Source organism: Jeotgalicoccus halotolerans (genome assembly GCF_003387165.1).
GTDB lineage: Bacteria > Bacillota > Bacilli > Staphylococcales > Salinicoccaceae > Jeotgalicoccus > Jeotgalicoccus halotolerans.
The window spans coordinates 1-57671 of the sequence record NZ_QUMW01000013.1 but is presented as its reverse complement, the minus strand read 5'-3'; the positions used below and the strand labels follow the sequence as shown (position 1 = coordinate 57671).

Sequence of the window (57671 nt, the reverse complement as noted above, 5' to 3'; positions counted from 1 at the left end):
TGATGACGGGCAAAGTCGGATCTATGGATTTAAGCAAAGTCATCTCGTCGGTTGAAACTGCTGCGAAGCGCGGCGGACTCATTAATGGAGATATTTATCGTGAAACTCATTCTTTATATCACGCAATTTTAGAAGCGCTCCAAGGCGTGACCCGCGGAGATTTAAGCGTAGGGGAAATTATGCGTACTGTCGGTTTAAGGTTTGCGATTGTCAGAGGGAATCCATACGGCAGCGATGACGAAGGCGAATGGCTGGCTGTCTGTTTCTACGGAACAATCGGTGCGCCGATCAGAGGCAAAGAGCACGAGGCTTTGGGACTCGGTATTAATCATATTTAAATTAAATAGAATTGTCATAGACATTAGTTATTAGGGACATAAAAATCAATGGGATTTTTGTGTCTTTTTTTGTACGCAAATTTAGGAGGGATATCATGTCGGTTTTACATTTGGACGGCGAGCATTTAACGATTGATCAAGTAAAAGATTTCCTGGGAAATTCCGAAAGCACTGTGGAAATTACTGAAGATGCTTATAAGCGTGTGGATGCTTCCAGAAAAGTAGTGGAAAACATCATCGCAGAAGGTAAAACGATTTATGGAATTACGACCGGTTTCGGACTGTTCTGCGATGTTTTAATTTCAAAAGAGAAGGTGGAAGATCTGCAGACAAATTTAATTCGTTCCCATGCATGCGGTGTCGGTAAATCTTTTGAACAGCCGGTAGCATTGTTAATGATGGTCTTCCGCTTGAACACGATGCTGAAAGGCCATTCGGGTGTAACAAGAGAATTGGTTGAACAGCTGAGGCTGTATATTAACAAACGCATTATTCCGGTGGTGCCGGAACAAGGTTCACTTGGTGCTTCAGGCGACCTTGCTCCCTTGTCGCATATGGCGCTGACGCTGATCGGTGAAGGCGAAGTATTCTTTATGGATGAGAGAAGAAATACGCTCGATGTGCTGGAGTCGCTCGGCATCGAACCGATCACACTGCAGGCAAAAGAAGGTCTGGCACTGATTAACGGCACGCAGCCGATGACGGCTCAGGGTGTAATTAACTATATCGAAGCGGATAAACTGATGCACGACAGCTTATGGATTGCATCGCTGACGCATCAGGCTCTGAACGGCATTACAGATGCATACAACCATCAGATTCACGAATCAAGGGATTATCCCGAACAAATCTACGTCGCAGAAAAAATGCTCGAGTATCTGGAAGGTTCACAGCTGACGACGCGTCAGGGCGAAGTGCGCGTGCAGGACGGCTACTCTATCAGATGTATTCCGCAGGTGCACGGTGCATCACTGCAGACGCTGAAATACGTTAAAGAAAAACTGGAAATAGAAATGAATGCAGCGAACGATAACCCGCTGATTTTCAGTGAAGATGAAGTCTATTCAGGCGGTAACTTCCACGGTCAGCCGATTGCGATTGCAATGGATCTCTTAAAAATTGGTGTCGCTGAAATTGCGAATATTACCGAACGCCGCATCGAACGTTTAGTTAATCCGGCATTAAACGGTGATCTTCCAGCCTTCTTAAGCCCGGAAGAAGGATTGCAGTCTGGAGCAATGATTTTACAATATGCCGCAGCGAGTCTCGTTTCTGAAAATAAAACACTGGCCCACCCGGCAAGTGTCGACTCTATTCCCTCTTCTGCCAACCAGGAAGACCATGTATCAATGGGAACAATCGGTGCACGCCATGCGAGAGATATTATTAACAACGCACGCTACGTAGTGGCCACAGAGCTGTTTATCGCGATGACGGGAGCGGAGATTAAAGGTAAAGACAAATTGTCTCCGGCAACGCGCAAAAAATTTGACGAATACCGTCTGATTGCGGACTTTATCGACCATGACCGCAACTTCAGTATTGAAATTAATAACTTGTCTAAGGCATTAACGGAAGTTAATTAAAATAATTTGCACTTCTCCTTAAGAATTTGTTAAAAATTCAGAATTTATATAAGCTTGTCTTATATATCAGGTAATTCAGTAAAGGGGTTATGTTATGGTCTCGCGGAACGAGATGCGTCGTGAAAAAGGTTTTAAAATTTGGCGTTTCTTTGTGTTCAGTGCACTCGGGCTGTTTCTATTCTTCGTACCGGTCACCATGTCCGGAACAAGGTCGATTATGCTCGATCATATCGTCACTGTCATTCATAGCATTTTCGGGGAGAATATTCAGTATTACACCCTGGCAGTTGTTTTTGCCGGCACATTGATTCCGTTTTTGACTAAAACATGGAAAAAGAGTGCATTTAATATTCTGTTTACGATTTTTAAAGTACTCGGGCTCGTTATCGGCGTCATGGTTGTGTTTAATATCGGTCCTGCTTTCGTGCTTGATGGAAATATGGGACCGTTTTTATACTACTCGCTCGCTATCAACTTGAGTCTCTTAATTCCGCTTGGCGGTGCAGCACTTGGACTCATTCTCGGCTACGGTTTCCTCGTTTTTGTCGGCGTGCTGCTGGAGCCGGTCATGAGGAAACTGTTTAAAACACCCGGCCGTTCGGCAATGGATGCGATGGCTTCTCTCGTCGGCAGCTACTCAGTCGGGCTGCTGATAACGAACAGAACGTATGAAGAAGGTTTGTATAACAAAAAGGAAGGGCTTATTATAGCGACCGGCTTTTCCACAGTTTCGGTGACAATTATGGTTGTTGTCGCACGCACACTCGATTTGATGGATCACTGGGTGCTGTTTTTTATCATCGTTATGCTTGTGACTTTCCTGGTCACCGCTTTGACGGCTTATCTGCCGCCGATACGCAATGAAAAGGAAATATATTTCAACGATAAAAACAGCATCACCGAAGAAGATTACGAAGGTAACATACTGGAGTATGCATGGTACAAGGCGAAGCAGCAGTCGCACAATGCTCGGCCGCTCAGAGAAGATATATGGACGAACTTCCTTGAAGCGATGAAGATGACCGCTTCAGTCGTGCCGTCTGTTCTGTCTATCGGCCTGCTCGGTTTAATCATTGCTGAGTATACCGATGTGATTACCTGGATTTCCTACGTCTACTACCCGATTCTCTATATGTTTCCGCTTGAGAATGTGCCGCTGATTGCTGAAGCGGTAACGATATCCATTGTCGAAATGTTCCTGCCTTCCCTGCTCGCTGCGGAAGCAGACATTGTGACACGGTTTATAGTCGGGGTGACTTCTATTTCAGCTGTCGTCTTTTTATCCGGCTTAGTTCCCGCGGTATTAAGTACGAGTTTGAATTTACAAGTATGGAAACTAATTGCCGTGTGGTTTATCCGCACAGTGCTGTCACTGTTAATCGTAATACCAATCGCATTATTAATATTTTAAGGGGATGAAAATATGTCTAGAAAAATTATTGCAAAAACTGGTTTGGAAATCGAATGTAAAGGATGGGAACAGGAAGCGGCGCTCCGTATGCTGTATAACAACCTGGATCCTGAAGTTGCAGAACGTCCGGAAGATTTAGTTGTTTACGGGGGAATTGGTAAAGCGGCGCGGAACTGGGAGTCGTTTGAAGCAATTGAAAATACATTAAGAAATCTTGAAGCGGATGAAACGATGCTGATTCAGTCAGGGAAACCTGTTGCGGTATTCAAAACGCATGAGGAAGCGCCGAGAGTGCTGCTGTCGAACTCGGTACTTGTACCGAAATGGGCTAACTGGGAGCACTTCAATGAACTCGATAAAAAAGGTTTGATGATGTATGGACAGATGACCGCCGGTTCATGGATATACATCGGTTCACAAGGAATCGTTCAGGGAACGTATGAAACATTTGCGGAGCTTGCGAATCAGAACTACGACGGCACACTGCGCGGGACAATCACACTGACTGCCGGGCTTGGCGGCATGGGCGGCGCGCAGCCGTTATCAGTCACGATGAACGAAGGGGTCGCACTTTGTGTTGATGTCGATGAAACGAGAATCGATAAACGGATAGAAACGCGTTACCTGGATATTAAAACGGATTCACTGGACGAAGCCTTAAAACTTGCAGCAGAAGCACGAGATGCAGGGAAACCATTATCGATAGGTTTAATCGGCAATGCTGCCGAAGTGCATCATGAAATTTTAAACCGCGGCTTTGAAATTGACGTCGTGACTGACCAGACCTCTGCGCATGACCCGTTAAACGGCTATGTGCCGGAAGGCTACTCGCTTGAAGAGGCTAAAAAACTGCGTGAAGAAAACCCGGAAGAATACGTGAAACTGTCGAGTGCTTCGATGGCAAAACACGTTGAAGCGATGCTGCAGTTCCAGAAAAACGGTGCAGTCGTCTTCGATTACGGAAATAATATCCGCCAGGTGGCATTTGATACAGGTGTTGAAAATGCATTCGATTTCCCGGGCTTCGTACCGGCTTATATCAGACCGCTGTTCTGTGAAGGTAAAGGACCATTCCGCTTCGTCGCATTAAGCGGAGACCCGAACGATATCGCAGTTGCTGATAAGAAAATGCGCGAACTGTTCCCTGAGAACGAGAAATTATTACGCTGGCTCGATATGGCAGAAGAAAAAATTGCTTTCCAGGGGCTGCCTGCACGTATTGCATGGCTCGGTTACGGCGAACGCCGGAAGATGGGTCTTGCTCTGAATGAACTTGTCAGAACAGGAGAAATCTCAGCACCAATCGTTATTGGACGCGATCACCTGGATTCAGGATCTGTTGCCAGTCCGAACCGTGAAACTGAAAGCATGAAAGACGGCAGTGACGCAGTCGGCGACTGGGCAATTCTAAATGCACTCGTTAATACAGCTGCAGGCGGTTCATGGATTAGTGTACACCACGGCGGCGGTGTTGGTATGGGCTACTCGCTTCACGCCGGTATGGTAGTCGTCGCGGACGGTACTGACCGTGCAGCAAAAAGACTGGGCCGCGTATTAACAACAGATCCGGGTATGGGAGTCGCAAGACACGCAGATGCAGGATACGATATCGCAATTAACACAGCGAAAGAACGCGGTGTGAATATACCAATGTTAAAGGAGAATAAATAATGAATGATGTAATGATCACAAATATAAAGTCATTAATTTTACCGAAAAAAACCGAGGGACCTCTAAAAGGCAAAGAGATGGACGAATTAAACATCGTCGATGACGCTATTGTTGTTATTAAAGACGGCAAGATTGTCTATGCGGGAGCAAAAACAGATGAGTACGAAGCAAAAGAAACTATCGATGCAAAAGGCAAAATCGTTTCCCCTGCCCTCGTTGAACCCCACACGCATATCGTGCACGGCGGTTCACGCGAGCATGAAATGTCACTGAAACGCCAGGGGGTTGACTACTTAACGATACTTGAACAGGGCGGTGGTATTTTAAATACGGTCGAACGGACACGCGAAGCTTCATTCGATGAACTGTTAAATAAAGCATCAGTTAACATGACGCGCATGATTCAGCACGGTGTGTTAACTGTTGAAAGCAAAAGCGGCTATGGACTCGACCGCGAGAACGAATTAAAACAGCTTAAAGTATCAAAAGCGCTGGAAGATAAATTCCCTGTGCTGATGCGTCACACCTTCTTAGGCCCCCACGCCATTCCTAAAGGCAGAGAAGCTGAAGAATTTTTACAGGAGATGACGGATTTACTAGATGAAGTAAAAGATTATGCAGATTTCGCTGATATCTTTACGGAAACAGGTGTATTCTCTGTCGAGCAGTCGAGAAAATACATGGAAGCGGCACGCGAAAAAGGATTCCGCGTGAAAATCCATGCAGATGAAATCGATCCTCTCGGCGGCTTAGAACTTGCGATTGAGCAGGATGCAATCAGTGCAGACCATTTAGTGGCAGCGAGCGAAGAAGGCAAAAAGCAGCTGGCTGATTCAAATACGGTGGCGGTACTGCTGCCTGGGACAACTTTCTATCTTGGTAAAAATGAATTCGCTGATGCGCGCGGCATGATTGATCAGGGTGGAGCCGTGTCTCTCGCGACTGACTATAACCCGGGCAGCTGTGTGACTGACAATCTGCAGATGATTATGGCTATTGCGGCGTTGAAACTCAAAATGACGCCGAATGAAATCTGGAATGCGGTAACGGTAAATGCAGCTCACGCTATCGATGCCGACCGCGGCACGCTCGAACCGGGAGACGCTGCGAACATCGTCGTCTGGGATGCACCTAATCATGAGTATATTCCATATCACTACGGTGTAAACCATGCTTACAAAGTCATTGCAGACGGCAAACTGATTTTTGAACGTCCGGGCTTAAATTTATAAACTTGCGTTTTTAAAGGCCACGTTATAAAATAGCACCAAGTTAATATTTACTACTTTGAAAGAAGCAGTAGTATATCTGCGTCTATAGAGAGATCATGGCTGGTGGAAATGATTGCGTAATATGCGAATTTCTGTCTTTCGATAAATAAAGTAGCCGGTGAAAGCCGTTAAAATGTTAGAGATAGTATCAGTAAATGGTGCTAATTAGGGTGGCAACGCGTAGACCACGTCCCTTTCAGGGGACGTGGTTTTTATTTTTCCCTGATTTAAGCATTAAATATAAAAATTTTGGAGGTATGCACATGTTAGACATTAAAGTACTGCGCAACGATACTGAAATGGTTAAAAAGAAAGTAGCACAGCGCGGGATGGAACCTGTGTTAATCGATGATATTTTACGACTGGATAAAGAAAGACGTGCACTTATTTCTGAAACGGAAGAGCTGAAGAGCCGCCGCAACAAAGTATCACAGGAAATCGCTGTGAAGAAGAAAAACAAGGAAGATGCTGAAGACGTAATTAAGGAAATGCGGGACGTCGGTGAACGCATTAAGGAAATCGATGAAAGACTGAATACGATTCAAAGTGACTATCACGATAAAATGAGCCGTATCCCGAACTTAATTCACGATGACGTACCTGAAGGCAAAGATGATACTGAAAACGTGGAAATCCGCCGTACCGGAGAGCCCCGTTCCTTTGATTTCGAACCGAAAGCGCATTGGGACATTTTAGAAGACCTTGAACTTGCGGACTTCGACCGTGCTGCCAAAGTATCAGGTGCGCGCTTTGTCTATCATACTGGAGACGGTGCCCGCTTAGAGCGCGCACTGATGAACTTCATGCTTGATGTGCACAACAAAAACGGCTACCGTGAAATGATGACGCCGCAGATTGTTCGTGCAGAAGCAATGTACGCAACAGGACAGCTGCCGAAATTCGGTGAAGACCTCTTCAAAATCGAAGATGAGGAAATGTATACGATTCCGACTTCAGAAGTGACATTGACGAACTTTCACAAGGACGAAACGCTGGCAGCTGACCAGGTGCCGGTGAAATTCACTGCACAGACTGCATGTTTCAGAAGTGAAGCCGGTTCTGCCGGGAGAGATACACGCGGTCTAATCCGCCTGCATCAGTTCAACAAAGTTGAAATGGTGCGTCTTGAACGCCCTGAAGATTCATGGGCAGCGCTTGAGGAAATGACAGAACATGCCGAGAACATCTTAAACTTACTCGATATTCCCCACCGGACAGTGCTGCTTTGCACAGGCGATATCGGTTTTGGATCATCGAAAACATACGATGTTGAAGTATGGCTGCCGAGTTATAATGACTACAAGGAAATCAGCTCTATTTCAAATATGACGGATTTCCAGGCGCGCCGCGGAAACATTAAATTCAAGCGTGATAAAGATTCAAAACCTGAATTGCTGCACACGCTGAACGGCAGCGGACTTGCTGTCGGCAGAACGATGGCAGCGCTCCTTGAGAACTACCAGAACGGAGACGGCTCAGTGACTGTACCTGAAGTCCTTCAGCCATATATGGGTGGTCAGGAGAAGCTCGAAAGGTTATAATATAAATACCGAATGCTCCTATTCAAGACCAATAGGAGCATTCATTTTTAAAAGTACTAAAAGAGGAGTGTAACATTGAACAACAAAATACCAACGGGTACCTTAACCCTTACACTGCTCGCTGTTGTAGCTTATATTATGCTCACGGAGATCACCTTAATATTCGGTCCTGTCGTGATGCCATTTGCAATATACTTACTGTTGAAAATCAGGCAGCAGTCGAACGTCAACTACTGGATTTTATTTTTCAGTTTTCTCATACCGGCAGTACTGTTTCTGTCGCCGCTTGCTGCGGGCAGCTTTATAATTTTATATATCATTACAAGTCTCCTTGCCCACACGCTCGATAAGAACATGTCGCAGGAACTGACGCTGTTTTATACGACATTCGCTATCGGTTTAAGTACGATGGCGACAGTTGTGGTCATGCAGATGCTCGGTTTCTTAAGACCTTTATCGGAAATATATTCGACCTTTAGAAACTGGTATGCTGAACAGCTCAATGCTGTCAGCGAACTGACGCCTGCAGGTGTAGACGGAGAGACAATTCTTCAGTCGATGGATTTATACTTCCAGAACCTGCCTGCATTTTTAATAATCGGCAGCTTTTTCCTTGCCTTGTACATTATACTGATCGTCAGAATATTACCGCAGGACAGCAGGAAAATGTGGCACTACCGCAGTTTTGACAGATGGATGATGCCGAGAATGCTGCTTTATTTATACCTGCTGATTTTCATCATTATGCTGTTCAGCGGCAGCTGGGAAGAAAGCACTATTACCCTGTACAGTAATGTTTCTCTCCTCTTGGAGTGGGGACTGTTCATCCACGGGCTTGCATTCGCCTATTATTTCATGCTTCAGAAAAAACTGAACAAAGTGCTGGCTGTTATTATATTAATACCGCTCATACTGTTCAGACCTGTCACTGTACTTATCGGACTGTTCGAAATGATCTTTAGAATTCGATTAATCATGGAATTGAGGAGGAAATAGCAATGTTCAAAGTTTTAGATAAAAAATTGATGCTTATACCGTTTATTGTGCTGGCATTTCATATTTCTATACTTAGCATTGCTATTGTCATTAACCATACTGTTTTTGGCATAGTCACCATTATCGTCAGCATCTTGCTGCTAGCGCTGGTATATGTTTACCTTTACCGCTGGCTTGTGCTCACTGAAAACAGAGTTGTCGAGCTGTCGAAAGATATCGCTGGCGCGAGACAGTACGTCATTGATGACCTGCCTCTCGGTGTTATTTTACTGAATGATGACGAGGAAATCTCATGGCTGAACCAGTTTATGTCGGAGGAAATTCCGGAAGAATTTCACCATGAACCGATTAACCGTGTCTTCCCGAATATTATGACGACGCTGAAGGCGAATAATATTCAGACAATCGATACGTCTTACAGCGACAAGAACTATCAGATTCACTATCATCAGGAGCATAACGCTCTTCTGCTCATCGATATTACCGAAGAGAAAACGATGCAGAAGCAGCTTGAAGATAAAGACCCGGTTATCGGAATTCTGTTCCTTGATAACTATGATGATATGACGCAGAATATGACCGAAGCGCTGAAAAGTGATTTAAATAACAGTCTGACGAACACGATTAATGACTGGGCAGAGGAGCATAATATATATTTGCGCCGCTTTTCAAATGACCGCTTTATGATGGTCATGTCCGCGAAGAGTCTCGCTGAAATTGAAAAAACTAAATTTGTACTGCTCGACCAGGTTCGTGAAAACTCAGCGGATCACGGTGCCCAGATTACTCTAAGTATGGGAATCGGCGAAGGATCCGCTGACTTTATCGAAGTGGGCGAACTGGCGCAGTCGAGTCTCGATCTTGCCCTCGGCCGCGGAGGCGACCAGGTTGCGATTAAAACTATTAATGGCAGTGCGAGATTTTACGGCGGTAAAACCGATCCGATGGAAAAACGCACGCGTGTCAAAGCCCGCGTTATGGCGCATGCCCTCCGCGATATTCTTTTAGAAGGCGACAACGTTATTATCATGGGACATAAAAACCCCGATGTTGACTCTATCGGCTCATCAATCGGTGTAGCTAAGATCGCCAGTTCCAACGGCATCGAAGCGCATATCATTTTAAATGATGAAGATATCGATGATACGCTGTCCCGTCTGATGAAAGAAGTTGAATCGCGGGAAGAGCTGTACGGGACCTTTATCAGCAGCGAAGAAGCCTGGGATAAGATGACACCGAAAACGACGATTGTAATCGTCGATACTCACCGCCCGTCGATGGTGCTGGATGAGGATATACTGAATAAATCAACGCGCAAAGTGGTCATTGACCACCACAGACGCGCTGACGAGATGATATCGAATCCCCTGCTCGTTTATATGGAACCGTACGCGTCCAGCGCGAGTGAACTTGTGGCGGAACTTCTGGAATACCAGAACAAGCAGAATAAACTGTCGCGCATCGAAGCGACAATTATGCTGACAGGTATTATCGTGGATACGCGGAACTACACTCTCCGTACAGGTTCCCGCACCTTTGATGCTGCGAGCTATCTCAGAAGCAACGGTGCGGACCCTGTACTCGCCCAGACGTTCTTAAAAGATGATATCGATACGTTTATCGCGCGGAGTGATTTAATTAAATCCGCAGAAATAAGCGATGAAGGCATCGCCATCGTCAAGGCGGACGAAACGATGACCTATCACCCTGTCACAGTCGCCCAGGCGGCAGACCAGCTTCTGCAAATCGAAGGTGTCCAGGCATCATTCGTGATGGCTTTAAGAGAAGATGAGACAATTGGAATTTCAGCCCGTTCATTAGGCAAGGTCAATGTGCAGATTATTATGGAACAGCTGAACGGCGGCGGTCATTTAACAAATGCAGCGACGCGCATGGAAGGCAAAACCATCGATGAAGCATACGATGAATTAACAGAAGTAATTGATACTTTTATAAGTAATAGGAGTGAAGAGGAATGAAAGTAATCTTTTTAAAAGATGTTAAAAATAAAGGCAAAAAAGGCGAAGTGAAAGAAGTAGCAACAGGTTATGCGCATAACTTCCTGTTCAAAAAAGGACTCGCTGAAGAAGCGAATGCGGTCAACCTTAAAAAACTGGATGCCGAGAAAGAAGAAGCCCGCCAGCAGGAAGCTGATGAGCTTCAGGCTGCGAAAGATTTAAAAGCTGAACTTGAGGGCAAGGAAGTAGAAATCAAAACGAAAGCCGGCGAAGACGGCCGTCTGTTCGGTTCTGTAAGTTCTAAGCAGGTCATCGAAGCGTATCAGAAGCAGCACGATATCAAACTTGATAAACGCAAGCTGGATATGCCTGAACCGTTTAGAAGCTTAGGTTATCACAAAGTATCTATTAAATTGCACAACGAAGTGGAAGCAGAGTTAAAAGTACACGTTGTTGAACAGTAAGATGAATAACAGGAGGAATCGATAATGGAAATGAATCGCCAAATGCCGCATGATAATGATGCAGAACAATCGGTGCTTGGGGCAATCTTCATCGATTCCTCCATTTTTTTAAATGTCACTGAAATTATAGCACCAGAAGACTTTTACCGTCCGGAGCACCAGCAGATTTTCCGTGCGATGATGCTTCTGTCAGAAGAAAATGCCGAGCTCGATGTCGTGACGATTACCGATAAACTGCGCAGTATGGATGAGCTGAATAATACGGTAAATCCGCGTTATCTGGGTGAACTGTCGAATGTCACACCGACGAGCCGCAACTGGCAGTTCTATGCAGATATTATTGCACGGCAGTCGCTGCGCCGAAAACTCATCAGCGTGGCTGATGAAATTGCGAGCGACGGCTTCCAGAATGAAGTAGATATTAACGAGCTGCTGGCGGAAGCTGAATCCCGTATTATGGGTGTATCAGAAGGACGCCGCAGCGACGGTTTCAAATCGATGAAAGAAGTCGTGCACGAAGTTTACGAACAAATCGAAGCGCTCGCAGGAAATAATTCGGGCATTACCGGTATTCCGACAGGCTACCGCGATCTCGATTTTATGACGTCGGGCTTCGGCCGCAACGACTTAATTATTCTAGCCGCCCGCCCTTCGATGGGTAAGACAGCCTTTGCTTTAAATATTGCAGGCCATGTCGGCACGTCGCCGGACGGCTACACCGTAGCGGTCTTCTCCCTTGAAATGGGAGCTGACCAGCTCGTCAGCAGAATGATTTCAAGCCAGGGTATGATTGACGCGACGAAACTGCGTCAGGGCTCGCTCGACCACCAGGATTGGGATAACTTCACGACAGCTATCGGGACACTCGCCAATTCGAAGATTTTTATCGATGACTCAGCAGGTATCCGCGTGAATGAAATCCGTGCGAAATGCCTGCGCTTAAAACAGGAACACGGACTTGATATGGTGATTATCGATTACCTGCAGCTGATTCAGGGATCCGGCAGCCGCCAGGGAGAAAACCGCCAGCAGGAAGTTTCGGAAATTTCCCGGATGCTGAAAGGTCTCGCCCGTGAAATGCAGTGTCCGGTAATCGCATTGAGTCAGCTTTCGCGTAGTGTTGAATCGCGCCAGGATAAGCGTCCGATGATGAGTGACCTGCGTGAATCAGGTTCCATCGAACAGGATGCGGATATCGTTGCCTTCCTGTACCGCGATGACTATTACAACCGCGGTGACGGCGAGGATGAAGAAGAAGGCGCACAAAGCGTTCAGGATGAAATAGAGATTATTTTAGCGAAACACCGTAACGGTCCGACAGGAACGGTTAAATTAATTTTCAATAAATCCTATAGTAGCTTTTTTGACCAGGATACACGTGATTTTGACGATAATTATATACCGCCGGCATAGAAGTCCGAATGTTTTTCGATAGTCCAACGAAAAACGTTCGGACTTTCGTTGATTTTTGTAAAGATTATTGGTAACATTGGTAACGGTAAAATTAATCAATCATTTGGGGGCAATCATATGTCTGGAACAGTAGTTGTTGGAACACAGTGGGGAGACGAAGGTAAAGGTAAGATTACGGACTTCCTGTCGGAAGATGCACACGTTATTGCACGATTTTCAGGTGGAAACAACGCAGGTCATACGATTCAATTTGGCGGGGAAACTTACAAACTTCACCTCGTACCATCAGGAATTTTCTACGAAGATAAACTATCTCTAATCGGCAACGGTGTCGTGATTGACCCGTTATCTCTTATAAAGGAACTGGACGGTCTGCTTGAACGCGGAATCAGCGTGGACAATCTGCGTATTTCAAACCGCGCTCAGGTTATACTTCCCTATCACCTTACACAGGATGAACTGGAAGAAGAAGCACGCGGCGATAATAAAATCGGTACGACTAAACGCGGTATCGGCCCATCGTACGTAGATAAGGTTCAGCGCATTGGTATCCGTATGGCTGACCTGATCGACGATGAAGTATTTAAACGCCGCCTGAAAGAAAATCTGGAACTGAAAAATCATATGCTGAAAGCATTATATGATCACGAAGGATTCACATTTGATGAAATCTACGCACCGTATAAAGCTGCTGCAGAACGTTTGGCACCTTACGTATGCGATACTGCCAAACTGCTCGACGATGCTTTCACTGAAGGTGAAAATGTTCTGTTTGAAGGTGCACAAGGTGTCATGCTCGACGTTGACCACGGGACATACCCGTTCGTTACATCAAGCAACCCGGTAGCAGGAAATGTTACTGTCGGCTGCGGTGTCGGCCCTGCACATGTTAAAAATGTAGTCGGTGTATGTAAAGCATATACATCACGCGTTGGAGACGGTCCCTTCCCTACTGAGCTGTTTGACGAAGATGGCCACCACATCCGTGAAGTCGGCCGTGAATACGGTACGACAACAGGACGTCCGCGCCGTGTAGGCTGGTTCGACTCAGTCGTAGTCCGCCACTCAAGACGCGTCAGCGGTATTACAGATCTGTCGCTAAATTCAATCGACGTAATGAGCGGACTTGAAACAGTTAAAATCTGTACTGCTTATGAAATCGACGGCGTTGAAATTACAGAATACCCAGCAACACTGGAAGATTTAAAACGCGCGAAACCAATTTATAAAGAAATGCCGGGCTGGTCAGAAGACATTACCGATGTGAAAACACTGGAAGAACTGCCGGAAAACGCATATAACTACCTGCGTGAAATTGAGAAGCTCTGCGGTGTGAAAGCATCTATCTTCTCTGTTGGACCGGACAGAAACCAGACAAACCTGTTAAAAAACTTCTGGGATGAGAAGTAATATTGATATGAATACCGGGCATGATTATGTCCGGTATTTTTTGAATTGGTCGGGTTGTGAGATGATTTTGAGCATGAGCCGCTCCGTCCGCAACATTATTCCAAAATAAGTGTTGTATTCAAATTCACAATCATGTTATAATAAATCTTGTGCAAATCGCATAATATTTACCATGGCCCGTTGGTCAAGCGGTTAAGACACCGCCCTTTCACGGCGGTAACACGGGTTCGAGTCCCGTACGGGTCACTTTTCTTCTGATTATAAAACTGTATATAAACTGGTCCCGTGGTGTAGCGGTTAACATGCCTGCCTGTCACGCAGGAGATCGCGGGTTCGATTCCCGTCGGGACCGTCAATAAAGTCTCCAGCATTTATGCTGGCAGACTTTTTTATTTGTCTGAAAAGTGATACATTTAAAGATGGATAAGTTTATGTACAAAATATGTACACGTGAAATGAGGGACATCTAAATGGCCAAGAAAATAGTTGTTGTTGATGATGAAAAACCAATTGCAGATATACTCGAATTTAATCTGCAAAAAGAAGGATACGAAGTTCACTGCGCCTATGACGGCAATGATGCCTTGGAACTGATCTTGGATATAGTGCCGGATCTTGTTCTTCTTGATATTATGCTGCCTGGTATAGACGGCATGGAAGTGTGCCGCGAAGTTCGTAAAAAACACGATATGCCGATTATTATGCTTACCGCCAAAGATTCCGAAATAGATAAAGTGCTGGGACTTGAGCTCGGTGCGGATGATTATGTGACAAAACCTTTCTCCACGCGTGAGTTAATCGCCCGTGTGAAAGTGAATTTACGACGCAATAATACGGTAAGTACGAAAGAAGACGAACCGGAAGATAAAAATATATATATTCGGGATATTACTGTTATCCCCGACTCTTATGCGATTAAGAAATTCGGTAAAGATATCGATTTGACCCATCGCGAATTTGAGCTGTTTTTATATCTGGCAAAATTTAAATCCCAGGTCATGACACGCGAACACCTGCTTGAAACAGTATGGGGCTATGATTACTTTGGCGATGTGCGGACGGTGGATGTTACGGTGCGCCGTTTAAGAGAAAAAATCGAAGACGATCCAAGTCATCCGGAATACATCATGACACGCCGCGGCGTCGGGTATTATATTAAAGGTGATGACTAGATGAAGCAGTTTTTAAAAAACCTGCAGTCGCTCCAGTTTAAACTGGTAATGATATACATGCTTCTGATTATTATCGGAATGCAGATTATCGGCTTGTATTTTACCAATAGTCTGGAGCGTGATTTAACGGGGAACTTTAAAAATAATATCGATTCGCAGGTCACTCTGATTGATACACGTATTAAAGAGATTTTCGAGGAAACGGGAGATGACCGTGAGCAGATGCGGGCAGAAATTCAAAGCCTGCTGGCTGATTACGGCAACCGTCCTGAAATAGAAGAAATCCGCTATATAAATACAGATAATATTCTCGTCGGGACGAGCAGAATATCAAACGAGTCGCTCGTCGGCTCCCGCATCAATGAACCGATGTCGCAGGATGCTCTCGAGTCCGGCATCGCAAATGATGAAATTTTCGTCAACGTCGATAAAGACAATCAGCGCGTATGGATTTTAAATCAGCCGGTCGCCGTCAATGATGAAGTGGCCGGTGTTATTTACGTTGAGTCAAATGTTGAAAGCATATATATGCAGCTTGAAGCGATTAACAATACATTTATTATCGCCACCCTATTCTCTTTGGTGATTACGAGTATTCTCGGTATCTTTGTCGCGCGGACGATTACGAAGCCGATTACAGATATGAGAAACCAGGCGCTCCTGATGTCTGAAGGTGACTATACATCACGCGTTCAGATTTACAGTGATGATGAAATAGGCCAGCTGGCCGGCAGTTTTAACATTCTGTCAAAAAGAGTGCAGGAAGCCCAGGCGAACACCGAAAGTGAAAAAAAACGTCTCGACTCGGTAATTACCCATATGTCGGATGGTATTATCGCCACGGACAGAAAAGGACGCATCCGTATCGTTAATGAAATGGCAGTCGGCATGCTTAATTTAAGTATGGATTCGGACGAGCTGCACGGCAAAAATATGCTGGAGCTGCTGCGTCTCGGTGAAGAATTGAATCTGGAAGACATTATCCAGGAAGCAAACGACAGTCATTTAATCTTTATCGATACTGCAGATGAAGCAACGACGTTACGCGTTAACTTCTCTACAATCGTTACAGACACCGGATTTATCAACGGTTATATCGCTGTACTGCATGACGTTACAGAACAGGAACGCATCGATGCTGAACGCCGGGAATTCGTTGCCAACGTGTCGCACGAACTGCGCACACCTTTGACTTCCATGAGGAGTTATATTGAAGCACTCCAGGAAGGTGCATGGCAGGATGAAGAAATCGCACCTAAATTCCTGAGCGTAACACGTGCTGAGACCGACCGGATGGGACGTCTTGTCGAAGACCTGCTGCAATTATCGCGTATGGATAACGATGCAGAAGAAATTCAAAAAGAAGTGGTTGATTTTAAACTCTTTATTAACCGTGTAATCGACCGTTTTGAGATGACTCACAAAGAGGATGTTGTGTTCACCCGCCATATTCCGGATGCTCCCCTCTTCACTGATATCTCAGTGGATAAAATGGGACAGGTGCTGGATAATGTTCTGTCCAATGCGATTAAATATCAGCATGGCGAACCGAAACGCGTCGATATTCACCTGAAGCAGAATACTTTATATAACCGGATGACGATACGTATAAAAGACTACGGACTTGGCATACCGAATAATAAAGTAGAGCGGATTTTTGACCGTTTTTACCGAGTGGATAAAGGCCGTGCGCGTAAAATGGGCGGCACAGGTCTCGGGCTTGCAATTTCGAAAGAGATTGTCGAAGCACATAACGGTAAAATATGGGCAAACAGCGTAGAAAATGAAGGGACAACAATCTTTATCAACTTGCCTTGTGAAGTGATAGAGGAGGATGAGTGGGATGTATAAAGAATGGCTGAAATCCATCCTGTTAATCGTCATCGTTGCTTCGAGTGCAGTACTGACCTATCTCGTCTGGAGTTACGAACCGGAGTTTTCTCAAATTGACACAACAATTGAAGGAACGACGAATATCGGCCAGGGTGAGAGCGTATCTTTTGAACAGGTTATGAGTACGTATCAGCTGGTCTGGATACAAGGTGAAAACAATACGCGCGGCACGACGGATCCGAGGACTTTAATCGGCCTCCGGAAGAACCTGGAAGGTTCGAATATTACGAGCATGAATGTGTATAACAGTCTCAACCGTCTGAATGTCAGAGGAGAAGAAAATAATGAGGAAGAGTTTCTAATCATCGATTATTTCTCAGATGTGCCCTCAAAATCCCTGTTTCAGACACTCGGCCTGTCGCACGACTCCACTCTGCCCGATTTTTCTTTTGACCGCATCGTGGTTGATATGAAAGAAGCTAACGTTGTCTTTAACCTGATTGATGAAAACCGTTCGAGAGTTGCAGTCGTTGAAACCGATATTGCTGCTGACTTTTTAAAAGGACATGTTGAATCATACAGCGATACTTTCGAAGCTTATACACCGATTATTACCAACCAGCAGACATCGAATAACAAGACAGCAATTTACGGGCCGTCTTCACCAGGTGAAATTAATACTGAACGATTTATGATAACCCAGGTTAATACTGATGTTATGAACCGTATATTATTTTTAGATTCTCCGATGGAAAGCCCGTCGCAAGGAGATGTAGCAATTTATGAAGATGAAAATCATATTGCTACATATAATACAGAAACGTATGAGTACACTTATACAAATCTTAATGAATCGACTGCTTCGAGCGGCAATAACCACCGGACAATTCAGGATATATACTACTTCTTAAACTCGCATAACGGGCTGTCTCAGAACAATGTGCTTTTTGATTATACAGCGAGCGAAAATGCAGCGACCTTCCGTTCGACCCTAAACGGACGTGTCGTCTTCAGCGAAGGACTGAGCACTGCGATTACTGTAAAATACGGCGCGAATTCAGTCTATGAATATACGCGGCCGCTGATACAGACCAATGCAAAAGTATCGGATGAAGAAGAAGTGGAACTCTTAGATATTGAAAATGTCCGCTACCAGATTGCGCTGCATGGCAATTTTGATCTGCAGAAAGTATCTAAAATCGTTCTTGGTTATGATATGACTTATGCTGATGAGGAAACGGATCTGGAGTTTATCGATTATACGCCGCAATGGTATGTTAAATATGACGGTGCGTGGATGAAATTCAATGAGGGAGGGCTGTCCTGATGGATTGGAAATTAACAAAATCCCTTTTTATAGCTGCCTTCCTGCTGATGAATTTAGTCCTTATTTATATTTTGTACAACGAATCGAATGAAGAAGTCAGAGAACTGGCAGATACGACGAATGTCCTGTCGGAAACGAATATCGACACCAGTGCACTGGATGGATTTGAAAACGTCCAGATGCAGATTATTATCGGTGATCCGGCAGAACTTGACCACGAAGAAGATATGTCGGAAAACGATACGGTGCTGACCCTGCCGCTCGACGACAAGGTAACTTTTGCTCCGGAAGGTTTGAAGACTTACAAAGACAATTCGATTTACAGAGGCGAGGAATACCATTATGATAAAGTAATGAGCACGCCGGATACGATAACATTTAACCAGCATTACGATGGTTATCCAATCTTCAGCCACGAAGCAGCAAGACTGTACTTCAGCGAAGAATCAGGAAGTATGACTCAGGGCTATGTAGAGAACATCGAAGAAAGCGATTATGCTGTGGAACAGAATGTGCGTCATCCGAAAGTGATTGTTGAGGAACTGTATATACAGGAAAATATTACTGATAATGCAGTCATAGAAAGTGCGGTCCTCGGCTACTACATCATACTGGAAGAAGATGACCAGATTATGATGCGCCCGAAATGGCAGTTTGAAATTACTGATGAAGGCATTGAACGTATACTGTACATCGATGCGCTGAGTCAGACAGAAGATATTATTGAAAGAGAGTGAACGGAATGAAGATGAGCGTCTTAGCAAGCGGCTCAACAGGCAACAGTACATTCATTGAAACAGAAGAAGGAAGTGTACTTGTAGACGTCGGGCTGTCATGTAAAAAAACTGATGAAACGCTCAATCAAATAGGTAAATCACTCCATGATATAAATGCGATTTTCATTACACATGAACATGTAGACCATATTAAAGGCTTGAAAGTGATTGCGAAAAAATACGATATACCTATTTATGCTAATGAAAAGACATGGGATGCTATTGAGCGTAAAGATATCATTATTAATTCAGACCAGAAATTTCACTTCAACGCGCTTGAAGAAAAAGAAATCCTCGGCTTAAATGTTCAATCATTTAACGTGTCGCACGATGCGATTGACCCGCAATTTTATACATTTTCCAAAGGCAACAAGAAAATTTCGCTGATTACGGACACAGGATACGTATCAGATACGATGAAAGGCATCATTAAAGAAAGTGACGTCTTCCTTTTTGAATCCAACCATGATGTGGATATGCTCCGGATGGGAAGATATCCGTGGAATACAAAGCAGCGTATTTTATCAGACGTCGGCCACGTATCAAATGAAGATGCAGCGCATGCAATGAAGGACGTTATAACGAGCAATACAAAACGTATTTATTTAGGACATTTAAGTCTGGATAATAACATTAAAGAACTGGCGCGTATGAGTGTAGAACAAATACTGAACCAGCACGACATCGATACGCACAACGGTATAATGATATGCGATACAGATAAGGCGGTACCGACCGAAATTTATCAGGTATAAAAAGAAGACCAAATTGTGAGAAAAACAGCGCAATTTGGTCTATTTTTATGGCTGTTAACAAGTTATCCACAGGTTTGGTGAGAACTTGTGTATAAGTGGGATGAAAGCGTGGATAAGTGTGTGGAAGACGAGAAAATACATAAAATATGCAGGAATTAGTACGAAAAAAGAGCGGAATCATGCGTTTTAGTGCTAAAAAGTTATCAACAGGCTGTGGATAACCCGTGCATAACTAATAAAATTGCAGTAAATATACGAATTTGTCCACAGTTATGTATAATTGAAAAAAAGACAGGAAAAGCGAAGGTGAAACAGATGAAACTGACGATGATAACAGTGGGAAAACTGAAAGAAAAATACTGGCTGGATGCAGTAAAAGAATATCAAAAAAGAATAAGTAAATATGCAAAAATTGAACTGGTTGAAGTAGCGGATGAGAAAGAACCGAATAATGCGGGCGAGAAAGATCTGGAGCAGATTAAAGATAAAGAAGCAGAGAGAATTTTATCGAAAATAAAAGAAACGCAGCATGTGGTGACGCTGGAGATTAATGGTAAAGAATATACGAGTGAAAAATTGGCACGGGAATATCAGCGCTGGATGAATATCGGGAAAAGCGATGTGGTGTTTGTAATCGGCGGGAGCAACGGAATTGGAGATGCGGTGAAAAAACGCAGTAATCAGGAGATCAGTTTCGGCTCTCTCACCTACCCTCATCAAATGATGAAAGTCATGCTGCTGGAGCAGCTGTTCAGGGTGAATAAGATATTGAGGAATGAGAGTTATCATAAGTGATGAGGTTTTTTCTTGAAAAAGTTAATCAGACATTAGAGTCCTTTAATTTATTTGGAAATCAGAAGTGATTAACAATGACAAGTGAAATAGGGTTCTGTTGCAAAGTTGAATTTATAGTAAAATTTTACTAAAAAGGAGTCTTCTGTATGAACTATTTCAGATATAAGCAATTCAGTAAAGATGTTATCACTGTAGCCGTTGGCTACTATCTAAGATATGCATTTGAGTTATCGTGATATATCTGAATTATTAAGGGAACGTGATGTAAACGTTCATCATTCAACGGTCTACCGTTGGGTTCAAGAATATGCCCCAATTTTGTATCAGATTTGGAAGAAAAAGCATAAAAAAGCCTATTATAAGTGGCGTATTGATGAGACATACATCAAACTAAAAGGAAAATGGAGCTATTTATATCGTGCCATTGATGCAGAGTGACATACATTCGATATTTGATTGCGTAAGCAACGAGATAATCATGCAGCATATGCGTTTATCAAACGTCTCATTAAACAGTTTAGTAAACCTCAAAAGGTGATTACAGATCAGGCACCTTCAACGAAGGTCGCAATGGTTAAAGTCATTAAAGCGTTTAAACTGAATCCAGACTGTCATTGTACACCGAAATATCTGAATAACCTCATTGAGCAAGATCACCGTCATATTAAAGTAAGAAAGACAAGATATCAAAGTATCAATACGGCAAAGAATACTTTAAAAGGTATTGAATATATTTACGGTCTATATAAAAAGAACCGCAGGTCTCTTCAGATCTACGGATTTTCGCCATGCCATGAAATTAGCATCATGCTAACAAGTTAACACAAAGTATTATTTTAAAATTGAGATTAGACATTTATTTTTCAACTTTGCAACAGAACCCTTTACGGTACGAATAGGACTGTTTTTATTAAGTATATTCCCTAATTTGTTAAAAGTTTCATTGTCAGAAGACTTTAATAGGGAAAAACAAAAATTTTATATATAAAAAAATGTTTGTGAGATAGCTAAGAATATAATTGTTTAATACTGTCAAAATGTTATTTGAAATGTTTATAGAGAAAAAATACTGGAAATATCATGATCACTGGTTAGGATATTGTACAAATGAATTGATACAAATTGCCCCACAAGAGAAATATTATAAATTTGGCATTCAGACCGTATCCAGTTATTTAGATTATATGCAACAAAGGGAAACGTCATTCCCAACATTTTTAGAAATGTTAATGGCGACTTATTATTAGTAGAAAAAGCAAAAAAGACAGGCTATGCTGAACTTATTGAAACTTATGTAGATGAAGAAAAATTCATTCCAGCTTTGCCTATCCACCTATCGCCCTTTATCTACGCACTCCACCTTTAAAATCTACAATTTCCTTATGCTTATTCATTCACTATCCCTCCGTATTCTTCTCATCGTTCTTTTAATGCACACATCCATTTTCCTTCGTCACTCGGTCATAGCAGTTTGTAATTCTTGTTCAATTAAGTCGATATGTTTACTAATCAAATTCCGTTGTTCATTCAAGAATTCTAGGTGTGCGCGTAACACGCTTGGGACATCTATTTGGTTTTGATAAAGCATGTCTGTGTTTTTTCGGATTTCTTTTAATGGCATATTCAAATTGCTTAGGCACTGGATAAATTTAATCATTTCGATATCGTCGTCTGTGTATAAGCGCTTGTTATTGCTATCTCTGTCGATGTGTTTCAAGATACTCTTTTTCTCGTAATAACGCAGTTTGCTTTTAGGTATATTGCAATAATCAGAGATATATTCAATGTAATATTGTTTCATGTAAGCATATCCTTTCTCTTAAACCAAGGTTTAACTGATATTGTACTCTATATAAACATGAATGAGGAGGAAATACAATGAAAAAAGCTTTAATTGTTGTAACAAACATTGCGAAATACGATAATTTAGACAGACCTACAGGTGCGTGGTTCTCAGAGGTTACGCATTTTGCGAAAGACTTCTATGATGCAGGTTATGATGTTGATTTCGTAAGTCCGAACGGTGGATATGTACCTATTGATCCTGTCAGTCTTAGCCCTGAAATGATGAGTGTTGAGGACTGGAAATATTATACGGATCACGATTATATGAATCAATTTGGACAAACGTTATCTCCAAAAGAGGTTAATCCTAGCGACTATCAAGCCATTTACTTTGCAGGTGGACATGGTGCGATTTGGGATTTAAGAAATAACAAAGATCTTAACGACATTGCGTTAAGTATTTACAATAACCAAGGCGTTCTCTCTTCTGTATGTCATGGTGCGGCTGGTCTACTCGACATTAAAGAAAATGGCGATTACCTCGTTCGTCATAAAGACGTGACTGGTTTTACAAATAGTGAAGAACAAGCAAATGGTACAACTGAATACATGCCATATTTATTAGAAGACGAATTTATTAGTAACGGTGCACATTTTAGAAAAGAGGATGACTGGAGTAATTTCGCAGTCGTAGATGGTCGCATTGTCACTGGTCAAAATCCTCAATCAGGACATGCAGTTGCTGAACATGTTTTAAAAATCTTAGCTAATCAATAATTTTAAAGAGGAGCGATACACATGAAATCATTAATAATTGGCGCTCATGGTGGCGTTGGTCAACATCTCGTACGCAAACTCAAAGCACGAAACGTTGACTTCACTGCCGGTGTTAGAAAAGAAGAACAAGTTGAAGTTTTAAAAGCAGATGGTATTGATGCAACTTACATTGATGTTGCAAAACAATCTATTGATGAATTAATAGAATTATTTAAACCGTATGATCAAATCCTTTTTTCCGTCGGTTCTGGTGGAAGTACAGGTCACGATCAAACAATCATAGTAGATTTAGACGGTGCAGTGAAAGCAATTAAAGCAAGTGAACACGTCGGTCGTCAACATTTTGTTATGGTATCAACGTACGACTCACGTCGAGAAGCGTTTGATGCGTCAGGCGACTTGAAACCATATACCATTGCTAAGCATTATGCGGATGACTACTTAAGACATGCAAATTTAAAATATACCATTGTGCATCCAGGCGCTTTAACAAACGAACATGAAACGCAACAATTCAATATAAGTGCGCAATTTGAAAATATACAAAATCCGTCTATTACAAGAGAAGATGTAGCAGAAGTGCTTGTTTCTGTATTAACTGAGGAAGCATTACAAGGTCACGAATTCCAAATCATCAATGGTGATTTGTCATTATCAGACGCTACGACTAAATATCTGGAGGAATAATAAATGAATAATCAACAAGTTGTACTTGCAAAACGACCACAAAGTATCCCTCAAGACGATGTATTTAAATTTGAAACAATAGAAACTCGAGAACCACATGCAGGTGAGGTTCAAGTAGAATCCATTTATGTATCTGTAGATCCTTACATGAGAGGCAGAATGAATGATACAAAAAGTTATGTTCAACCTTTCCAAGTGAATGAGCCATTACAAGGTCATATTGTTGGAAAAGTCACACAATCGAACGATGAACGTCTATCTGTCGGCGATTATGTCACAGGCATATTACCATGGAAAAAGATAAATACAGTGAATGGAGACGATGTGACCCCTGTGCCATCAAAAGATGTACCATTACATTTATATTTGAGTGTTTTAGGCATGCCGGGAATGACGGCCTATACAGGATTGCTTCAAATTGGTCAACCACAATCTGGCGAGACGGTTGTCGTGTCAGCTGCATCAGGTGCAGTAGGCTCTGTCGTAGGACAAATTGCTAAGATTAAAGGTGCAAAAGTTGTCGGTATTGCTGGTGGTAAGCAGAAAACAACATATTTAACAGATGAATTAGGATTTGATGCGGCCATTGACTATAAACAAGATGATTTCGCACAGCAACTTGAAGCGGCTGTACCAGATGGTATTGATGTGTATTTTGAAAATGTAGGCGGCGCAATTTCTGATGAAGTGTTTAAACACTTAAATCGATTTGCACGCGTTCCGGTATGTGGTGCAATTTCAGCATATAATAATGAAAAAGACGATATTGGACCACGTATCCAAGGAACGTTGATTAAAAATCAAGCATTGATGCAAGGTTTTGTAGTAGCACAATTCGCTGATCATTTTAAAGAAGCAAGCGAACAACTCGCACAATGGGTGTCTGAAGGTAAAATTAAATTTGAAGTGACGATAGATGAAGGTTTTGACAATTTACCTTCTGCATTTAGAAAGTTATTCACAGGAGAGAATTTTGGTAAACAAGTTGTCAAAGTCGCTGAAGAATAGGTGAAGACTATGAAACATATCATCGTAAAATTCATATTTAGTTTACTGTTTTATAAAAGTGGTGTTGCACACTTTAAAAATAAAGATATGTTTTTAAAAATCGTACCGTCCTATTTGCCTTTCAAACACGCAATAGTTAAGTATTCGGGCAAATTAGAATTTATAATTGCTTTTTATGTACTCGTTGCTAAAAATAGATCACGCGTAAGAAAAGTAGTACAAGGATTCCTTTGGCTCGTATTTCCTGCAAATATTTACGCTGCACGTAAGAACATCTCTTACAAAGATGAAAGAGATGAAACAGATAGTGTTAAGCAGCATGTCATTCGTTTACCATTACAATTTGTCATGGTCGCACTTGCGAAACTATTATAAGACTTATCATAGCCACGCCTGGAACATTACTTTTGTTCCAGGCGATTTTTTAATATTTATACTTAAAATCGACGTATATCAAATGATTCCCTTGACAACGCTTATGTGCTCTTTGTTTAAATATACTCATATCAGACATTTACTTTTAAATTTTTCTATAGTGATAAGCTTCTAAATTAAGAAAAGCATAAGTTAATTTGCGTGTATGATTGTAAGAAAACATAAAAAATGTATTTTATCATGTGATGCTATCGCAACATTGTGACATTTATGTAATAACGGGACCTATAAGACAAATATGAAGAGGGTTATTATAAAAAAGTTTCTAACTTTATTTTAGCTAGTAGTTTAGTTTTGGGCTTTTTCGTAACGCCCGAATTATTTAATATCACTCAAGCACATGCGCAAGAATCTGTGAAACCTTATTATAGTTACAGTGGTTATACAGAAAATCAAAGTAATTTTCTTCTTATTAGATGGTAAGTCAGTGAGCAAAAAAATTATTGAATCATTAAGGTGAACCAAAGTATACATCTACATCAGCCTGAGTCAAAGAATATATGTATAAAATTGGAAATAAAGAGGTGAGATTTTATGTTAACCAAAAGGATTATGTCATCAAAGGACAAATCATTAGTGAATAAAATGGGATACTAAGCATGTATGAGAAGTGGGATAAAAATCATTTTGAATTCGTAGTCTCGCTACATAAATTAATTTATACTGCATTTAATTCAAAAGTTAATTTACATGATTAAGATTGACGATAAAACAATATAAAAAAGAAACCGCATCATTAAACGATACGTAGAAGCTTATCACAAGTAATGCGTGTTAAGACACAATACGCCATGTGGTAACCAGAAGCGTATTATCGTTAGTGCGTGTTTTTGTTATGCAGCTTACCATAATCATCTCTCCTACTATATCTATTAACTACAATTCTATAATACTTAAAATGAATATGTAACTAGGAGACAGTGAGATAAAGCATGCAAAAAATTAGGGGATGGGACAAAAGTCTTGAAGATATAGAAAAATAATAGATAGCCGGACATTAGACTTCTAGAAAATGGCATCTGCGTGAAACTATAGGCACACAGATGCCTCAGAAAAGCTAACGTCCGGCTTATTTTTGAAGGGAATGGTTTTGTCCCAGCCCCTAAAGTTATTTAAGAAAATATATCTTATTCTGATATTTGATCTAATAAATTATAGAATGAGTGTTGTTTATCACGTATAGTACCGAGGGACCGTCTTATTCCATGTTTTATAAAAGCAATGCTCATTATTACTATAACCCGTCATTTCATTGTACAGGTAATAGTTATCAGCATCACAACTCATGACACTTTTTGTTACGACGTTTGTATCGATATCACTATCTTTCACTTGTACAGTCCAGTCACATTCTACTTTAGCGGATAGAGGGTCACCTTCTTTTATTGTATATACGTTATGGTTAGTAGATCCATAGGTGATATTTGTTTCGGTCAAAGTTCGTAGCCCCTCATCAGAAAAGTCATCTAACACCCACTCATCTGTTGTAAGTTTCTTGATGACATTCCGAGTCCTATAACCATCCCTGATAATTTCCTTTTCAAGGGGTGTTGCAGTTTCGGACTGCTCATATTTCAATCTTACCTCATTGAAATCAGTGATAACAGGAAGTAATAGTTCTGAATGAGAGAAATCGACTGTTAGATTCACGATTTCCTTGTCTGGCCATATTTGAGGCCAATATGTTGGTGAAATTGATACTTCGATGCTATGCCCTGCTTTAATTTGATAGCCAATAACATCCAATGGAATTTCTACATCGATGTATTCACCAACAGTTAGATCCTCTGGGAATTCATGACTTTTATAATGATTGAGATTGAGTTGACCTTTTGTTACGAGTGTCTTTTCACCTGTAGGATGTACATCCGTCACTCTAACATGGAGATTCGCTTCTTCCTTGTCAGGTTTAACTCGTATTTTAGCAACTGGCTGACCGATGATATTTAATGTTGTGTCCTGTTTTGGCAACATAAATGATGTGGCCAATGCATTATCAATTAATTGATCATCAGGAAGGTCACCTTCCTGACCAAATGGACAGAATACTCCAGAATAAAGACCATGCTGTTGACGATTCAATAATGGAACTTCACCGTTGATATTTTCCAAAATATCAATTTCACTTGTTTCTTCATTATATAAGTCTAGCCACTTACCTTCTCGAAAATCATAGGTGGTCTTAGGCTTCACACCATCCTGCAAATATACGAGGAAGGCATCTTTATGTGTATCTTGGTCCCCTTCTTCTGTCATCCAGCGATCGAGCCATTCAATGACCTCTTGAAGGTATCCTATTTGAGGTCCTGGAATGGCCATGTCTGGAAATTCATGCGCCCAAGGTCCAACAATCCCTTTTTTAGGGACATCGAGATTATTCATTAATCGAAATAAGGCATTTGTATATCCATCTGCCCAACCACTCATGGTCAGGACTGGTATATTGATGGCACTGTAATCTTCTCCAATTGAACCGTGTTTCCAATAATTATCTCTAGTTTGATGTGACACCCATTCTTCGATGAACGGGGGTGTATTTTCCATACGGTTAATCCACATATCATACCATTTTTCTCCCACATACTTTGGAAATGGTGGTCTTGCGTTGTATGCGAACATAGTTGATGCCCACCAAAGCATGTCAGAAGCCATCATTGTACCACCTTTATAATGGACATCATCAGCATATCGATCATCTGTTGAACATAAAGTAATGATTGTTTTCAGTGCAGGTGGTTGCAATGCAGCAAGTTGAAGCCCATTGAAACCGCCCCAAGACTTACCAATCATAGCAACTGAGCCGTTGGACCATTCTTGGTTTTCAATCCAAGAGATTACTTCCAGTGCATCATCTTGCTCCTGTTTTGGATATTCATCTTCGATTAGCCCTTCAGAATCTCCTGTACCTCTGATATCTACACGGATAGAAGTGTAACCCATGCCAGCAAAATATTTGTGACGGATTTCATCACGAAGGGCAGTGAATTCATCTTTCCTGTATGGAAGATATTCAAGTACAGCGCCCTTTGTCTTTTCAGATGTTTTAGGTTGCCATAGTTTAGCTGATAATTTTATACCGTCTGACATCTCTATCCAACAATGGTTAATAATTTCTACTTCGTACGGAAAGTCTGTTCTTTCTTGAATTTTAGTATAATCTACGTCGAATACACCCATTTATTTATCCTCCTCATATATATGATCGTCGTTCTTCAACCATTTCATCAATGAAATGATAAGCAGTATATAGATGATGACGACTGGTACCGCAACGACAACGGCTGATGTCTGTACTACATTCAATCCACCAATTAACAGTAATGAAATAGACAACAACGCCATGATGAGACCCCAAATAATTGTATGCCATGTCGGAGGCTCAACACCCTCGTCTACTTTTATTGATGCTGTTGAAGCTAGTATATAAGACGCTGAATCAAGTGATGTTGCTAGGAAAATGAATCCAAGAATCACGAAGAATAATATCGCAATATAACTCATCGGTAATGTGTCAAGAACATTGATGATTGTCTCAGCATCACCAAATTCTGCCATACTACCTAGGACATCGAGTTCTCCTGTCTGTTGAAGATTCATCGTATATCCACCGAAAATTCCGAAATATAGCCAGCTACCGATAGATCCCCAACCAAGGATGTGGAGTATCATGCTCTTCAAAGTACGCCCTTTGGAAATACGAGCAATGAAGAGCCCCATGAACAGTGCAGTAGCAGCGAACCATGCCCAATAGAAGACTGTCCAAGACTGTGGAAATCCACCGCCGCCAATCGGGTCAGTATAGAAACTCATTCTCAGAAAATTCTGCGCCATGATGCCAAAGCTGTCTGTAAAGTAAGTTAATATGAAACTGGTTGGACCTACGATAATGACGAATAGGGCTAATATAAGTGCAAGGTATACGTTGATGTTACTGAGCTTGCGTATACCTTTATCAAGACCTAGAGACGCACTTGTAATATATATGACCGACCAGATTAGCATTATAATGATGCTTAGTGCAATTGACTGTTCCACACCTAGAAGATGGCCAATTCCAGCGGAAACCATCGGTACTCCCAGTCCCAGTGATGTACCAAGACCACCGACAAGACTCCATATGACAAGTATATCGATGATCTTTCCGATGATACCATCTGAATGTTTACCAAGCGCACCTCTTACAGATTGACTGACTTTAAGTGATTTGTTCTTTTTATTAAAAAAGGAATATGCAATGACAATGGTCGGGAAAGCGTAAATACACCATGCAGAAATACCCCAATGGAACATTCCATATGCAACAGACCACTCTGCTGCAGTTTCACTGCCAGATTCAAAGCCAAATGGAGGTCCTTGGAAGTAGTACATCGGTTCAATAATCGACCAGAACATGATACTGGTACCCATACCTGCACAGAATAGCATCGCGCCATAACTAAAATTTCCAAATCTAGGCTTTCCCTCTCCGAGTTTTACTCTTCCATACTTTCCAAAAGCAAGCCATATAAGCAAGACAAAAAGACCGAACGTCATAAATTGGAATATCCAATCCATTCTTGAGTTGATTCCAGACAAGATATTGTTTAAGAACGGTTCAGCAGATGACTGGAAGATGATTAAAAGTAGCGTAAGTAGCAATAGTACTATAATAGATGGCCAAAAAATTAAATGATCTAACTTTGCTTTTTCTTTCATTAAATCCCTCCGTAAATTATCTTGATTAATTTTCAGAAATGATAATTTCATCATTTTCTAGCACGAGTATATTATGTAAAAAACTTAACATAAACATTAATTTAAGGAAAGGTAATGTGATATTTAAAATGCCTTTACGTTTTTCAATCCTTCAAGAGTCTAGATATTATATAGGAGCATAAGGAAATCTGTGAAGGTATTATTGATAGGCTGATTGAAGGAGAAAACAAAGCTAGTGACCTAGAATTACAATATAAACCTTTCCTCTTACTCATTCATCAGTCAACCTTTGATAAGTCATTATGGGGCCTCTAAAGCGAAGGTACTTGGTTTAGGTAAAACAATGGCAGCTAAAGGATCGGAGCGTGGTATTACGGTAAATTTGTTGGCGTTTGGTGCTTTCACAGCATTGTCTGGAAGTATGGAAGACGAAGAAGGAAGCGTCAGGGAGAACGAATTGGAGCTGAACTGGTTTCACCTGCTGTTTTGTGGTTATCTCACAAAGATAATCAATATAATGGTAAAACTTTCGAAGTGGCGGCAGGAAGAGTCGCTGAGAACTTCTTTGGTTCTAACTAAGGCTACTGGGATAAAGATCTTACAGTAGAAAAATTATTTGAAAATGAAGAAGCTATTCTAAATCAAGATGGATATAAGAGTTTAGAAGATACTGTTGATTTATCGAAATGAATGACTGAATATAACACGGGCTGGTAGCATATATACGAAGATACCAGGGTTTGAAAATTATATTTAAAGTCGTTAGAGTACATTAATTTAGAAGGATTATTCTGAAAACTCAAATTGACTTTCAATCAAATTGTTAAACGTCCGCATCGAAAAATGATAAGCCGAGAGTTATCATAAATAGATAAAATATAACTATTTAATAATATTATCATGATATATATAAGGTTTGAGCTCGGTATTCTACCTAACTCAAACCTTAGAAGTTATCTAAAATTATTTTTTTAAATTCAAGGTGTCAGCTTATAGAAGGGCTTATCATTTATAAATTAAACATGTGATTCTGTTAGTTCTAAAAATTCTTCAATATCTTTATGCACTGAATCCAGAGATTCCTGCCAGAAGTCTGGTTTTCTCAGGTCAACATTTAAGTGCTTTTCAGCTAGGTCTTCTGTCGTCATGCTCGCAGTATCGCGAAGCAGTGCGATATAGTCATCTTCACGTAACGTATCGTCTTCTAAGAAACGGTTGTATATACCTAAGCTAAAGAAGTATCCAAATGTGTACGGGAAGTTATAGAATGGGACACCTGTAATATGAAAATGTAACTTTGTTGCCCAGAACATTGGATGGTATGAACGAAGTTCATCTTGAAAGGCTTCTCTTTGTGCTTCTTTCATCAGTTCTTTCAGTCTGTTGCTGTCTACAGTGCCTTGTTGGCGTTCATCATAAAAATTGCGTTCAAAGATATAGCGTGCATGGATATTCATCATAAAAGTCGCACTTCTAGCAATTTTTTCATCTAGTAAGTTGATTTTTTCTGCATTTGACGTTGCATTTTCAATCGTTGCGTTTGAAACGACAAGTTCTGCAAATGTAGAAGCTGTTTCTGCAACGTTCATTGCGTAACGTTGGTTGAATAATGGTAAATCACGTAATACATAGCTATGGAATGCGTGTCCGAGTTCATGTGCGAGTGTTGATACGTTGCTTGTGCTACCGGCAAAGGTCATAAAAATACGAGACTGTTTAGATTCAGGAAGATTTGAACAGTATCCACCTGGGCGTTTTCCTGGACGATCTTCCGCTTCAATCCACTGCTCTTCAAAAGCTCGACGTGCCATCTCTGACATTTTTGGACTAAATGATTCAAAGTTATCGATAATAAATTCTGCTGCTTCATTATACGTATACTGCTTGTTTGTATAATCACCCACATCAATACTTGCTGAAACATCAAGCCATCCTAATTGATCCACACCAATGAGTTCTGCCTTTCGTTCGAAGTATTTTTTGAGAGCTGCTTTATTTTTTGTAATAGTATCCCACATCGTATCGAGTGTTTCTTCTTCCATACGGTTGTAGTCTAATGGTACTTTCATATAATCTTTATAATCGTGAAGTTCATAGTCGTTTAAACGGAATCCTGATAAATGATTGAGTGTTGTAGAGAATAAATCAGCTTTCTCTTCCCATGTGTTTTCCCACGTTTTTAATAGTTTTTCACGAACTTTTGGATTTTCTTCTGACTTCATCTTGTTTTCAAATTGACCCGCTGAATAATAAACGGTTTCATTATCTTCAGTTACTGGAATTTGAATAGAAGCGACGAGTTGATTGTACATATTATTCCAGCCCTGTAAGCCGTCTAGTGATAAATGATTGATGATTGTTTCTTCTTGAGTTGACAGTAAATCTTTTTCTTTTTTTCGTATTTCTTCTAACGGGAAACGCATTGGTTTAAAGAAATCTTCCTCTAACAGCTTGCTAAATTGATCTTCAGTCAGTGCGCTGATCTTTTTATTTAAAATAATATTCTGTGATGAGAGGTCTTTACGTAAGTTCGCAACCGCATTTAAATTCTGCATTGCTTTTTGATTGGTAACATCTGCAGATACTAAACCATTCGCAAAACTCCCCATCTCACCAAGCGCGTTTGAAATTTTTTCATAGTTTTGTAAGATTCCTTTCAGTGACGTAAAATCATTTGAATGTTCGCCCGGCTCCCAATTATCGAGTTCGTGAGAAAAAGCTGTAATACTATCTCTTACTTCTGATAATCGTTTTTGGAAAGCTTCAGACGTACTTCCACCAGGAAATACACTCTCCATATCCCACTTTTGTTTATAGTTCATAAATTTTCTCCCCTTCTAAATTAAAACTATAGTTTCTTTTATCATACAGGAAATGAGTGCAGAGAAACATTAATCACACTGATATACATTAATAGTCCGAGCTTGCACCTATGCTGACGATAAAAAGAAGAGCAATATTTGTAGAATTTAAACTAATGAGAAAAAGCGATTTTAATTAACACAGCAAGAGTTAGGATTTAGATGAGATGACTCTTGTTGAAGTACTTAAAAAGAGGGAAATTAAAAGTTCTGCGATTGATGTCCATGAAGAGTCAAAGATAAATCGTAATTTAGTTGGCATAGAGAATGTAGTCTTAACGCTATATATTGGAAAATGTTTTACGTTTATAGTCAAATATAATATAGACAAACTTACTTTATATTAATTCAACCTGTATAATTTGTTAATTCCCTAGTTTGGAGGATAACTAGAAGTGTATCATAAGTGATCCAGGAACTAGATTTGATTATGACAAGAAAACTCGTTATAAACTCACCGCCCTAAATTGTTAGGACGGTGAGATAAGTATCAAGATACAATGAAATTTCTCGAATTATAAGTCTTTAAATTTCATCTTATCACTTTCTCTATTTTTATTTATCAAATCCTCTATATATAATCCCATAAGTACTACAACTTGAAATAGGATTAAACTAACACAAAAAGTGAGTGACACTAAATGGTATAGATAGAGCTGTAGAAGCTATCAAAATAATGCTTGGTAAATCCATTTATTCATCTGTTTGTTTTTAACAAAATAAACTTCTAAAAGGCCGAAAGCTATACCTATTAACAAATATACTATTATATAATTATTCACTTTCTGAACCCTAGTTATTATTTTTTCTGGAGATATTTATGTCCCAGCCTCAATATAAAAACACAACGTAAAATTGAGGTGTACCTATGAATCATTCAGCTTAATACTTATCGAGTTCCAGCATTTCTCTAAACGTTTCATCGTTATAATCTCTTCTAAAAATGCCGCGTTTTTGCATTTCCGGAATGACTAAGTCGACAAAGTCTTCAAGACTTCCCGGGAGTGTTGGAGGCATCAAGTTAAATCCATCTGCGGCACCTTCATTCATCCATCTTTCTAATTCATCGACAATTTCTTCAGGTGTGCCAATGAGTGTTAAATGTCCACCTCCAGCGTTGAGATAACCGAGTAGCTCTCTGACTGTGGGATTTCTGTCTTCTATAATTTCTAAAACAGTTTGATAACGTCCAACAGGTCCTTTGAATTCTTCGACTGGCGGCAATTTTGGTACTTTTTCGTCGAGTTTCCATGATTTTGTATCTTGCTGAATAAAGAATTCGAGCTGATTAAGTGCAGTATCAATTGGAAGCAGGTTGTCTAATTTTGCTTTCTTTTCTTGCGCTTCTTCTCTTGTTTTACCCACGTAAGTCACTAGTCCTGGAAATACTTTGATATAGTTGTCTGGACGAGGGCTTTCTTTTATGGCTTGATTTAATTTTTCACGATAAATATTTGCTTGTCTTAAATTCCAAGAAACTGAATAGACAGCATCAGCATATTTCGCAGCAAGTGCAACACCTTCTTTTGAAGCCCCGGCTTGCATAGCCACTGGCTTACCCTCTTTTCTTAAAGGTAAAGTTAGCGGGCCTTTAACTTGGAAGTTTTCACCATTGTGATTGAATGGCTGAATATTTTTATTTTTAGTAATTGTGTTATTTTCTTTATCTGGCTTGTAGCTTTCAATTGACCACGATTCAAATAATTTATTCATGACTTCAGCAAATTCATCCGCTTTCTTATAACGAACGGCTCTCTCAGGCAATTCAGGTATACTGTGGTTTTGTGCTTCGCGGTCGGTCATTGATGTCACTAGATTCCATCCCATGCGTCCTTTTGTTATGTGTTGCAGTGTGAGTAACTGTCTTGCTGTGGTAAATGGGTTGTTAAATGTACCTGAAATAGTTGAAACAAGTCCAACGTTATCTGTGACTTTACTCATAGCAGTTAATGCAACAATTGGGTCAAAATAACTCGTTGGCAATTCTGTTGGACTATCTGCGGGGAAGGCTTGTGAATCTGCGAAAAAAATGGCATCAAATTTTCCGCGTTCTGCAATTTTTGCCAGATTTTCATAATATTCAATTGTCGTGAATTCATTGACACTCGAATCATCTTCTAACCATGCTGCCTGATGATGACCCACACCATACATTAAAATCCCTATATTTAACTGTTTAGAATTATTCATAATATATACCGCCTAGTTCATAGTAAGTCCGCCGTCTACCGTGATGTTTTGCCCTGTAATCCCATCTGCTGCCTCAGAACAAAGATAAACAACCATATTAGCAACGTCTTGTGGTGTTGTTACTTTTCTCAATGGTGTGGACTGTGCGATTAAATCAAATACTTCTGGTGTTGTGACTGCACTTGCGTCTGTTGTTTTCAGTAAACCGCCAGAAACAACATTTGCACGGATTCCATACTGTCCAAGTTCTGCTGCAACGTTTCTGGTGAACCCAATTAAAGCAGCTTTTGCAGTGGTGTACTCATGATATGGTACTACAGGATTTTGATATAGATTCGTTCCAATACTAATAATTGCACCGTCTTTACGTTCTAAAAACTGTGGTATTACACTTTGTGATACATTGAATGCAGCTTTTAGTGTCCCGTCTAACTGTTGCTCGTAATCTTTATAAGTTAAATCTTTAAATGCTTTTTGAGTGGTTGGATCAAATTTAAAATTAACGAGTGCATTGTTTACAACAACATCAATCTGCCCGAAATGTTCAGTCCCTTTTTTAACTAACTGTTCAACTGCTTCACGGTCTGTAATGTCCGCTTGAATCGCAATGGCTTGTGCTCCAATTTCGTTTTTTAACTTCTCTGACTCTTCTTTACTGTTGTTGTAGTTAATTATGACATTAAAACCTTTTTCACTTAGTGCTTTTACGATATAGCTGCCAAGTCCTCTTCCGCTTCCCGTTACTAAAACTGTCCTTGTCAAATAAATCACTCCTATAATTTTTTAGAATAAAAAAAATACGCAGCCTTCATAGGAAAGTTACGTATCGAGAGTAAATTATATGCCCGCAAAGACATAGATATACAACTGTATCGATGTAACACTTTCCTACGCCAGTTTTAACTGGATCAGGTTCAAAGGGTCTGAGGTTACCCTCATCTCAGTTTATAAAAACGCCCCTAGTGCGAATCTATTCTATTTAACATCATTGTAGTACTTTACAAAGATACGTCAAGTAAATCACAGATTATGTGAATTGGAACAAATGCAATTCAAATTCAACTCTGTAACTGTACTGCTATCTAGTTCTTATATGATTGAGTGAATGTTAAAAGATAGTTATCAGTATAATTAAAATCTAATTTTATTTGCAATATTTAACTTTTTAGAGTAAATTGAGGTTATTGATTGGAAAATTAAATAGTTAAGACCACTGGAAGTGTCTTTGAAAAAGGCTGAGATTAAAGTGTAGACTTTGGGATTCCGGGAACCTGATACAGTTCATACTGGCGTAGGAAAGTGGCGAAAGTAATATATGTTGATACATACTTGCGCTGTTTTTCTATATAGAAAAACAGCGCTTTTTTTATGTTAAGGGGTGACATAATGCTTATTGCAATTACACATTTTAAGATATTAATTTCCAAGGATATTATTCATTTCAATACGATTTCATCCTGTATCGATTATCTTTTACTTCGTACACCCATGTCCGACAACGAGTTATCATCTTTCCTTTGTCAGCTTATTCATTCAGGTTTTCCCAAAGAAAAAATCATCATTCATACTTCGACTAAATTGCTGGAATCTTTTCGTTTAACTGCTATCCACTTTAGAGAAAACGATCCAACTGCATTAACGTATAAAAAAGAACATCCGGATATTTCAGTCAGCATTTCTGCTCATTCACCTGAATCTGTCAAGAAAGCACAGGACAATCATCTCGACTTTGTATTATACGGCCATATATTTGAATCGAGTTCAAAGAAATCTTTGCCGCCGCGTACACATCAAGAAGTACGTGATGCACTGTCTTATGATATTCCTGTCGTTGCACTTGGAGGTATCAATTCAGCAACTATCAATCAATTACCGGCAGGTTTCGGTGGTATCTCGGCAATTTCTGCACTTATGGATGCATCACCCAATCAAATCACCAGATTAAAAGAAGAATGGCAAATATTAAATTTGATGTAAGCAAATGCCCCATTGCTTAGACATTATAAAGTGGTTAATACATTTCCCAGCTGTCACAGTACTTAAAAACCTCTCACTTGAAAGGATGAAACAATATGCAGTGCATCGTTAACGGAGAACTCCATTATTTTGAAACAGATATTACCATAGCTACCCTGCTGGACCGCCTGGATGTAGATGATAATCGTATTGTAGTGGAACACAATGGAGAATTGATTAAAAAAAGTGTATTTAAACAACAAGCAGTGAAAAATAATGATCGACTTGAATTATTAGAATTTGTAGGAGGCGGATAATATGTTAGAAATTGGGGATTTAAAATTTAACTCAAGACTATTTTTAGGTACTGGAAAGTTCTCAGATGAGAAAATACAGGCCGCAGCAATTGAAGCGTCAGGTACAGAAGTGCTGACTTTCGCTGTCAGACGGATGAACTTATTTGATAAAGACCTGCCCAACCCGCTGGCAAATATTGATTTAAGAAAATACACGACATTTCCGAATACAGCAGGGGCGAAAACAGTGGAAGAAACTGTACGCATCGCAGAAATCGCAAGACATGCGGGTGTCTGTGACATGATTAAAGTTGAGATTATTGGTGATGATAAGACATTACTGCCTGACCCAATTGCGACATACGAAGCGTGTCAAATACTGCTGGACAAAGGTTATACAGTCTGTCCATATATTTCAAACGATGTCGTGCTTGCAAAAAGACTCGAAAGACTCGGTGTTCATGCAATCATGCCGCTCGCTTCTCCTATAGGTACGGGACGCGGTATTAATAATCCATTGAATTTAAGATATATTGTAGAACAATCCAGCATCCCTGTTATTGTAGATGCAGGAATTGGTTCACCCAAAGATGCGTGCTATGCTATGGAGCTGGGTGCAGATGCGGTATTATTAAACACCGCTGTATCGAATGCCAAAGACCCGGTTAAAATGGCAGAAGCGATGAAGCTTTCAATTGATGCAGGGGTACTGGGTTATGATGCAGGACGTATTCCGGTTAGGTATTCTGCACAGGCCTCAAGTCCCGCTGAAGGACTGGAGTTTCTTTAATGGAAAGATACGACAGGCAAATGAAATTTAATGACTTTGGAAAGAATAGTCAAAAAAATCTGATGTCAGCCACACTGATGGTGATGGGCGCCGGTGCACTTGGAACACACGTTTCTGAAATGCTTGTGCGTATGGGTGCAGGTAAACTCATCATCATCGATATGGATATTGTTGAAATGACCAACCTGCATCGTCAGGCTTTATATACTGAAAAAGATGCAGAAGATATGACGCTGAAAGTTAATGCTGCCAAAGAAAAATTGTGTCAGATAAACCGTAATGTTGAGATTGTACCGATCAATACAGAAATAAATTCCAGTAACATCTCCGCAATCTTAAGAAAGTATCAGCCGGATATTGTAATTGACAGTATGGATCATTTTGAAATTCGATTTCTGATTAATGAAGCCTGTCATAAGCTTGATATCCCCTGGGTATATGGTGCCGCTGTAGGCAGTAAGGGAAGTGTGTACGGGATTGATTTTAAAGGACCTTGTTTAAAGTGTTTGATGGAGACTCTGCCATCGACGGGGGAAAGCTGTGCAATCAACGGTGTGCTTCCTCCTGTAATTTCCCTCATTGCCAGTATGGAAGTTTCTGAAGTCATTCGTTATTTATCAGGAAAAGGTTTTTCCAAGCAGCTCATTACTGTAGATACTTTTAAAATCGGCTTTCAAACGATAAATATAGATGAATTAAAGAATGAAGACTGTGTGGTCTGTAAGAATCGGATATATGAACAGTTGAATAAAAATATGCTGCCCACTGTACAATCTAATTGCGGAAGTGTATATACACTCAGGTTCGACGAATCGGTTTTCAATCAGGAGCTGCCCGGTAAAACTATCAGGGCAAGTGCATTTGTTAAGTTATTGACTTATAAAAAATATAAGCTGACCTTATTTAAAGATGGCAGAATGAATGTTCATGGCATCTCTCGAAAAGAAGAAGCCAATGCTTTATATAAAGAAATGATTGAGAAACTGAGTGAATATCCTGTATAAAAATATAGTGTGAACTATCTCAAATAGATATCATTATAAGCCAGTGACGGACATATTTAATATTGTCAAAATAGATATAAAGCCTTTCCGTTTTTATAAAACGGAAAGGCTTTTATTTTTCAGATTATAAGTTTTCAGCATTTAAATATTTTTCCTTTCATTGATAATATCCACTGTTTCAAGCAGGTTAAAAACGCTATTGCAAAGAACGAGCTTGAATATATCTTATTTAGTATAAAGTTGATAAAGCTGGGATTGACAACACATTTTACCACTGTTAATATATCCAATGTACCAATCATCCTACAACTTTTAAAGGAGATCATATGATTCGTAAAACAAACCGAACACAGTTAGTAGAACAGGTTGCTTCTCAAATAGAAGAATTAATTGAAACTGGATACTGGACAGTGGGAGAAAAAATTCCTCCTGAAATGGAGCTGGTTGAGAGATTTGATGTTAGTCGAAATACACTTCGGGAAGCAATCCGTGCCTTAGTGCATGCTGGTTTACTTGAAACCAGACAAGGTAGTGGAACTATAGTGCGTTCTGCCAATTCCCTTGGTGCAGCACTGAGGCGCTATATAAAAAAAACTGCTTTGCTTGAAACGCTTGATGTACGCTTAGCTTTAGAAAAACAAGCGGCTCAGTTGGCTGCTGAGCATAGAAGTGAGTCGGATTTACTTACGCTTGAAGAATGTATTAAGAATTGTCGAAAGGCAGTTAAGAATCATAATCGCGAAAAATTTATTGCTTCAGATATCCGTTTTCATCAGACTGTTGTACAGTCTTCAAAAAATCAGCTGCTAATTGATTTATATGAACCGATGGTAGAGATTATATATACTTTTGTGGAAGATTTGATGGCGATGGATGTGCCTTTCAAGTACGAAGAAGAGCTGCATCTTGAGTTGTTTGAAGCAATTCAGAGCCATGATAAGAATGCAGCTGCAGCATATGTTGACAGTTATATGGAAGTATTAAGAAAAGATGTCGTTGAAATGATGGAGGACTAACAACATGGGAAATGAAAGAACAGCAGGTTCTTTTGATATCAATACAAAAAAAAGTTGGTTGCTAATTATAGGTGTTATATTAGTCAGTACAAATTTAAGAGGACCCTTCACTTCTGTAGGAGCACTTATTCCTTTTATACGGAATGATCTTGATATAAGCAATGCTCTCGCCGGATCCATTACGACATTACCTTTGCTGGCTTTTGCACTGATTTCTCCTTTTGCTCCCAAAATAGCCAATCGTATCGGTATGGAATGGACTATCACCTTATCACTGATTTTGCTTATTATAGGTATTGTAATCCGTTCTTTTGGAGAAATTGTATTTTTATTTACCGGCACATTTTTCATAGGACTTGCCATTGCAATCGGGAATGTATTAATTCCAGGAATTATTAAAATGAACTTTCCACTTAAGATAGGTCTTATGACCGGTATGTACGCTATATTTATGAATTTATTCGGAGCCCTCGGCTCAGGTATCAGCGTTCCTCTTGCCTCCATCGGAAATTTTGGGTGGCAGGGTGCACTTGGCGTCTGGAGTATCCTGGCAGTCATTTCTTTACTGATTTGGCTGCCGCAGCTTACCAGTCAGCGTAATCAGCAAGCAAGTGTGGATACAGAGAAGAAAAGCAGTTTATGGCGCTCTCCGCTCGCATGGAAGATAACAATATTTATGGGTATTCAATCATTGATTTTCTATACTTTGATAACATGGCTCCCTGATATTTTGTATGCGAATGGTCTTAATTCCAGCACAGCGGGATGGATGCTATTCCTAATGCAATTTTCAATTATTCCTTTCACTTTTATTATTCCTGTGATAGCAGAGAAAATGAAAAGTCAAGTCGTTTTAAGTGTGACAACTGGTTTTTTATTCATCATCGGTCTTACAGGATTATTGCAGGGTAACCTCACGTTGACTCCTATATACGTAATACTACTTGGAATTGCCGGAGGCAGTGCTTTTAGTCTGTCTATGATGTTTTTTACGCTCAGAACAAGAAATGGCAAAGAAGCAGCAGAGTTATCGGGAATGGCTCAGTCCTTCGGTTATCTTTTAGCAGCAGTAGGTCCTGTATTAGTCGGGGCACTGCAGGATTTGACAAACGGATGGACGATTCCCCTGTCCCTGCTCATTCTCATATCTGTTATTTTTCTAATTGTAGGAATGTCATCAGGAAAAGAAAGGCAGGTTACGGGTTGAAAAGAATAATGGGATAAAAGTAGCAATACACCGCTTTTAATTGAAGTAAATCACTTCTATTAAAAGCGGTATATTTTTACTTGTCCTTGTTTGGTTCCCGGACAGTTTGATAAGTAAACAGCGTTTTAGTTTTTGACATTCTTATATTGAATTTTCTCTATCATAAGACGCTTCTGTCCTTTTGAATAACTAAAAAAAGTTCTACATATATATATTCTTTTACGAGAATTACGAGATGTTTGCCATGTTATAATGGTGTGAAAATTGAAGTGAAGTTAAATGAAATATGGTATATCACACCTGCAGAAAATAAGAAAAGTGACGTTGTGAGAATCAGCGCACAATTAGGTATGAAAAAAACTCTGTATTTTTTTCTGATTCCTGAGTATTTTAGTATAAAGTTATGAAACTTTTTATATGTTAGAATAATGAGGAAATATTTATACTATTAAGGCGATTTTTAAATGAATAAAAAAGTAGCGGTAATTACAGGCGCAAGTAGCGGCCTCGGTGCTTCAGTGACGCAACGATTATCAGAATTGGGATATCATGTATGCTTACTTAGCAGAAATGAAAAGAAAATCAAGGCAGTTGCTGATTCTTTATATAATGAAGACTATTCAATCCATGAAGATAGCAAAGTACTTAAAAAAATTTGCAAAAGCATGAAGACTTAAGATATCAACAAGCCAATATTTAATTTATCAGCATATATGTAATTTAATAAAAAGACCACTAAAAAATAGTGGTCTTTCATTAATTAGTGCCGATAAAAGGAATCGAACTCTCACGTCGATTAAGCCACTAAAGCCTGATTCTAGCGAGTCTGTCAGTTCCGGCATACCCATTTAATATTAATTAACAATAATATTAAATCCCTCTTTATATCAATAATTTTTTCACTTTTGTTAAATCAGAATACACTAACGTATAATTATAACTGATGGTGTTATCTTTTCATAAAAGTAATATATAAAAGAATTAACTCCTTGTTGAATACTGTATCAAAAAACGGAGATAATCTAAATTAGCCCCGTCTTTTCTAAGTGCTTATTTTTCGAATACTGCATCAACAACTTTTTCTGACGATCTTCCGTCATCCCAGCTGCAGAATCTTTCATAAAATTCGTTATACCGCTCTTTGTATTTCTTAGTAACTTCATCGATATTTTCAATCGCATTCATTATGTCATCATTGTTCATGAGCAATGGGCCTGGCAGTTCTGTCTCCATGTCGATGTAAAAACCGCGCAGCTGTCCCTGATACTTTTTAATGTCGTAAGTAAAGAACAGTATCGGACGTTTCAGGTTGGCATAATCAAAGAATACTGATGAATAGTCAGTAATGAGAATATCAGACATCAAGTACAGTTCACTGATATCACTGTATTTTGAAACATCGTATGCAAAATCTTCTAAGCCTGTTAAGTCAATATTGGAGGCAACAAGGTAATGCATTCTGAGCAGGACGATATACTCATCTCCAGATTGTTCTTTCAGCCTGTGAAGATCGAGTTTCAGATTGAATTTATACTTCCCAACTTTGAAATATTCATCATCGCGCCATGTAGGTGCGTATAGAATGACTTTCTTATTAGTTGGTATATGGTTTATTCTTTTCAGTCTGCTGATGGTTTCTTCATCATTCTGGTTTGTTAAGATATCATTTCTTGGGTACCCGGTTGGAAGCATTGTGTTATTGAACCAAAATGCTCTTCTGAAGATTTCAGCAGAATACTGGTTAGGTGCAATCAGATAGTCCCATTTATTAGTTTCATGGTTAAAGTTTTTCTTATACCTTTCAGCATTTGTACCTGGCATATGGACATTGTCCATGTCGCCTGCAAGTCTTTTAAGAGGTGTACCATGCCAAGTCTGGAGATATGACTGTTCGTTCCTTTTGATGTATTTGTTTGGCATTCTTACATTGCTGACGATATATTTTGCTCTTGCAAGATAATAATAATATTTGAGTGAGAATCGTTTAACAGTTTCAGGGTTCCCTGGTATCTTGGACGGTTCGTTCATAATCCATACGAATTTATAGTTACTTTTGTTCTTAAGCATGTATTCATAGATATATTTAGGACTGTCAGAATAAGCTTTACCCTGGAAACTCTCAAAAAGAACAAGATTATCTTTGATATCTAAATTATTAAATACACGTTTATAAAATAACTCTTTTCGGCTTTTTCTGGAAGTAATGCCATTTTTAATGTCTCTCAGAAAATGGTTGAAATTACTTAGTTTCCGAAAGTTGTTTATCTTGTTTGATTTTATTGCTTTGACATCATTTTTTAGGATAAAATCTTTGTTATTCAGTCGATCCGGGTCAATTTTATTTATACTTTCCACAAGGCCGGCAAAATAATAACCGATGGTAGTATCATCTTTAAATTCGGTCACCAAACGTTTTCTATAGAAGTTAAGGAGTTTGTCATCCAAATATTTTTGCCCTTCCTCACTCAAATCATCTGTTCTCAGCTGGTTATAGACACCAAAGAGATCAGGTGCAAGCTGTTTTAGGGAAGACTGTCTGAGGGATGGGTTATTAATTGGATCGTTTCCTCTTCTTCTGAAATAAATCGCTTCGTAAGAATAAGGTATTACTTCAACTTCTTCCATCAGTGGAATCATGAATGTAAGATCCGAATAAGTTTTGAATTGTTCGGAAAACCTTAGATTCATGCTGTCTATGAATTTTTTTGAAATCAGGTAGTTGATTGATGACTCTGTTCTGAGTAAGTCATGCCTGTTGTCTGAATACATCTTTATTTTATTTGTACCGGGCAGTATGATGGCAAAGCTGGTGCTGAAATCCGTCGATTTCATTCTTCCCCGGATTATCGGAAATTCTCCGATATTATCATGCAGCAACTGCAGTATGTTTTCGGATACATAATCGTCGCTGTCGAGGAAGTATACATAATCGCCTTTTGCTTCTTCAAGGCCGATATTGCGTGCAGCACCTACATAAATATCTGCGGGTGTATTAATAAATCTGTATCTGTCATCATCAAGGTATTCATCATTAACCACTCTTTTCAATGCGTCTATATCCGAGTGGAGTACGAGTACCTCAAAATTTGTGTATTTCTGGTTTTTTAATGATTCTAAAGCAATATTTATATATTTTTCATTTTTTTCTGCTGGAGTGATTACAGAAATTAGGTTATTCATGATTATTGTTCCTTTCTAATCCTTAAAGCAGTTTATCTGTGAGAGAAAACCATAGCTTCTGATAGATTTCTTTGCTAAATTTCGTTTGTATTGTTTTATCTGCTTTATTGCCCATATCTCTTGTTTTTTTAGGGTTTTTCAGCATTTGTATGATTCTTTCTGATAGTGCTTCTATGTCATTTTTTTCTATGAGGAAACCATTTACACCATCTTCGATCATGTCAGATGGACCATACCTTATATTATAACTGACGACTGGTGTTTTATTTGCCATGCTTTCCATGACCGCAAGGGAGAAACCTTCAGCGTTAGAAGTTAGAACGGATAAAGCGCCACTTTGGTATATTTTTCCCGGATTCTGAGTATACCCCTTAATCAGCACGTTATCATCGAGGCCCAATGATTCTATCATGCCTGCATATTCTTTTTCTTTATCCCCGGATCCCCAGATTTCTAATTTAGCTTCAGGTACTTCCGCGATGACTTTTTTGAATGCCTTAATGGTATGGTCTATGTTTTTGATTCCTGAAAATCTTGATACGATGACAACTTTAGACATGTCTCTTTCACTGCTGTCTTGTTTCATAGTGGTTAAAATAGATTTTAGCCCTGTAATTTTAGGAACATTCGCATCATAATAGTTCGGAATCACATAAACTTTGTCCTCATGTCCATAACGGCTGACTATATCATGTTTCTGTTTTTCTGTTAGAACGATAAGTGCATCGACACTTTGTATATTTTCTATTGCAAAGCCATTTCGTTTATTTAGTTCGGAATCAGGATTATCTGGATTTATAAGGTGATTGCTGTGTATACGCAGTGCTTTTGTTGTGTATGAATGTTTCAGTTTAACAAGCAGTTCGTCAGTGCTGCGTGTATCAGAAATGGCCATTATTTTTGACTTCGATTCGTTTAATACACTTTTCAGCCAGTAGAGTTTATGGGGCACAGTGTTGCCAGTTGTTTCACTGATGACTTCATTATTTGAACCGAAATGGATGATCCTGCTAGTCTTCCCAGTGGAAGGCTCACGCCAGAAACTGAAGATGGCCTTTTCTCTTTTGTCGAAGAAGACTTGCTGCCTGAACTTGTTGTCTTCATAGCTGAAATACTGTACTCTGCTCACTTGACCGTAATAGTTATAATTCTCTCGTTTCACCCTGTAGCGATTTTCATTGAAGTAGTCTATAAAATCGAGAGTGTCATCATCCCGAAGAGCGATATATTTTTCATATATCCCATTATTATAAAGTCTATAAGCATTGTAGTTTTTTCTTTGGATTATGGCATAGCTTTTTTCATAATCGGAAAGGTTTACTTTCAATTTACGGATATTAACCTTATCTTTATCAGTGTATAATGCCAGTTCCTCAAACATATTACGTATAACAACTTTTTCGCTGATCTTGCCCATTTCTTTGAGCTTTTTACAGATTATCGGGAAGCGTGGTTCATAGTGGAATGTCAGTATCTGGGTATCATAGCCGGCATCAGCAAAAGTACTGGCCTGCCGCAGAGATGCGTGCGTAAGCCCGCCTTTATTTACATCTATGGAATTAAGTAGAATAATAATCCTGGGTTTCATAAAATCATCCTTATCTGATTCTCATTCATTAGAGTACTATTATATTACTTTGAATCTATAACAAAAGAAAAGCCTTGCGTACATATATTTACTGAAATACAAGCTTAACGAATTGTGCAACCTTAAATTATTATTTTAACATGTATAGACTGTATACTCTTAAATTTGCCATTTACATTAAAAGATAATACTAATTATGGGTATGAAGACCCTAATTTTGATTGACACAGTGTTCAAGATTCTAGGCTGCTGGATTAGAGCATTAATTTATCCGGCAGAAAAAACAGCGTGTCGTGCTGACCATATTATTATAAGAGTAATATGTCGTTATTATTCTGTATGAAGTGACAAGTAATATTGATAAGAAATTTCAAAAGACTAACCTGAGTAAGATATTGGAAAAAATGAGTGATAAAATAGTATTTATAATATTTAATGACTTAATTGTAAAAAATACTGCAATGAAGAAATGCGGATTAAGACAAATAATATATAAAATAAGATGCTCCTCCTAAAGTAAATTACTTAAGGAGGAGCTTTGTCTTGAAATACATTGAAATCCCTGGTTATATTTTTGAATCTTCTTCTGCAATCAGTTTCGCAACATTTTGTCCGCTTAGGGTCACCATCGGCATACCTCCGCCTGGATTAACTGTACCTCCGACGAAATACAAATTGCTGATAAAATCCGATTTCTTCGGATGCTTAAAGGCTTGATTTAATTTTTTGTCGGATAACGTACCATAAATAGCACCGCTGTCTGATAAGTACATCGATTCGATATCGTGGGGTGTCAGAATGTACTCTGTAACGATGTGCTTTCTTAAATCTTTCAGACCCATGTCTTCAAGTTTTAAGAGGACCAGCTCTCTGAATGCCATATAATCCTCTTTAGTATATTCAATATTATTCAGTGCTGGAATATGAGGAAGAATTTTCAGGTTCTCATGGCCTGCCGGAGCCTGGGAGGGATCAGTTTTATTTGGATTGACAAGATAAATTGTCGGATCTTCCGGCAGTCTTTTTTTATCAAAGACCAGATGGTAATTTTTTTCAGAATCCGCTGAAAAGAAAAAGTTGTGATGTTTGAGCTCCGGATATGTTTTATTTACACCTAAGTGAATAACAAGTCCAGAACTGGCAGGCGGAAATTTCTTTTTCATCTTTTTAATATTTTTGGGAAGAGTGTCCAGCACCTTCTGATAGAAAGGGATGACTTCCATATTAGAAACGTAAATATCCGCTTCTATCGTCGAGCCATCGTCCAGAATAAGACGGTTCACAGCCCCCTTACTGGTAACGGCGGTTTTCACTTCAGTATCAGTCATAAACACTACACCGATATCCCGGGCTAATTTTTCAATGGCTTCTGCCAATTTGTGCAGACCGCCTTTTACATACCAAACTCCCTGTTTTTTCTGCATATAAGCCATCATGTTTAAAATAGCAGGAGCATTTTTAGCGCTTGAACCGACATATTTAACAAAATATCCGAGCATATCTCTCAAGTGCGGGTGGCTGATTCTTTTATCGATGGCCTGCTGCATTGTTGCGCTGATGTTAAATGAACTGAGTGCAGTTAATGGGCCATGAAATCTAATAATATCCGCCAAGTTATCGAGACCCTGATTAAAGTACCCCGCTTCAGTAATCTTATCGAGTTTTTCTGCATAATGATAAAAGTTTTCAAGTTCTTTTAAATCTTTTTGAGTGAGCTTGGGATTTTCCTGTTGCATCACGTTCAAATCCCTATACAAATCTATGATTGCACCATCTGTAAAAAAGGTTCGCCACTGCAGAGGCAGCTCAGTAATATTAATATAATCATTAATTGACAAACCGCTCTTTTTAAACAAACGGCCAAACACTTCAGGCATTGTGAGAAGTGACGGTCCTAAATCAAAACCGAAGCCGTCCTGTTCAAGTCTGTTCAGTTTACCGCCGAGGTGTTTATTTTTTTCAATGACTGTAACATCATAACCATATTGTTTTAACGTAATAGCTGCTGATAATCCGCCAAGACCTCCGCCGATAACCAGGACTGATTTTTTATCCAAAAGAATTACCTACTCTCATTGACTTCAACATCTTCTCAGCTTCCATCTTTATTTTAGTTTTTTTGACCAGAGAGACAACCTGTCTTTTGTTCAGACAATCATATTGATTTCGGCGAACTTCATCCAAAAGCTCTCTGTATATAAGTACAGAAAGCATTAATCCAAGCTGTGCTTCGGGTTTATAGTGAACTATTTCATCCATGAAAGCATCATACTTTTTCTCGGCTTCTAAAGCGACTTTCTCCCATAAATTGATGAAGTCAGGTGTTATCTTACCGGAGGATAAATCTCGTGCTGTAATCTGATATTCCGCCGTCCATTCTTTAGGCAGATAAATTCTATCGAGTGTCTTAAAATCTTCTCCCACATCACGTAAAATATTCGTGTACTGCATGGCAACTCCAAGGCTTTGAGCACCATGTTCTCTTATTTCAGTATTTCTGCTGCATATAATAGGCAGAAGCAGCAGTCCAACAGAACCGGCAACATGAGTACTATAATGCTCTAAATCATAAATAGTTTCAGGCTGTATGAAATTAATATCCATCTGCTGACCGTCCAGCTGTTTATACATCAAATCAAGGCTGATATTATAATTATTTTTAACGTCTTCCAGAGCCCGCCAGAGAGGGGTGTCTGGAGTACTACCCTCAGCAAAACAATCTAGTTCATCTCGAATTCTATCGATATTATTTATTTTTTCATTAAGCTCTGTTGCATTATCTACAGCATCATCTGCCATCCGGCAAAATGCATAAATAGCGTAGACTGCATTACGATCCGGTGTATTTAGATTGGAAAAAGCATAATAAAAACTTTTGGAATGTTTTTTAATCACGCTTTCGCAATATTTATAATCTAATTTTAATTGGTTCACTTTGTCACCCCTTTGACTGTTCGTCATTGATTAAATCATTGACTCCGATTTTGGCTGACAGTAATACTATAGGTACACCTGCGCCGGGATGTGTGCTGCTGCCTGTAAAATATAAATTTTTACAATTAGGAGAAGTACTTTGCGGACGTAAGTGATTGCTTTGAGTCAACGTTGGTCTGAGACCGAAAGTAGCACCATTATATGCATTAAATACATTGTCAAAGTCTTTTGGTGTCATTTGTTTTTCAGTAATAATTTCTGACTCAAAATTTTCCATACCGGGCAGTTTTGAAATTTTATCAATTGCTTTTCCACGATAGAATTGCGATGTTTCTTCTGTCCATTTTGATTTTAGTGTAGATAAATCAGACACTGGTATTAAAACATAAACGCCATCTTTTCCCTCAGGAGCAAGTGATGAATCGATTTTTGAAGGGATATACATATAGATTGACGGATCATCAATAGTGTCACCGGTAAATATTTGGTCGATATTTGTATCTAAATCATTGGAGAATACAAAATTATGAATATCAATGACTTCATCATATTTTTTATCCATACCAAAGTACATTACAAAGCATGAGCAGGAATAATCCATTTCATCGATATATTTATCAGTATATTTACCTTTATATTTCTCTTCTTTAACCAGATGTTTCATAGCATACGGGAAGTCGGCATTACACATTACAAAATCTGAATAATGAATTTGCTGATCAACTTCAATACCTTTGGCAGTGCCTTTTTCAATAACAATACGTTCAACTTCGCTGTTCAGTCTCAATGTGCCGCCCATTTCTTCAAAAAGCGTTGCCATTCCTTTTGCCATGCTGTACATACCGCCTTTTATAAACCATATGCCGTACACATATTCAATCATCGGTATAATTGTATACAGCGAAGGGCCTTTAAATGGCGAAATACCTATGTAGAGTGTCTGGAATGCAATCATCTGTCTCATACGATCATCTTTTATGTATTTACGTAATAAATTATCGGCTGAGTTTAAAGTTTTTAACTTCAATCCCTGACTGATAATAAAAGGATTGTAGAATTCTTTTTTTGAACGGAATGATCGCTGCAGAAAATGATCTTTAGCAACATTGAATCTGGAATATAAGTCGCTCAGATACTTTAGAAAACCTTCGCTGTCAGTATCATTAAACGAATCAAGCATCTTCACAGTTTCAACTAAATCATTTGTGGCACGATATCGTGTACTGCCGTCATCAAAGTAACTGCTGTACATAGGATCAATACGTTCTAATGGAATATAGTCATCGGGGTTTTTTCCAGCAAGTTCAAAAATTTCACGGTATAGTTCCGGCATCATGACAATTGTCGGGCCAAGATCAAACTTATATCCGTCAAATTCCAGCTGGCTCATTTTTCCGCCGACTTTATGATGGCGTTCAACTATCGTGACTTCGTAACCTGCATTAAGTAAACGAATTCCGCTTGCGAGTCCAGCGACACCGGCACCAATAACTGTAACTGTTTTATTCATCATCATTCCCCATTCTTTGTGTTTTCCAATTTTCCAATTCGCTGGATAAAACTCTTGGTGTGCTGTTTAAATCTTTCAAAGTTCGGGAGTTAGTGAGTAATGTAATTTTTTTCATTTGATATATAAAATCATTAATAAACTGAACTGTATTATCTACGCCGTCGTTCATAACACGCTCCAGTACAATTTTGGATAAACCTACAGCCCGTGCGCCAAGAGCTAAACATTTAACAGCGTCGAGCGGAGTTGTAACACCTCCGCTCGCTAAAATATGAGCATTTTTTTGAAAATGTTCTGATTCTATCAATGAAATAACCGTGGATTGTCCCCATGTCTGCATATAATCCATTTCCTGGTTTTTACGCCGGAGGTTTTCTATTTCAGCAAAATTCGTACCCCCGCGGCCGCTGATGTCAATATAGATGACCCCAAGTTCCAGCAGCGAACTGATTGTCTCCCGGCTCATTCCGAAACCGACCTCTTTAACGATGACAGGAATATCCACTGTATTAATAATTTGCTGAATATTTTGCTTCCAATTTTTAAACTGCCGATCGCCTTCCGGCATAATCAATTCTTGAGCTGCATTAATATGAATCTGAAGTGCATTTGCATCAATTAATTCGATTATTTCGTGCACATGCTCTACAGGTACATCTGCACCAACATTTGCCATTAGAAAACCATTCGGATTCATTTTTCTTGCAATGGAGAAACTTGATTCCACCGAAGGATCTTTGATAGCAGCATGCATGGAGCCAAGTGACATTGGAAGACCGGTAGCTTTTGCAACCAGCGCGAGTTTTTCGTTAATATCTTTTGTCCATTCGCTGCCGCCTGTCATCGCATTAATATACAGAGGTACTGCCCAATTAATAACTCCAAAAGAGGAAGATAAATCAATATCTTCAAGGTTAAAATCCGGCAGTGAATGATGAACTAAATGCACACGATTAAAATCAGTTTCGTTTTTCTCCGTCTGATTCAGTACATATCTGACATGTTCGTCTTTTCTTATACTTCTTTCGTTAGTCTTTGTCATGAACAGATCTCCTTAAAGTTAGAATGATGCAAGACAGGATGCTATTTATAATATACTTTTTTTAAAGTATCAAAATAAATACGTGAATCTTCAAAACATTGCTCGAGATTATCATAATTAAAACTGTTATTTATAGTCTGCTGTTTGATGTCATGTTCATATCCCTGAATGGTCCAGGTAATTAGCTGCATAGCATGATCAACATTAATATCGTCTCTGAATAAGCTGAAATTAATGTCTTCTGCTAATCTGAGCTTAAATTTAGAATCAATCTCTTTGAGTTCTTTTGACACCTCTTCCGGGAATAACCCTTTATAGTATTGGGTAATGAAAAAATTAAGCGCTTCAGGATGTTTATTTTGGAATTGCTGCTTAAAGCTGTTCACGCGTATTAAACGTTCAATGAAGCCTTCATATGTCTGAGTATAAGTATCAGCGAAATCTTTAAATACATTGAAAGTATAAAGCTGGCAGGCAGTGTATAGATCAGATTTACTTCCAAAGTAATAATACAGTGAACCTTTTGAAATTTTTGCTTTATCTGCGATGCGATTAGTGGAGGCATCTTTAAAGCCGTATTCAAAAAACTCTTCAATTGCTGACGTTAAAATAACTTTTTGTTTATCGGGCTTCAATCGTTTAAAGGAAGATTTCATGTTCAAATTCCTCCATTTGAAAATATTATTATATTATTTGACCAAATTGGTCAAATAATAGGATTTAAAAAAGCAGTGTTTTTGAAATTACGGAAACTGCTGCTTTACATATTGTATTAATCATTATCATCTTTAACTGCAATTTGCTGGCCTTTCCATATAACCTGTTTTTTGATGTTGATGTTATACCAGGATAAACCGTAAATGATGAAAAAGAACACGATGTATAAAGGAAATATAAAAATATCAATCACGTTAAGCCGGATTACTTTATCGGCCAGAAAATAAAATACAATACCGTAAAGTATATATGCTGCAAGTGCAAATATGACTGATATATTGGGAACTATCAAAGAGATCAATAAAAACGAAAAAGCAGTGATACCGCACCCGAGAAATAAAATAATCATCGCCATATGAATTGGGTGGGTATTGGTTGAACCCCGGGCAATATGTTTTGACCATCCCGCACTAAGTTCTTTCAAACCATTCGGATACATCCGCATGCCGATACTGTCTCCTGCGAGAAAAAGTTTTACAGGAAGTGAATTTTTCTGATAAGCAGTGAAAATTCCTTCACCTTCAATGATTTTTGCTTTAGATGCCTTGTGTCCGCCGGTCACTTTATAGTCGCGTTGATTAGTCATCAGCACAGGTCCGAATACTGTTGATAGAGTATTTAATGATTTAAACGCTGAGAACACGTTTATTCCCATGACTGTAGTAAGGTTAAAGACTGTTGACAGTTTTTCATACAATCTTTTAGTTCTGTGCCGGGGCTGGATTGACAGGACTCCAGAGTTATTTTGTTTAGCATATAGAGAAATCATCTGTTCGAGAGCGCGATTATCCGTAAATACTATATCTGCATCTATAAAGATAATTAATTCATGAGATGCATACTCCACACCTTTATAGCAGACGAAACTTTTCCCCTTCCAAGGATTTTCTCTCAATTTGACTTCAAGTACATCATAATTTTTAAGCACTGCTGAAGTATCATCATCAGAAGCATCATTAACTACAATAATTTCGCATTGGGCAGTCTGTTGTAAAATACTGGTTATGAGAGAGGTGAGATTCCCTGCTTCATTTTTGGCGGGGATGATGATGCTTATAGGGGCGTTTTTTACGGTATTTATATTTGTTTGTGTCACAAATTTCGGATTGAAGAAGACGAGTCTGCCGCCGGTGATTCCTATAAGTATAAAAATAAATACTAAAATTTGAATCATTTCATCAACCTCAGTTCAATTCATATTTTTTAAGCTGACGTGTATACAATCTTTCAAATCTCGGACGGTTATATCTTTGAATTATTATAAAAGGAATATTACTTACAAGTGCATAGAGTCCATGAATTAAATAAGTCCATTTAGGATTAAATATAAAAATAATCGGCAGAGAGAAAATAATCATCCAGTGAGTAATTTCAGCACGGTTAATTTCTGTAATGAAGGATTTTAATGCAGCCGGACTTTTATCCTGAAGTTCCGACTTATTATAGCTTCCGGCAAAGATCTGACTGCCTTCGGGAACTTTTCTTTTCCATTTTCTGACGTGAAATAGTTTACTCCAAAAGACACCGTTATTTTCAAAAGAATATGATTTTAATCTGAAGAAACCATTGAAATAAATCCGGTTATTGAGGCGTAAAAATATATAAGAAATAATATAATGGATGAATCCCCATAAAGCAGCATTGAGAAGAAGCAGTTTTAAAAGTTTTCTTAAATTAAGCAAAATGAAACAGCCCCTCGTGGATTAAGAGAATTTTATTTATTTTAATAATAGCAATATAAAAAAAATATAGTAGCATTAACAATTATTACACAGTATTATTTAAACAAAAACTAATGCCTAAATTTAAATGTAAATATAACATAGAATTAACTTAATTTTTAGAAAAGAGGATGAACTATGAAATCATTCATTCAATTTATGTTTAATCTTGTCACTCCGCTTATATTAGGTAAAACAATTGGTAAATTATCTACAAAATCGGCGCCAAAACAATATAAAAAACTCAAACAGCCGCCCTTTGCTCCACCACGTAAAATTTTTGCTCCTATGTGGACCTTTCTTTATTTGACAATGGGACTTGCACATGCACTTGTTAAAAAAAGAGGTAATAGTGAGGCAAGTAAATTGTTTAAGGTTCATCTTTTAATTAACTACACCTGGTCGTTCTTATTTTTTCGTTTAAGAAAGCGTCAATTAGCTTTAATAAACAGTATTATGATCTGGAGCACGATGTACGCTTTGTTATTGAAATTTTTTAAAGTAAATAAATGGTATGGTATTATTCTGCTTCCATACACTCTATGGACAACATTTGCAGCTTACTTGACATTAGGAAGCTGGTACTTAAACAGAAAAGATGTGAAAGTTAAAAATTAAACTAGTTTATAAACTTCAAAAAAGAGCTTATCCCCTGACGTTGATTTTTTAACGATTGAATAAGCTCAATTAGAAATATTTTAATATATAGGAATTTAATATAGTACTAAGCAATTAGAAATTTTTTTCGAATCTTTATCATCAGGGCAAATTTAAAACTTAATTAACAAGATTTTTAAACTCTTTAACTTATCTTTTATTTATAATTCATTAAGGATTAATAGAGTTAAAACTCACTAGACAAATCTACGCTAATATTAAAAGATAAACTTCTGTTTATGATATTCTGATCAGCACCTTCTTTAGTTCCTCTTTTTTGGTGAGAAGCTTTATACTCTCCAGAACTTTGCCAATTATTATAAGCGGCTGCATCTGTCCAAATTGTAACAATCACATAATGCACATGTAGGTCCTCAGGTCTTAAAAATAATAAGCTTTGAAATCCTTCTGTATTCCTTAAATGATGATCTCTATTTAAAAAAACACGCTCAAAATCCTCTTCGTAACCAGGGTTAACATATAAGTAGTTTAGGACTGCATGGCCACTTTCAGGTGTTGTCCCGATTTCTTCCAGAATTGTATATTGTTGCGTTTCACCAAATTTATTTATAGTTACTTCATTGTTAATTTGATTTATGGAAATACGATGTACTTTATTTCTTAACATATTAAACCCTCCATTTTCAATTTATTTCTAATTTTAAATACTTGCTTCTCTTCAAGCGACCGATTGTAAACCAATTAAAATATATAAGAATTATTTTTGATGCACTTTAACCTAATTTAACGACTAGTGAAATCTATAGAGATGATTACAAGTGACTCATATTCATCTCATACGGATGGATAAATATTTAATAGAACCTTGTTCTTTAATAAATATTTCTCAGAATTATTAAGAACTGCCTTTTAGTCTGGCAGTAATACTCATTAACCATTATTACGCATTATGAGTTTAGCGGTAAAAGGAAATATGAGCACAGTCAGAGCTCCTCCGGTTACCATAGTAGCAGCTGTTCCCTGGTCAATAATCTCCGAAGACACGGCGATCTGGGTCACCGCGACGATGATAGGCAGCCCAGTAGCAGAATATAGTCCTAACGCAACTTGTTCTCTCGATGATTTAATACCGGAATATGTATTGCTCCAACGTTCTCTAAGGAATACGACTAAACCGCGAACAGTTGCAATTAATGTGATGAAACCCAGCAAAAGTTGCCAGTTTCTCAACACCTGAGAGAGACTGATTTCCATTCCGCTGGTGACGAAGAAAATTGGAATCAGAAAGCTGAATCCTAAAACTTCGACTTTATGGGCAACTTCCTCTCCCTGTTCTGGAGAAAAAGTTTTAAAGACCACGTTGAGGAGGAGTCCAGCAGAAAAAGCTCCTAGCGCGATATCAAGTTCAAATATTGTTGTGAGCAGCATCAGGGTAACCAATGCAAAGACAGTCATTCTAAGCGTTGTCTGCATTGTAGTATTAGATACTGACACTACGGCTTTGCCTAGCAGCGGTACTCTTCGAATGAATCGTATTGGAATACCGACTATCAGAACAGCTATAATGGCGAAAAAAATCAGAATCAATGAAGCTTGCCAAGTTGCAAACGTGGAAAGCAGCAGTGACATTGCCACAATCGGCAGCAGCTCTCCGTACGCACCATGTGTCATTGTAGCCTTGCCGAGCGGGGTATTTATCTCCCCTGAGTCTTTCAGGATGGGTAACAATGTTCCGAGTGCTGTTGAAGTAGACGCGATAGCAAGTACTATAGCCACACGGAACTCAAAATTTGTAAGTAGAAGACCGGCACCAGCGCCTAATATGATACAAATCACCCATGTGAGAGCAGCATGTTTACCTTGGCGCGCTCGCATATCAGAGGTGCTGACTTCAAAACCTGCCAGCAAAAACAAAAAACCCATCCCCAATTCACGAAGAAATTGTACAGCTTCAGTCTGTTCAGCCAACCCAAACATGTTAGGGCCAATGATGACTCCGAATGCAAGTAGCCACACTACATCTGGCACGTATCTGTGCGATATAAGGGCAAATATGGGTGCAAGTGCTGCTACCAGTACTATCCACCATACTGATGTAAGATTGTCGACTAATAGATTGTGAACAAGCATATTCAAAACTCATTTCATTCAGTATTATGTACTTAGCATGTCTGAACTGTTATATAATTAATCAGTCTATCCAATAATATAATCATTTCATTGCAAGTACATCTGTATTGTACTTATGCAAATGATTACTGTATATACTAATTTCATTATTAACTTCAGATTCTCACTTTTTCAGCAGCTGCAGTCGTTCCGTTTATCATTGCGATGGTTATATGTCTGCTGATTATCACATTTATCCCGCAGTTATCCATGTGGCTGCCTGGATTCAGTCAGTAGATTAATTAATGATGTATACAAAAAAGGATATCAAGCCGAATAGTTTTGACATCCTTTTTACTAGTATTAATAATATTCAGGACGGATACTTGCATCTGGAAATCCTGTGAATAAATTTCGACAAATGACAATGGAACCCCTCCCGGTAATTTACTGAATGATATAATCAAGTCAAAGTAAACTAGGAGATATTTTTATGAAAGAGAGAGACAAATCTAAACTGACTGTCATCATACTTTTCATTCTGATGCTGATCAGTATAGCCTTACTCATTATATTTATTATTATGGCCGCAAATAATCTTGAAGAGAATCAGGGAGCGACTTCAGAAATACAGCCGGTGATTGAAGAGCAGATAAGTTTAAATGATGACTCTGTTTTAGAAAATTTATCAACAGAATTTTATACAGCTAAGAAACCCAGCCATTCTTCTTATTGATATGCTCCCCCTAAAGTAGACACTTAAAAAAGTAAACTACTTTAGGGGGAGTTTTCTCTTGAAATCAAACATAAGGTATTCAACGAATGAAC

The 57671-nt window shown here is 39.1% G+C and carries 47 protein-coding genes, 2 tRNA genes, 3 pseudogenes, 2 riboswitches and 1 other annotated feature (1 of these 55 running past the window's edge); of the genes and pseudogenes, 35 read left to right on the top strand and 17 right to left on the bottom strand.

From position 1 onward, the window contains the following. From hutP to DFR63_RS11940, 21 genes and pseudogenes are all read left to right on the top strand, one after another. Window positions 1-338, top strand: partial view of a histidine utilization transcription antiterminator HutP gene (hutP, locus tag DFR63_RS08695; protein ID WP_228063433.1) — the 3' portion only. It extends 106 nt beyond the left edge of the window; only the last 338 of its 444 coding nucleotides appear in the window; the start codon falls outside the window, past its left edge; it ends in the stop codon at window positions 336-338. Between the two features lie 95 nt (window positions 339-433). Beyond that, complete coding sequence (gene hutH / locus DFR63_RS08690; RefSeq protein WP_115885559.1) at window positions 434-1924, top strand: histidine ammonia-lyase; 1491 nt, start codon at window positions 434-436, stop codon at window positions 1922-1924. A gap of 94 nt (window positions 1925-2018) precedes the next feature. Then, window positions 2019-3335, top strand: coding sequence for a YjiH family protein (locus DFR63_RS08685; RefSeq protein WP_115885558.1), 1317 nt, complete (start codon window positions 2019-2021; stop codon window positions 3333-3335). Window positions 3336-3347: 12 nt separating this feature from the next. Further along, complete coding sequence (hutU, locus tag DFR63_RS08680) at window positions 3348-5006, top strand: urocanate hydratase (protein WP_115885557.1); 1659 nt, start codon at window positions 3348-3350, stop codon at window positions 5004-5006. Further along, window positions 5006-6238 (top strand): imidazolonepropionase, encoded by a 1233-nt coding sequence (gene hutI, locus DFR63_RS08675; protein ID WP_115885556.1) that lies wholly within the window; start codon window positions 5006-5008, stop codon window positions 6236-6238. Before hutU ends, hutI begins: the two co-directional genes overlap by 1 nt. A 51-nt stretch (window positions 6239-6289) precedes the next feature. Then, window positions 6290-6475 (top strand) — a binding site (T-box leader). Window positions 6476-6540: 65 nt separating this feature from the next. Beyond that, window positions 6541-7818 (top strand): serine--tRNA ligase, encoded by a 1278-nt coding sequence (gene serS, locus DFR63_RS08670; protein ID WP_115885555.1) that lies wholly within the window; start codon window positions 6541-6543, stop codon window positions 7816-7818. A gap of 75 nt (window positions 7819-7893) precedes the next feature. Next, on the top strand, window positions 7894-8814 hold the full coding sequence (locus DFR63_RS08665; RefSeq protein WP_115885554.1) for a DUF2232 domain-containing protein: 921 nt from the start codon (window positions 7894-7896) through the stop codon (window positions 8812-8814). A 2-nt stretch (window positions 8815-8816) separates the two neighbouring features. Continuing rightward, window positions 8817-10793, top strand: coding sequence for a DHH family phosphoesterase (locus tag DFR63_RS08660; protein WP_115885553.1), 1977 nt, complete (start codon window positions 8817-8819; stop codon window positions 10791-10793). Next, window positions 10790-11236 carry a 50S ribosomal protein L9 gene (gene rplI, locus DFR63_RS08655; RefSeq protein WP_115885552.1) on the top strand — a complete coding sequence of 149 codons (447 nt, stop codon included), beginning with the start codon at window positions 10790-10792 and terminating at the stop codon, window positions 11234-11236. Before DFR63_RS08660 ends, rplI begins: the two co-directional genes overlap by 4 nt. Window positions 11237-11260: 24 nt before the next feature. After that, window positions 11261-12649, top strand: coding sequence for a replicative DNA helicase (gene dnaB / locus DFR63_RS08650; protein WP_115885551.1), 1389 nt, complete (start codon window positions 11261-11263; stop codon window positions 12647-12649). Between the two features lie 117 nt (window positions 12650-12766). Then, the gene (locus DFR63_RS08645; protein WP_115885550.1) at window positions 12767-14059 is read left to right on the top strand and encodes an adenylosuccinate synthase; all 1293 of its coding nucleotides are present in this window, start codon (window positions 12767-12769) and stop codon (window positions 14057-14059) included. A 174-nt stretch (window positions 14060-14233) separates the two neighbouring features. Next, window positions 14234-14305 (top strand) — tRNA-Glu (locus DFR63_RS08640). 33 nt (window positions 14306-14338) lie between these two features. After that, a tRNA-Asp gene (locus DFR63_RS08635) sits at window positions 14339-14411 on the top strand. A 118-nt stretch (window positions 14412-14529) separates the two neighbouring features. Continuing rightward, window positions 14530-15231 carry a response regulator YycF gene (yycF, locus tag DFR63_RS08630; protein ID WP_115885549.1) on the top strand — a complete coding sequence of 234 codons (702 nt, stop codon included), beginning with the start codon at window positions 14530-14532 and terminating at the stop codon, window positions 15229-15231. Next, window positions 15232-17082 carry a cell wall metabolism sensor histidine kinase WalK gene (gene walK / locus DFR63_RS08625; protein WP_115885548.1) on the top strand — a complete coding sequence of 617 codons (1851 nt, stop codon included), beginning with the start codon at window positions 15232-15234 and terminating at the stop codon, window positions 17080-17082. Further along, complete coding sequence (locus DFR63_RS08620) at window positions 17075-18391, top strand: YycH family regulatory protein (protein WP_115885547.1); 1317 nt, start codon at window positions 17075-17077, stop codon at window positions 18389-18391. Before walK ends, DFR63_RS08620 begins: the two co-directional genes overlap by 8 nt. Beyond that, window positions 18391-19128: a two-component system regulatory protein YycI gene (yycI, locus tag DFR63_RS08615; RefSeq protein ID WP_115885546.1), complete on the top strand. Its 738-nt coding sequence runs from the start codon at window positions 18391-18393 to the stop codon at window positions 19126-19128. The genes DFR63_RS08620 and yycI overlap by 1 nt, the downstream gene beginning before the upstream one ends. 5 nt (window positions 19129-19133) lie before the next feature. Next, a complete protein-coding gene (locus DFR63_RS08610; RefSeq protein WP_115885545.1) occupies window positions 19134-19922 on the top strand; it encodes an MBL fold metallo-hydrolase in 789 nt (262 codons plus the stop codon). A 315-nt stretch (window positions 19923-20237) separates the two neighbouring features. Then, on the top strand, window positions 20238-20717 hold the full coding sequence (gene rlmH, locus DFR63_RS08605; protein ID WP_115885544.1) for a 23S rRNA (pseudouridine(1915)-N(3))-methyltransferase RlmH: 480 nt from the start codon (window positions 20238-20240) through the stop codon (window positions 20715-20717). Window positions 20718-20863: 146 nt separating this feature from the next. Continuing rightward, window positions 20864-21539: pseudogene (locus DFR63_RS08600) on the top strand (IS6 family transposase). A gap of 206 nt (window positions 21540-21745) precedes the next feature. After that, window positions 21746-22041 (top strand): annotated as a pseudogene (locus tag DFR63_RS11940) (poly(glycerol-phosphate) alpha-glucosyltransferase); the annotation flags it as partial. A 129-nt stretch (window positions 22042-22170) separates the two neighbouring features. Here DFR63_RS11940 and DFR63_RS08590 read toward each other — a convergent pair. Next, window positions 22171-22518: a MerR family transcriptional regulator gene (locus DFR63_RS08590; RefSeq protein ID WP_115885543.1), complete on the bottom strand. Its 348-nt coding sequence runs from the start codon at window positions 22516-22518 to the stop codon at window positions 22171-22173. 77 nt (window positions 22519-22595) lie between these two features. Here DFR63_RS08590 and DFR63_RS08585 point away from each other — a divergent pair, with 77 nt between their 5' ends. The 5 genes and pseudogenes from DFR63_RS08585 (at window position 22596) to DFR63_RS08565 (ending at window position 25993) form a co-directional block, all read left to right on the top strand. Beyond that, window positions 22596-23279, top strand: coding sequence for a type 1 glutamine amidotransferase domain-containing protein (locus tag DFR63_RS08585; protein ID WP_026859288.1), 684 nt, complete (start codon window positions 22596-22598; stop codon window positions 23277-23279). Window positions 23280-23300: 21 nt separating this feature from the next. Further along, window positions 23301-23966, top strand: coding sequence for an SDR family oxidoreductase (locus DFR63_RS08580; protein WP_115885542.1), 666 nt, complete (start codon window positions 23301-23303; stop codon window positions 23964-23966). Between the two features lie 3 nt (window positions 23967-23969). Continuing rightward, complete coding sequence (locus DFR63_RS08575) at window positions 23970-24974, top strand: NADP-dependent oxidoreductase (RefSeq protein ID WP_115885541.1); 1005 nt, start codon at window positions 23970-23972, stop codon at window positions 24972-24974. A gap of 9 nt (window positions 24975-24983) precedes the next feature. Continuing rightward, on the top strand, window positions 24984-25349 hold the full coding sequence (locus tag DFR63_RS08570) for a DoxX family protein (protein ID WP_026859290.1): 366 nt from the start codon (window positions 24984-24986) through the stop codon (window positions 25347-25349). 333 nt (window positions 25350-25682) lie between these two features. Then, a pseudogene (locus DFR63_RS08565) lies at window positions 25683-25993 on the top strand (hypothetical protein). Window positions 25994-26582: 589 nt separating this feature from the next. Here DFR63_RS08565 and DFR63_RS08560 read toward each other — a convergent pair. From DFR63_RS08560 to DFR63_RS08530, 5 genes are all read right to left on the bottom strand, one after another. Continuing rightward, entirely contained in the window at window positions 26583-28586 is a 2004-nt protein-coding gene (locus DFR63_RS08560; RefSeq protein ID WP_115885540.1) for a CocE/NonD family hydrolase, read from the bottom strand. Then, window positions 28587-30104, bottom strand: coding sequence for a BCCT family transporter (locus DFR63_RS08555; protein ID WP_115885539.1), 1518 nt, complete (start codon window positions 30102-30104; stop codon window positions 28587-28589). Between the two features lie 1016 nt (window positions 30105-31120). Then, entirely contained in the window at window positions 31121-32926 is a 1806-nt protein-coding gene (locus DFR63_RS08545) for a M3 family oligoendopeptidase (protein WP_115885537.1), read from the bottom strand. A gap of 921 nt (window positions 32927-33847) precedes the next feature. Next, a complete protein-coding gene (locus DFR63_RS08535; RefSeq protein ID WP_115885535.1) occupies window positions 33848-35155 on the bottom strand; it encodes an NtaA/DmoA family FMN-dependent monooxygenase in 1308 nt (435 codons plus the stop codon). A 12-nt stretch (window positions 35156-35167) separates the two neighbouring features. Continuing rightward, window positions 35168-35917, bottom strand: a complete 750-nt coding sequence (locus tag DFR63_RS08530; protein WP_115885534.1) for a 3-oxoacyl-ACP reductase — start codon at window positions 35915-35917, stop codon at window positions 35168-35170. A gap of 106 nt (window positions 35918-36023) precedes the next feature. Then, window positions 36024-36126: riboswitch (TPP riboswitch) on the bottom strand. A gap of 234 nt (window positions 36127-36360) precedes the next feature. After that, window positions 36361-36470, top strand: a riboswitch (TPP riboswitch). Between the two features lie 71 nt (window positions 36471-36541). On the opposite strand from DFR63_RS08530, the gene DFR63_RS08525 reads away from it, so the two are divergent. The 7 genes from DFR63_RS08525 (at window position 36542) to DFR63_RS08495 (ending at window position 42101) form a co-directional block, all read left to right on the top strand. Continuing rightward, entirely contained in the window at window positions 36542-37132 is a 591-nt protein-coding gene (locus tag DFR63_RS08525) for a thiamine phosphate synthase (RefSeq protein WP_115885533.1), read from the top strand. A gap of 95 nt (window positions 37133-37227) precedes the next feature. After that, window positions 37228-37428, top strand: a complete 201-nt coding sequence (gene thiS, locus DFR63_RS08520; protein ID WP_115885532.1) for a sulfur carrier protein ThiS — start codon at window positions 37228-37230, stop codon at window positions 37426-37428. Between the two features lies 1 nt (window position 37429). Then, a complete protein-coding gene (locus DFR63_RS08515) occupies window positions 37430-38197 on the top strand; it encodes a thiazole synthase (RefSeq protein ID WP_115885531.1) in 768 nt (255 codons plus the stop codon). Then, complete coding sequence (locus DFR63_RS08510) at window positions 38197-39201, top strand: HesA/MoeB/ThiF family protein (RefSeq protein WP_115885530.1); 1005 nt, start codon at window positions 38197-38199, stop codon at window positions 39199-39201. Before DFR63_RS08515 ends, DFR63_RS08510 begins: the two co-directional genes overlap by 1 nt. 326 nt (window positions 39202-39527) lie before the next feature. Then, window positions 39528-40217 carry a FadR/GntR family transcriptional regulator gene (locus DFR63_RS08505; RefSeq protein WP_115885529.1) on the top strand — a complete coding sequence of 230 codons (690 nt, stop codon included), beginning with the start codon at window positions 39528-39530 and terminating at the stop codon, window positions 40215-40217. A 4-nt stretch (window positions 40218-40221) separates the two neighbouring features. Further along, window positions 40222-41424, top strand: a complete 1203-nt coding sequence (locus DFR63_RS08500; protein WP_115885528.1) for a CynX/NimT family MFS transporter — start codon at window positions 40222-40224, stop codon at window positions 41422-41424. 464 nt (window positions 41425-41888) lie between these two features. Next, window positions 41889-42101, top strand: a complete 213-nt coding sequence (locus tag DFR63_RS08495; protein ID WP_115885527.1) for an SDR family NAD(P)-dependent oxidoreductase — start codon at window positions 41889-41891, stop codon at window positions 42099-42101. 373 nt (window positions 42102-42474) lie between these two features. Here the strand turns inward: DFR63_RS08495 and DFR63_RS08490 are convergent, their stop codons facing one another. From DFR63_RS08490 to DFR63_RS08450, 9 genes are all read right to left on the bottom strand, one after another. After that, a complete protein-coding gene (locus DFR63_RS08490; RefSeq protein WP_162842327.1) occupies window positions 42475-44604 on the bottom strand; it encodes a bifunctional glycosyltransferase/CDP-glycerol:glycerophosphate glycerophosphotransferase in 2130 nt (709 codons plus the stop codon). Between the two features lie 22 nt (window positions 44605-44626). Then, window positions 44627-46192 carry a glycosyltransferase gene (locus DFR63_RS08485; RefSeq protein ID WP_115885525.1) on the bottom strand — a complete coding sequence of 522 codons (1566 nt, stop codon included), beginning with the start codon at window positions 46190-46192 and terminating at the stop codon, window positions 44627-44629. Between the two features lie 566 nt (window positions 46193-46758). Then, window positions 46759-48249 carry a phytoene desaturase family protein gene (locus tag DFR63_RS08480; RefSeq protein ID WP_342767907.1) on the bottom strand — a complete coding sequence of 497 codons (1491 nt, stop codon included), beginning with the start codon at window positions 48247-48249 and terminating at the stop codon, window positions 46759-46761. After that, window positions 48242-49126, bottom strand: a complete 885-nt coding sequence (locus DFR63_RS08475; protein ID WP_162842326.1) for a phytoene/squalene synthase family protein — start codon at window positions 49124-49126, stop codon at window positions 48242-48244. The genes DFR63_RS08480 and DFR63_RS08475 overlap by 8 nt, the downstream gene beginning before the upstream one ends. Window positions 49127-49130: 4 nt before the next feature. Beyond that, window positions 49131-50636 carry a phytoene desaturase family protein gene (locus DFR63_RS08470; RefSeq protein WP_115885522.1) on the bottom strand — a complete coding sequence of 502 codons (1506 nt, stop codon included), beginning with the start codon at window positions 50634-50636 and terminating at the stop codon, window positions 49131-49133. Then, window positions 50629-51678 carry a type 2 isopentenyl-diphosphate Delta-isomerase gene (gene fni / locus DFR63_RS08465; RefSeq protein WP_115885521.1) on the bottom strand — a complete coding sequence of 350 codons (1050 nt, stop codon included), beginning with the start codon at window positions 51676-51678 and terminating at the stop codon, window positions 50629-50631. Before fni ends, DFR63_RS08470 begins: the two co-directional genes overlap by 8 nt. Before the next feature lie 41 nt (window positions 51679-51719). Then, a complete protein-coding gene (locus DFR63_RS08460; protein ID WP_115885520.1) occupies window positions 51720-52334 on the bottom strand; it encodes a TetR/AcrR family transcriptional regulator in 615 nt (204 codons plus the stop codon). Between the two features lie 116 nt (window positions 52335-52450). Continuing rightward, window positions 52451-53569 (bottom strand): glycosyltransferase family 2 protein, encoded by a 1119-nt coding sequence (locus DFR63_RS08455; RefSeq protein ID WP_115885519.1) that lies wholly within the window; start codon window positions 53567-53569, stop codon window positions 52451-52453. A 10-nt stretch (window positions 53570-53579) separates the two neighbouring features. Next, window positions 53580-54077, bottom strand: a complete 498-nt coding sequence (locus tag DFR63_RS08450) for a glycosyl-4,4'-diaponeurosporenoate acyltransferase CrtO family protein (protein ID WP_115885518.1) — start codon at window positions 54075-54077, stop codon at window positions 53580-53582. A 177-nt stretch (window positions 54078-54254) separates the two neighbouring features. Here DFR63_RS08450 and DFR63_RS08445 point away from each other — a divergent pair, with 177 nt between their 5' ends. Further along, entirely contained in the window at window positions 54255-54734 is a 480-nt protein-coding gene (locus DFR63_RS08445; protein ID WP_115885517.1) for a TspO/MBR family protein, read from the top strand. A 226-nt stretch (window positions 54735-54960) separates the two neighbouring features. Here the strand turns inward: DFR63_RS08445 and DFR63_RS08440 are convergent, their stop codons facing one another. Both DFR63_RS08440 and DFR63_RS08435 read right to left on the bottom strand, forming a co-directional pair. Beyond that, window positions 54961-55401 carry an antibiotic biosynthesis monooxygenase family protein gene (locus tag DFR63_RS08440; RefSeq protein ID WP_115885516.1) on the bottom strand — a complete coding sequence of 147 codons (441 nt, stop codon included), beginning with the start codon at window positions 55399-55401 and terminating at the stop codon, window positions 54961-54963. 263 nt (window positions 55402-55664) lie between these two features. Further along, the gene (locus tag DFR63_RS08435; protein ID WP_115885515.1) at window positions 55665-56864 is read right to left on the bottom strand and encodes a cation:proton antiporter; all 1200 of its coding nucleotides are present in this window, start codon (window positions 56862-56864) and stop codon (window positions 55665-55667) included. Between the two features lie 472 nt (window positions 56865-57336). Here DFR63_RS08435 and DFR63_RS08430 point away from each other — a divergent pair, with 472 nt between their 5' ends. Continuing rightward, window positions 57337-57579, top strand: a complete 243-nt coding sequence (locus DFR63_RS08430; RefSeq protein WP_115885514.1) for a hypothetical protein — start codon at window positions 57337-57339, stop codon at window positions 57577-57579. Window positions 57580-57671: the final 92 nt, after the last annotated feature.

Coding starts and splice junctions, on each gene's coding strand:
- hutH (WP_115885559.1), top strand. CDS start 434: ATGTCGGTTTTACATTTGGACGGCGAGCATTTAACGATTGATCAAGTA.
- DFR63_RS08685 (WP_115885558.1), top strand. CDS start 2,019: ATGGTCTCGCGGAACGAGATGCGTCGTGAAAAAGGTTTTAAAATTTGG.
- hutU (WP_115885557.1), top strand. CDS start 3,348: ATGTCTAGAAAAATTATTGCAAAAACTGGTTTGGAAATCGAATGTAAA.
- hutI (WP_115885556.1), top strand. CDS start 5,006: ATGAATGATGTAATGATCACAAATATAAAGTCATTAATTTTACCGAAA.
- serS (WP_115885555.1), top strand. CDS start 6,541: ATGTTAGACATTAAAGTACTGCGCAACGATACTGAAATGGTTAAAAAG.
- DFR63_RS08660 (WP_115885553.1), top strand. CDS start 8,817: ATGTTCAAAGTTTTAGATAAAAAATTGATGCTTATACCGTTTATTGTG.
- rplI (WP_115885552.1), top strand. CDS start 10,790: ATGAAAGTAATCTTTTTAAAAGATGTTAAAAATAAAGGCAAAAAAGGC.
- dnaB (WP_115885551.1), top strand. CDS start 11,261: ATGGAAATGAATCGCCAAATGCCGCATGATAATGATGCAGAACAATCG.
- DFR63_RS08645 (WP_115885550.1), top strand. CDS start 12,767: ATGTCTGGAACAGTAGTTGTTGGAACACAGTGGGGAGACGAAGGTAAA.
- yycF (WP_115885549.1), top strand. CDS start 14,530: ATGGCCAAGAAAATAGTTGTTGTTGATGATGAAAAACCAATTGCAGAT.
- walK (WP_115885548.1), top strand. CDS start 15,232: ATGAAGCAGTTTTTAAAAAACCTGCAGTCGCTCCAGTTTAAACTGGTA.
- DFR63_RS08620 (WP_115885547.1), top strand. CDS start 17,075: ATGTATAAAGAATGGCTGAAATCCATCCTGTTAATCGTCATCGTTGCT.
- yycI (WP_115885546.1), top strand. CDS start 18,391: ATGGATTGGAAATTAACAAAATCCCTTTTTATAGCTGCCTTCCTGCTG.
- DFR63_RS08610 (WP_115885545.1), top strand. CDS start 19,134: ATGAAGATGAGCGTCTTAGCAAGCGGCTCAACAGGCAACAGTACATTC.
- rlmH (WP_115885544.1), top strand. CDS start 20,238: ATGAAACTGACGATGATAACAGTGGGAAAACTGAAAGAAAAATACTGG.
- DFR63_RS08590 (WP_115885543.1), bottom strand. CDS start 22,518: ATGAAACAATATTACATTGAATATATCTCTGATTATTGCAATATACCT.
- DFR63_RS08585 (WP_026859288.1), top strand. CDS start 22,596: ATGAAAAAAGCTTTAATTGTTGTAACAAACATTGCGAAATACGATAAT.
- DFR63_RS08580 (WP_115885542.1), top strand. CDS start 23,301: ATGAAATCATTAATAATTGGCGCTCATGGTGGCGTTGGTCAACATCTC.
- DFR63_RS08575 (WP_115885541.1), top strand. CDS start 23,970: ATGAATAATCAACAAGTTGTACTTGCAAAACGACCACAAAGTATCCCT.
- DFR63_RS08570 (WP_026859290.1), top strand. CDS start 24,984: ATGAAACATATCATCGTAAAATTCATATTTAGTTTACTGTTTTATAAA.
- DFR63_RS08560 (WP_115885540.1), bottom strand. CDS start 28,586: ATGGGTGTATTCGACGTAGATTATACTAAAATTCAAGAAAGAACAGAC.
- DFR63_RS08555 (WP_115885539.1), bottom strand. CDS start 30,104: ATGAAAGAAAAAGCAAAGTTAGATCATTTAATTTTTTGGCCATCTATT.
- DFR63_RS08545 (WP_115885537.1), bottom strand. CDS start 32,926: ATGAACTATAAACAAAAGTGGGATATGGAGAGTGTATTTCCTGGTGGA.
- DFR63_RS08535 (WP_115885535.1), bottom strand. CDS start 35,155: ATGAATAATTCTAAACAGTTAAATATAGGGATTTTAATGTATGGTGTG.
- DFR63_RS08525 (WP_115885533.1), top strand. CDS start 36,542: ATGCTTATTGCAATTACACATTTTAAGATATTAATTTCCAAGGATATT.
- thiS (WP_115885532.1), top strand. CDS start 37,228: ATGCAGTGCATCGTTAACGGAGAACTCCATTATTTTGAAACAGATATT.
- DFR63_RS08515 (WP_115885531.1), top strand. CDS start 37,430: ATGTTAGAAATTGGGGATTTAAAATTTAACTCAAGACTATTTTTAGGT.
- DFR63_RS08510 (WP_115885530.1), top strand. CDS start 38,197: ATGGAAAGATACGACAGGCAAATGAAATTTAATGACTTTGGAAAGAAT.
- DFR63_RS08505 (WP_115885529.1), top strand. CDS start 39,528: ATGATTCGTAAAACAAACCGAACACAGTTAGTAGAACAGGTTGCTTCT.
- DFR63_RS08500 (WP_115885528.1), top strand. CDS start 40,222: ATGGGAAATGAAAGAACAGCAGGTTCTTTTGATATCAATACAAAAAAA.
- DFR63_RS08495 (WP_115885527.1), top strand. CDS start 41,889: ATGAATAAAAAAGTAGCGGTAATTACAGGCGCAAGTAGCGGCCTCGGT.
- DFR63_RS08490 (WP_162842327.1), bottom strand. CDS start 44,604: ATGAATAACCTAATTTCTGTAATCACTCCAGCAGAAAAAAATGAAAAA.
- DFR63_RS08485 (WP_115885525.1), bottom strand. CDS start 46,192: ATGAAACCCAGGATTATTATTCTACTTAATTCCATAGATGTAAATAAA.
- DFR63_RS08470 (WP_115885522.1), bottom strand. CDS start 50,636: ATGAATAAAACAGTTACAGTTATTGGTGCCGGTGTCGCTGGACTCGCA.
- fni (WP_115885521.1), bottom strand. CDS start 51,678: ATGACAAAGACTAACGAAAGAAGTATAAGAAAAGACGAACATGTCAGA.
- DFR63_RS08460 (WP_115885520.1), bottom strand. CDS start 52,334: ATGAAATCTTCCTTTAAACGATTGAAGCCCGATAAACAAAAAGTTATT.
- DFR63_RS08455 (WP_115885519.1), bottom strand. CDS start 53,569: ATGATTCAAATTTTAGTATTTATTTTTATACTTATAGGAATCACCGGC.
- DFR63_RS08445 (WP_115885517.1), top strand. CDS start 54,255: ATGAAATCATTCATTCAATTTATGTTTAATCTTGTCACTCCGCTTATA.
- DFR63_RS08440 (WP_115885516.1), bottom strand. CDS start 55,401: ATGTTAAGAAATAAAGTACATCGTATTTCCATAAATCAAATTAACAAT.
- DFR63_RS08435 (WP_115885515.1), bottom strand. CDS start 56,864: ATGCTTGTTCACAATCTATTAGTCGACAATCTTACATCAGTATGGTGG.
- DFR63_RS08430 (WP_115885514.1), top strand. CDS start 57,337: ATGAAAGAGAGAGACAAATCTAAACTGACTGTCATCATACTTTTCATT.